General features: G+C 66.7%; 54 protein-coding genes and 1 tRNA gene (2 of these 55 cut by a window edge). 38 read left to right on the forward strand and 17 right to left on the reverse strand.

The window, feature by feature from the left end; translation table 11 throughout:
- Positions 1-1,199: the 3' portion of an ATP-binding protein gene (locus MNR01_RS13785; protein ID WP_241918339.1), read on the forward strand. Its footprint begins 199 nt before the window's first position; 1,199 of the gene's 1,398 nt are visible here — the last part of the coding sequence; its start codon lies off the left edge, out of view; its stop codon occupies positions 1,197-1,199.
- Positions 1,200-1,208: 9 nt separating this feature from the next.
- On the opposite strand, the gene MNR01_RS13790 is transcribed toward MNR01_RS13785, so the two are convergent.
- The gene (locus MNR01_RS13790; RefSeq protein WP_241920632.1) at positions 1,209-1,928 is read right to left on the reverse strand and encodes a M90 family metallopeptidase; all 720 of its coding nucleotides are present in this window, start codon (positions 1,926-1,928) and stop codon (positions 1,209-1,211) included.
- A gap of 76 nt (positions 1,929-2,004) precedes the next feature.
- Positions 2,005-2,274 (reverse strand): hypothetical protein, encoded by a 270-nt coding sequence (locus MNR01_RS13795; RefSeq protein ID WP_241918340.1) that lies wholly within the window; start codon positions 2,272-2,274, stop codon positions 2,005-2,007.
- A 578-nt stretch (positions 2,275-2,852) separates the two neighbouring features.
- On the opposite strand from MNR01_RS13795, the gene birA reads away from it, so the two are divergent.
- The 6 genes from birA to MNR01_RS13825 all read left to right on the forward strand — a co-directional run bounded on the left by birA (position 2,853) and on the right by MNR01_RS13825 (position 13,474).
- Complete coding sequence (gene birA / locus MNR01_RS13800; RefSeq protein WP_241918341.1) at positions 2,853-3,857, forward strand: bifunctional biotin--[acetyl-CoA-carboxylase] ligase/biotin operon repressor BirA; 1,005 nt, start codon at positions 2,853-2,855, stop codon at positions 3,855-3,857.
- Positions 3,854-4,594, forward strand: coding sequence for a type III pantothenate kinase (locus MNR01_RS13805; protein WP_241918342.1), 741 nt, complete (start codon positions 3,854-3,856; stop codon positions 4,592-4,594). The genes birA and MNR01_RS13805 overlap by 4 nt, the downstream gene beginning before the upstream one ends.
- Before the next feature lie 9 nt (positions 4,595-4,603).
- On the forward strand, positions 4,604-5,359 hold the full coding sequence (locus tag MNR01_RS13810; protein ID WP_241918343.1) for an SPOR domain-containing protein: 756 nt from the start codon (positions 4,604-4,606) through the stop codon (positions 5,357-5,359).
- Positions 5,360-5,409: 50 nt separating this feature from the next.
- Positions 5,410-5,485: transfer RNA gene (locus MNR01_RS13815), tRNA-Thr, on the forward strand.
- Positions 5,486-6,041: 556 nt separating this feature from the next.
- The gene (locus MNR01_RS13820) at positions 6,042-6,908 is read left to right on the forward strand and encodes a sulfotransferase (RefSeq protein ID WP_241918344.1); all 867 of its coding nucleotides are present in this window, start codon (positions 6,042-6,044) and stop codon (positions 6,906-6,908) included.
- On the forward strand, positions 6,905-13,474 hold the full coding sequence (locus MNR01_RS13825) for a DUF4347 domain-containing protein (protein WP_241918345.1): 6,570 nt from the start codon (positions 6,905-6,907) through the stop codon (positions 13,472-13,474). Before MNR01_RS13820 ends, MNR01_RS13825 begins: the two co-directional genes overlap by 4 nt.
- Positions 13,475-13,533: 59 nt before the next feature.
- Here the strand turns inward: MNR01_RS13825 and MNR01_RS13830 are convergent, their stop codons facing one another.
- Positions 13,534-13,878 carry a hypothetical protein gene (locus MNR01_RS13830; RefSeq protein WP_241918346.1) on the reverse strand — a complete coding sequence of 115 codons (345 nt, stop codon included), beginning with the start codon at positions 13,876-13,878 and terminating at the stop codon, positions 13,534-13,536.
- Positions 13,879-14,088: 210 nt separating this feature from the next.
- Between MNR01_RS13830 and rocF the strand changes: the two genes are divergently transcribed.
- From rocF to MNR01_RS13850, 4 genes are all read left to right on the forward strand, one after another.
- Entirely contained in the window at positions 14,089-15,012 is a 924-nt protein-coding gene (gene rocF / locus MNR01_RS13835) for an arginase (protein WP_241918347.1), read from the forward strand.
- 138 nt (positions 15,013-15,150) lie between these two features.
- Complete coding sequence (locus MNR01_RS13840; protein WP_241918348.1) at positions 15,151-15,285, forward strand: entericidin A/B family lipoprotein; 135 nt, start codon at positions 15,151-15,153, stop codon at positions 15,283-15,285.
- 212 nt (positions 15,286-15,497) lie between these two features.
- A complete protein-coding gene (locus MNR01_RS13845; protein ID WP_241918349.1) occupies positions 15,498-15,650 on the forward strand; it encodes an entericidin A/B family lipoprotein in 153 nt (50 codons plus the stop codon).
- 246 nt (positions 15,651-15,896) lie between these two features.
- Positions 15,897-16,097: a CsbD family protein gene (locus MNR01_RS13850; protein ID WP_241918350.1), complete on the forward strand. Its 201-nt coding sequence runs from the start codon at positions 15,897-15,899 to the stop codon at positions 16,095-16,097.
- Positions 16,098-16,187: 90 nt separating this feature from the next.
- Here the strand turns inward: MNR01_RS13850 and MNR01_RS13855 are convergent, their stop codons facing one another.
- Complete coding sequence (locus tag MNR01_RS13855; protein WP_241918351.1) at positions 16,188-17,003, reverse strand: hypothetical protein; 816 nt, start codon at positions 17,001-17,003, stop codon at positions 16,188-16,190.
- Between the two features lie 96 nt (positions 17,004-17,099).
- On the opposite strand from MNR01_RS13855, the gene MNR01_RS13860 reads away from it, so the two are divergent.
- The 4 genes from MNR01_RS13860 (at position 17,100) to MNR01_RS13875 (ending at position 20,994) form a co-directional block, all read left to right on the forward strand.
- On the forward strand, positions 17,100-18,440 hold the full coding sequence (locus tag MNR01_RS13860) for a tryptophan--tRNA ligase (protein ID WP_241918352.1): 1,341 nt from the start codon (positions 17,100-17,102) through the stop codon (positions 18,438-18,440).
- The gene (locus tag MNR01_RS13865; RefSeq protein WP_241918353.1) at positions 18,437-18,748 is read left to right on the forward strand and encodes a hypothetical protein; all 312 of its coding nucleotides are present in this window, start codon (positions 18,437-18,439) and stop codon (positions 18,746-18,748) included. The genes MNR01_RS13860 and MNR01_RS13865 overlap by 4 nt, the downstream gene beginning before the upstream one ends.
- A gap of 75 nt (positions 18,749-18,823) precedes the next feature.
- Positions 18,824-19,759: an MBL fold metallo-hydrolase gene (locus tag MNR01_RS13870; protein WP_241918354.1), complete on the forward strand. Its 936-nt coding sequence runs from the start codon at positions 18,824-18,826 to the stop codon at positions 19,757-19,759.
- A gap of 209 nt (positions 19,760-19,968) precedes the next feature.
- Positions 19,969-20,994, forward strand: a complete 1,026-nt coding sequence (locus MNR01_RS13875; protein WP_241918355.1) for a sensor domain-containing diguanylate cyclase — start codon at positions 19,969-19,971, stop codon at positions 20,992-20,994.
- Between the two features lie 53 nt (positions 20,995-21,047).
- Here the strand turns inward: MNR01_RS13875 and MNR01_RS13880 are convergent, their stop codons facing one another.
- The 6 genes from MNR01_RS13880 to pdhA form a co-directional block, all read right to left on the reverse strand.
- A complete protein-coding gene (locus tag MNR01_RS13880) occupies positions 21,048-21,434 on the reverse strand; it encodes a VOC family protein (protein ID WP_241918356.1) in 387 nt (128 codons plus the stop codon).
- Between the two features lie 67 nt (positions 21,435-21,501).
- Positions 21,502-22,887 carry a dihydrolipoamide acetyltransferase family protein gene (locus tag MNR01_RS13885; RefSeq protein WP_241918357.1) on the reverse strand — a complete coding sequence of 462 codons (1,386 nt, stop codon included), beginning with the start codon at positions 22,885-22,887 and terminating at the stop codon, positions 21,502-21,504.
- Positions 22,888-22,982: 95 nt separating this feature from the next.
- Positions 22,983-23,375: a cupin domain-containing protein gene (locus MNR01_RS13890; RefSeq protein WP_241918358.1), complete on the reverse strand. Its 393-nt coding sequence runs from the start codon at positions 23,373-23,375 to the stop codon at positions 22,983-22,985.
- Positions 23,372-23,734, reverse strand: a complete 363-nt coding sequence (locus MNR01_RS13895; protein WP_241918359.1) for an SH3 domain-containing protein — start codon at positions 23,732-23,734, stop codon at positions 23,372-23,374. The genes MNR01_RS13890 and MNR01_RS13895 overlap by 4 nt, the downstream gene beginning before the upstream one ends.
- 15 nt (positions 23,735-23,749) lie before the next feature.
- Complete coding sequence (locus tag MNR01_RS13900; protein WP_241920633.1) at positions 23,750-24,772, reverse strand: alpha-ketoacid dehydrogenase subunit beta; 1,023 nt, start codon at positions 24,770-24,772, stop codon at positions 23,750-23,752.
- 50 nt (positions 24,773-24,822) lie between these two features.
- The gene (pdhA, locus tag MNR01_RS13905; protein ID WP_241918360.1) at positions 24,823-25,893 is read right to left on the reverse strand and encodes a pyruvate dehydrogenase (acetyl-transferring) E1 component subunit alpha; all 1,071 of its coding nucleotides are present in this window, start codon (positions 25,891-25,893) and stop codon (positions 24,823-24,825) included.
- Positions 25,894-26,252: 359 nt separating this feature from the next.
- Here pdhA and MNR01_RS13910 point away from each other — a divergent pair, with 359 nt between their 5' ends.
- The 4 genes from MNR01_RS13910 (at position 26,253) to MNR01_RS13925 (ending at position 31,136) form a co-directional block, all read left to right on the forward strand.
- Complete coding sequence (locus tag MNR01_RS13910) at positions 26,253-27,134, forward strand: tryptophan 2,3-dioxygenase family protein (RefSeq protein ID WP_241918361.1); 882 nt, start codon at positions 26,253-26,255, stop codon at positions 27,132-27,134.
- Positions 27,135-27,152: 18 nt separating this feature from the next.
- A complete protein-coding gene (locus MNR01_RS13915) occupies positions 27,153-27,557 on the forward strand; it encodes an NUDIX domain-containing protein (RefSeq protein WP_241918362.1) in 405 nt (134 codons plus the stop codon).
- Positions 27,558-27,842: 285 nt separating this feature from the next.
- Entirely contained in the window at positions 27,843-29,387 is a 1,545-nt protein-coding gene (locus MNR01_RS13920) for an oligopeptide:H+ symporter (RefSeq protein WP_241918363.1), read from the forward strand.
- Between the two features lie 240 nt (positions 29,388-29,627).
- Positions 29,628-31,136 carry a M14 family metallopeptidase gene (locus MNR01_RS13925; RefSeq protein WP_241918364.1) on the forward strand — a complete coding sequence of 503 codons (1,509 nt, stop codon included), beginning with the start codon at positions 29,628-29,630 and terminating at the stop codon, positions 31,134-31,136.
- A gap of 37 nt (positions 31,137-31,173) precedes the next feature.
- On the opposite strand, the gene MNR01_RS13930 is transcribed toward MNR01_RS13925, so the two are convergent.
- Complete coding sequence (locus MNR01_RS13930) at positions 31,174-32,505, reverse strand: aspartyl/asparaginyl beta-hydroxylase domain-containing protein (RefSeq protein ID WP_241918365.1); 1,332 nt, start codon at positions 32,503-32,505, stop codon at positions 31,174-31,176.
- Between the two features lie 20 nt (positions 32,506-32,525).
- Positions 32,526-33,047, reverse strand: a complete 522-nt coding sequence (locus MNR01_RS13935) for a MarR family winged helix-turn-helix transcriptional regulator (RefSeq protein ID WP_241918366.1) — start codon at positions 33,045-33,047, stop codon at positions 32,526-32,528.
- Positions 33,048-33,173: 126 nt separating this feature from the next.
- Here MNR01_RS13935 and hppD point away from each other — a divergent pair, with 126 nt between their 5' ends.
- From hppD to MNR01_RS13965, 6 genes are all read left to right on the forward strand, one after another.
- Positions 33,174-34,244, forward strand: coding sequence for a 4-hydroxyphenylpyruvate dioxygenase (hppD, locus tag MNR01_RS13940; protein ID WP_241920634.1), 1,071 nt, complete (start codon positions 33,174-33,176; stop codon positions 34,242-34,244).
- A gap of 75 nt (positions 34,245-34,319) precedes the next feature.
- A complete protein-coding gene (gene hmgA / locus MNR01_RS13945) occupies positions 34,320-35,615 on the forward strand; it encodes a homogentisate 1,2-dioxygenase (protein WP_241918367.1) in 1,296 nt (431 codons plus the stop codon).
- Between the two features lie 95 nt (positions 35,616-35,710).
- On the forward strand, positions 35,711-36,310 hold the full coding sequence (locus MNR01_RS13950; protein ID WP_241918368.1) for a hypothetical protein: 600 nt from the start codon (positions 35,711-35,713) through the stop codon (positions 36,308-36,310).
- 71 nt (positions 36,311-36,381) lie between these two features.
- A complete protein-coding gene (locus MNR01_RS13955) occupies positions 36,382-37,347 on the forward strand; it encodes a sodium:calcium antiporter (RefSeq protein ID WP_241918369.1) in 966 nt (321 codons plus the stop codon).
- 77 nt (positions 37,348-37,424) lie between these two features.
- A complete protein-coding gene (gene nhaA / locus MNR01_RS13960) occupies positions 37,425-38,666 on the forward strand; it encodes a Na+/H+ antiporter NhaA (RefSeq protein WP_241918370.1) in 1,242 nt (413 codons plus the stop codon).
- A 3-nt stretch (positions 38,667-38,669) separates the two neighbouring features.
- Positions 38,670-39,542: a nucleoside-diphosphate sugar epimerase gene (locus tag MNR01_RS13965; protein WP_241918371.1), complete on the forward strand. Its 873-nt coding sequence runs from the start codon at positions 38,670-38,672 to the stop codon at positions 39,540-39,542.
- Positions 39,543-39,555: 13 nt separating this feature from the next.
- Here the strand turns inward: MNR01_RS13965 and MNR01_RS13970 are convergent, their stop codons facing one another.
- The 4 genes from MNR01_RS13970 to MNR01_RS13985 all read right to left on the reverse strand — a co-directional run bounded on the left by MNR01_RS13970 (position 39,556) and on the right by MNR01_RS13985 (position 42,347).
- Positions 39,556-40,443: a DMT family transporter gene (locus tag MNR01_RS13970; protein ID WP_241918372.1), complete on the reverse strand. Its 888-nt coding sequence runs from the start codon at positions 40,441-40,443 to the stop codon at positions 39,556-39,558.
- A gap of 76 nt (positions 40,444-40,519) precedes the next feature.
- Entirely contained in the window at positions 40,520-41,026 is a 507-nt protein-coding gene (locus tag MNR01_RS13975; RefSeq protein WP_241918373.1) for an Mpo1-like protein, read from the reverse strand.
- Between the two features lie 31 nt (positions 41,027-41,057).
- Positions 41,058-41,396 (reverse strand): SMR family transporter, encoded by a 339-nt coding sequence (locus MNR01_RS13980; protein ID WP_241918374.1) that lies wholly within the window; start codon positions 41,394-41,396, stop codon positions 41,058-41,060.
- A 3-nt stretch (positions 41,397-41,399) separates the two neighbouring features.
- The gene (locus MNR01_RS13985; protein WP_241918375.1) at positions 41,400-42,347 is read right to left on the reverse strand and encodes a phosphoribosylaminoimidazolesuccinocarboxamide synthase; all 948 of its coding nucleotides are present in this window, start codon (positions 42,345-42,347) and stop codon (positions 41,400-41,402) included.
- A gap of 270 nt (positions 42,348-42,617) precedes the next feature.
- Here MNR01_RS13985 and MNR01_RS13990 point away from each other — a divergent pair, with 270 nt between their 5' ends.
- The 13 genes from MNR01_RS13990 (at position 42,618) to MNR01_RS14050 (ending at position 54,462) form a co-directional block, all read left to right on the forward strand.
- On the forward strand, positions 42,618-42,953 hold the full coding sequence (locus MNR01_RS13990) for a DnaJ domain-containing protein (protein ID WP_241918376.1): 336 nt from the start codon (positions 42,618-42,620) through the stop codon (positions 42,951-42,953).
- 126 nt (positions 42,954-43,079) lie between these two features.
- The gene (gene rpe / locus MNR01_RS13995; protein WP_241918377.1) at positions 43,080-43,757 is read left to right on the forward strand and encodes a ribulose-phosphate 3-epimerase; all 678 of its coding nucleotides are present in this window, start codon (positions 43,080-43,082) and stop codon (positions 43,755-43,757) included.
- Entirely contained in the window at positions 43,754-44,227 is a 474-nt protein-coding gene (rraA, locus tag MNR01_RS14000; RefSeq protein ID WP_241918378.1) for a ribonuclease E activity regulator RraA, read from the forward strand. The genes rpe and rraA overlap by 4 nt, the downstream gene beginning before the upstream one ends.
- A gap of 348 nt (positions 44,228-44,575) precedes the next feature.
- On the forward strand, positions 44,576-46,066 hold the full coding sequence (trpE, locus tag MNR01_RS14005; protein ID WP_241918379.1) for an anthranilate synthase component I: 1,491 nt from the start codon (positions 44,576-44,578) through the stop codon (positions 46,064-46,066).
- A 214-nt stretch (positions 46,067-46,280) separates the two neighbouring features.
- A complete protein-coding gene (locus tag MNR01_RS14010) occupies positions 46,281-46,982 on the forward strand; it encodes a hypothetical protein (protein ID WP_241918380.1) in 702 nt (233 codons plus the stop codon).
- Positions 46,983-47,212: 230 nt separating this feature from the next.
- The gene (locus tag MNR01_RS14015; protein ID WP_241918381.1) at positions 47,213-47,395 is read left to right on the forward strand and encodes a hypothetical protein; all 183 of its coding nucleotides are present in this window, start codon (positions 47,213-47,215) and stop codon (positions 47,393-47,395) included.
- A gap of 96 nt (positions 47,396-47,491) precedes the next feature.
- Complete coding sequence (locus MNR01_RS14020; RefSeq protein ID WP_241918382.1) at positions 47,492-48,169, forward strand: response regulator transcription factor; 678 nt, start codon at positions 47,492-47,494, stop codon at positions 48,167-48,169.
- A 5-nt stretch (positions 48,170-48,174) separates the two neighbouring features.
- Positions 48,175-49,551 (forward strand): HAMP domain-containing sensor histidine kinase, encoded by a 1,377-nt coding sequence (locus tag MNR01_RS14025; protein WP_241918383.1) that lies wholly within the window; start codon positions 48,175-48,177, stop codon positions 49,549-49,551.
- A gap of 412 nt (positions 49,552-49,963) precedes the next feature.
- Positions 49,964-51,187, forward strand: coding sequence for an integrase arm-type DNA-binding domain-containing protein (locus tag MNR01_RS14030; protein ID WP_241918384.1), 1,224 nt, complete (start codon positions 49,964-49,966; stop codon positions 51,185-51,187).
- Positions 51,184-51,984 carry a hypothetical protein gene (locus tag MNR01_RS14035; protein ID WP_241918385.1) on the forward strand — a complete coding sequence of 267 codons (801 nt, stop codon included), beginning with the start codon at positions 51,184-51,186 and terminating at the stop codon, positions 51,982-51,984. The genes MNR01_RS14030 and MNR01_RS14035 overlap by 4 nt, the downstream gene beginning before the upstream one ends.
- 333 nt (positions 51,985-52,317) lie before the next feature.
- Positions 52,318-52,731, forward strand: coding sequence for a hypothetical protein (locus MNR01_RS14040; RefSeq protein WP_241918386.1), 414 nt, complete (start codon positions 52,318-52,320; stop codon positions 52,729-52,731).
- Positions 52,724-53,827, forward strand: coding sequence for a DNA-primase RepB domain-containing protein (locus tag MNR01_RS14045; RefSeq protein ID WP_241918387.1), 1,104 nt, complete (start codon positions 52,724-52,726; stop codon positions 53,825-53,827). The genes MNR01_RS14040 and MNR01_RS14045 overlap by 8 nt, the downstream gene beginning before the upstream one ends.
- Before the next feature lie 290 nt (positions 53,828-54,117).
- Complete coding sequence (locus MNR01_RS14050) at positions 54,118-54,462, forward strand: hypothetical protein (RefSeq protein WP_241918388.1); 345 nt, start codon at positions 54,118-54,120, stop codon at positions 54,460-54,462.
- Positions 54,463-54,565: 103 nt separating this feature from the next.
- On the opposite strand, the gene MNR01_RS14055 is transcribed toward MNR01_RS14050, so the two are convergent.
- A protein-coding gene (locus tag MNR01_RS14055; RefSeq protein WP_241918389.1) for a DEAD/DEAH box helicase family protein crosses the window boundary here: on the reverse strand, positions 54,566-55,723 show its 3' portion. It continues 2,007 nt past the right edge of the window; only the last 1,158 of its 3,165 coding nucleotides appear in the window; its start codon lies off the right edge, out of view; it ends in the stop codon at positions 54,566-54,568.

The raw sequence follows: 55,723 nt of genomic DNA on the forward strand, positions 1-55,723 counted from the left end.
TCATCCCGCCCTACGAAACAGTCGATCCGCGCCTGGACCGTCCCGGCAGCGGCCTGTATGCCGAAGTGATCCTGCCCAACGGCCACTGGGATTCGGCCTCGGCGCAGGGGCCGTCGTTGCCGGCCGGGCAGATGCTGGAAGCCAACCAGGAGCACTTCGAAGGACCGCTGCCGATCACCGAGATCAACGGCCAGCCCGGCGAGGCCTACCGCTACGGCCGCGGCCTGATCTGGAGCGCCGGTGGCGATGCCAAGTCGGAGTTCCCGTACACGATCTACATCCTCGAAGACACCACCGCGCTCAGCCGCCAGGTCAGCGTGTTCCGCCAGGCGTTGTGGCGCTACCTCGGCGGCGCCGGTTTCATCCTGATGCTGTTGCAGGCCGTGGTGCTGCGCTGGAGCCTGCGCCCGCTGCGACGCGTCATCGACGAACTCAAGAAGGTGCAGCGCGGTGTGGCATCGCGAATGAGCGGCCGCCATCCGCGCGAACTCGAACCGCTGACCGAGAGCATCAACGCCTTCATCGAGAGCGAGCGCGAGAACCTCGACCGCCAGCGCAACACGCTGGCCGACCTTGCGCACAGCCTGAAGACACCGCTTGCCGTGTTGCGCGCGCGCGCCGGCGAGGACATCTCCGCCGCAGAGCTGCGCGAGGAAGTCGACATCCAGGTTCGACGCATGAGCGACCTGGTCTCGTACCAGCTGGCGCGCGCGGCGCGATCGGGCCACATGCTGTTCGCCGCTCCGCTGGAAATCGAACCGTATGCCGACCAGATCGTGCGCAGCCTGGAAAAGATCTACGCCGCCAAGGGCGTGCTGTGCGAGTTCGATATCGAGGAAGGCGTGAAGTTCTACGGCGAGCCGGGCGACCTGCAGGAAGTGCTCGGCAACCTGATCGAGAACGCCTTCAAGTGGGCGCACTCACGCGTGCTGCTCACCGCCAAGCGCGGCGAGATCGCACCCAACCGCCGCCCGGGTCTGCTGCTCGCCGTCGACGATGACGGCCCCGGTGTGCCGGAGGACAAGATCGACCTGGTGCTGCAGCGTGGCGTGCGCGGCGATGAGCGCGTACAGGGCCACGGCATCGGCCTGGCGACCGTGCTCGACGTGGTGCGCAGTTATCGCGGCACGCTGGATGTCAGCCGCTCGAAGGAGCTCGGCGGTGCGCGCTTCGAAGTCGTGTTGCCACCGGGCCTGTAAAGCGCGCCGCTACGGGTGCGCCTGCGCGAACGGTGACGGGCCGTAGAACCGGCGCAGGTGCGCGGCCACTTGCGGCATCTCGGTCTCGAGCAGTTGCGGATCGCTGAAGTGATACTCGGTGGCGACCGCGAAGAACTCTTCCGGCGCTTCGGTGGCATAACCGTCGATCGCGGTGTCCTCGCCCGCGTCCACGCGCGCGGCCAGCGCGTCGTAGGCCAACTGGAAATCGCGCGCCCATTCGCGCTGCCAGGGGCGCGGCAATGGCGGCGTGCCATCGAGCAGACCATCGAGCACGTCGATCTTGTGCGCCATCTCGTGCGCGGCCACGCAGAACCCTGCCTTTGGATCTTCGCAGTCGGCCACGACGTCGGCCCACGACAGGATCACCGGCCCGGCTTCCCAGGCTTCGCCGATCAGGTCGTCCTGCCATTCGTGCAGCACGCCGGCGGCATCCATGTGGCTGCGATTCACGCGGAAGGCGTCGGGGTAGACGATCAGCTGCGACCAGCCGTGCAGGCCCTGCGCACCGAATTCGATCAATGGCAGGCAGCACAGCGCGGCGAGCATGCAGCGCTGGACCTCGTCCAGCACCAGCTCGCCGATCGGGCTGATGGTTTTCTCGTGCAGGAAGCGCGCCGCAAGTTCGCGCAGGCGCGCATCGCGTCCGGGATCGAGGTGGGGAAGCCAGGGAGCGCGAGCGCGCGTCTGCAGCCAGATCGCGTCGGGGATCGTGTCAGGAGTGCGCGAGAAGCGCCGGAACAGGTTCAGCAAGGGTGGCAGTTACACGTACCGCGTAGCCGTTGCCTTAGCGGAACATGCCAGGCAGGAAGCTGTGCCAGCGCGGCGACTGCATGCGGCCATTGCTGCTGGCGGCATCGCTGTGCATGGCCGGCTTGACCGGCTTGGTGGCGCGGGCCGGCGCAGCGGTTGCGCGTGCCTGGGGACGTGCAGCTTCGCGCTCGAGCGCGATCGATTCCGGGCAGCTGCCGCTGTTGGCGGAGCTGAGCTTGATCTCGCGCGCAGCCGAAGTCGAGCTGGCGACTACGATCAGCAGGCACAGGCAGATCCGGAACATGACAGATTCCTCGGACGGGCCTGAAGCCGACGGCTTCAGGCAATACTGGAATATAGCGCGAAAACCTTGGGTCGTTCTGGCCGTTGGGCGGCCGGTGCCGTGGTGCATTGCAGCAACTCTCCCTGTGCTCACTGCTCGTACGGGGCAGCATCTCGTCCGACTGTCCACCGGGCGGTCCCGGGGCGATGCTGCATAGGTATCTTCTCTTATCGATGCAGCTGCGGGGCGGATGGTTGCAACCGCTCGGCGCGCCGGGCCGTCGTCCTGCCGATTCGGCGCCCGGCGCGGGCGCGATTTCACCGGTGACGAAGGGGCGGGGGCGACCTGCTCCCCCCCTATGCGGCCTGCCCGCCAGGCCCCTTCGACCACCGGCATCCCCGCTTACGGCCCCGTCGGCCGGGGCCGGCCACGCCCGGATGGCGTCGGTTCAGTTGGGGAGCGCCTGACGCCGGGCTTGCGCCCTCGCGCATAATTCGCGCCATGACGCGCGCCCTTCGCCCGCAACCGCGCCTGCGGGTGCCCCTCCCGTTGTTGCCAGCCGACTGCCGCCAACGCTGCGCACGCCAGGGGCGCGGCTGATGGATGACCGCGCCTTGCTGCAGCGGCTGATGGCCGGGCCGGCGTCGGGCGACGCCCTGGCGCAGGCCAGCGGCCAGACCCGGGCGGCGGTCTGGAAGCGGATCGAGGCGCTGCGCGAGGCCGGGGTCGCGATCGAAGCCCAGGCCGGGCGTGGCTACCGGCTGGCGCAACCGATCGACCTGCTGGACGCGGCCGCGATCCGCGAGCAACTGCCTGCCGACGCCAGTTCGGCTTTGGCCGGCATGGAAACGGCCTGGACCATCGACTCGACCAATTCCGAGCTGCTGCGCAGGCCCACGCCCGAGCGCGGCGCCCTGGTGCTGCTGGCCGAGCGCCAGAGCGGCGGTCGCGGCCGTCGCGGCCGCGAATGGGCGTCGCCCCTGGCCGCGCACCTGTACCTGTCGCTCGCCCGCCAGTTTGGCGGTGGCCTGGCCCGCCTCGGTGGTCTCAGCCTGGTGGCCGGCATCGCGGCGGCGGAAGCCCTGCAGGCCGCGGGCTTTGCCGGTGTACGCCTGAAATGGCCCAACGACCTGGTGGTGGTCGACCCTGACGGCGCGCTGCGCAAGCTCGGCGGCATCCTGGTCGAAGGCGGGGGCGAGCACGCCGGACCGGTGCGCGCAGTGATCGGGCTGGGCATCAACGTGCGCATGCCGGCGGCCGTGGCCGCGCAGATCGACCAGCCATGGTGCGACCTGGCCTCGCTCGCCACTACGCCGCCGGATCGCAATGCCCTGGCCGCGGCGGTTCTGGCGCGATTGCTGCACGCGCTGGAAGAATTCGATGCGAACGGGCTGGCCGGATTCAATGCACGCTACGCCGCGCTCGATGCATTGGCCGGGCAGGGCGTGAGCATGCACGGCGCCACGGCGACGGTGCACGGCACCGCGCTGGGCTTGGCCGATGATGGCGCGCTGCGGGTGCGCCTGGACAATGGCGAGGAACGGCATTTCCATGCCGGTGAAGTCAGCGTGCGCCGCGGCGCACAACAAGGGGACGGGGCATGACTGCGTGGTTGTTCGACCTGGGCAATACCCGCCTGAAGTGCGCGCCGCTGCAGACCGACGGCCGCGCCGGTGAGGCGATCGCCCTGCCGCACCGCGAGGACGACGTGGCCGCGGCGCTGGCGGAGCTGTTGCCCGAGCGCATCGATGTCGCCTACCTGGCCAGCGTCGCCCATCCGGCGCTGCGAGTTGCAGTGCTCGACGCGCTGACCGCGCGCTGCCGGCGCATCTCCCTTGCCCGCACGCAGGTGCAATCGGGCGCGGTACGGATCGCCTACGCCGACCCGCGCAAGCTGGGTGTCGACCGCTTCCTGGCGCTGCTGGCCGCCCATGCGCGCATCAGCGACGCCGCGCTGGTCTGCGGCGTCGGCACCGCGCTCACCATCGATCTCATCGACGCCGATGGCCGCCATCTCGGCGGACGCATCGCGCCTTCGCCAACGCTGATGCGCGAAGCGCTGCACGAGCGTGCGCCACAGTTGCCGGAAAGCGGTGGCGACTACATCGACTTCGCCAGCGACACCGAGGACGCACTGGCCTCCGGCTGCGACGGCGCCGCGCTGGCGCTGATCGAGCGCAGCCTGGGGGCCGCCCGGCAGCGACTGGGCCGGATGCCGCGACTGATCGTCCATGGCGGCGGTGCCGAGGCACTGCTGCCCCACCTGCCGAACGCGACCCAGGTCGCAACGCTCGTGCTCGAAGGCCTGGCGCAGTGGGCCGGCGCCGAAAGCGCCGCTTAGAATCCGTCCATGCTCATACGCGCCCTGGTCGTCCTGCTGATCGTGCTCAATCTCGGTGTTGCCGCCTGGTGGACGCTGCGCGCGCCGCCGCCGACACCGGCCGCCATCGAACAACCGCTGGGCGTTGCGCGCCTGCAGCTGGCCAGCGAAGCGCGCACGACGGCCAAAGCCGCGCCTGCGGCTGCGGTCCCGGCGGAAACGGCACCGGTCACCGCGCCTGCACCGCCACCTGCTGCGGCCGTGCCGCCAACTGCAGCCACGCCGCCAGCCCAGGAGGTCGTCGCTGCAAAGGCGGCCGCCGCCATGCCTGCGCAGTGCTACAGCTTCGGTCCGTTCGCCGATGCCGCGGCGGCGAAGAACGCGCACGAAGTACTGATGGCGGTGGCGACGAAGGTCGTCCCGCGCGAGACACGCAGTGGAACCACGCGCGGCTGGCGGGTGCTGCTGCCGGCCGCGGCCAGCCTGGCCGACGCGCAGGCGACCGCGCAGCGAATCGCTGCGGCTGGCTTTGGCGACTACTTCATCGTCCGCGAGGGCAGCGAAGCCAATTCGATCGCGCTCGGGCGCTACCGCAGCGAGGATTCGGCCAACCGCCGCGCCCAGTCGCTGGTGGCGGCGGGCTTTCCGGCACGCGCCGAACCGCTGGGCGAAGGCCGCGCAAGTTACTGGCTCGACCTGGTGCCCGGGCCGTCGTTCGATCCCGCCCGCGCACAGGCCGCCGTGCAGGTCGCACCGCGCCCGCTCGACTGCACGCGCCTGAAGTGAACAACGCCGCGCCGCGCGGATCATCGCGGCAGGCTAGAATGCGAGCCTGTGCCGGCATAGCTCAGTTGGTAGAGCAACCGCCTTGTAAGCGGTAGGTCGTCAGTTCGATTCTGACTGCCGGCACCAAAGGGCGATTCCGGAAAGTCCCATGACATCTCCAAGCCCCATCAAGAGCCCCGCAAGCGCGGGGTTTTTGTTGCGCGACGACCCGGGCGTCCCGTTGCATCCGGGCAACTGGGGGCAGGATGCTGAGTGCAGTGCCGTGACTGCACGGGCCTGCACGCTGCGTGTTGACCTGCAACACCGTCCTTTCATGGCGTGCGGCTGGTTGCCAAGGAGGCCTGGCGAGATGGTGGTTTCATCAGGCCCGCCGCGTGCCGGTTTGGCATAGTTTGCCGGCTTGCATGGGTGATGCTCGTCACAGTCCGTTGCTGGTGTAGACTGCCGCGCGTCCTGCGGTGGCCAGGGAGCCTCACGGCTCTTGGGTTCCATCACGAGGACGGCCCTACGGGGGTAGGGCAATGAGGGGCTGATCCGTTCGTGCGCTGTCGCCATCCGATGGGCGACGCTGATCGTGCGCGGCGGGTCGCGCAGTCCCTGAAGTGGGCAGGGGAACTATCCAGGTGCAAATACAAGCCCGTGGCATGGCCGGCGGGGTGTCGTGTTGTGCGAAGGGGGCTGCTTGGGGACGCTTGACCGGAAATTCCATTTCATCTCGGGCCTGCCGCGCTCGGGATCGACGCTGCTGGCCGGCATCCTGCGCCAGAACCCGCGTTTCCACGCCGCCATCAGCAGCCCTGTCGCCGGCCTGATCAATGGCGCGCTGGAGCAGATGGGCGCCGCCGGCGAGTCCTGGGCGTTCTTCGATGAGCGCAAGCGCCGCACGATCAGTCGCGCGCTGCTGGACGCTTACTACGCGGACGCCGCGGCCGAGGTCGTGTTCGACACCAACCGCTTCTGGACCGCGCGCATGCACCAGCTGGCCGGGCTGGTGGACGGGTTCAAGGTGATCTGCTGCGTGCGCAACCCGGCCTGGATCATGGACAGCTTCGAGGCCATCCACCGGCGCAACCCGTTCGATTACAGCCGCATGTTCAATGCCGCCACCCGGCAGACCGTGTACAGCCGCTGCGACCAGTTGATCAACGCCGGTGGCACCGTCGGCGGTGCGTGGACGGCGTTGAAGGAAGCCTATTACGGCGAGTTTTCCGACCGCCTGTTGCTGGTCGACTACGAACTGCTCACCCGGCATCCGGCGCGCACGATGGAACTGGTCTACCGGTTCCTCGGCGAGGCCGAGTTCGCCCACGATTTCGACAACGTCGAGTACGCCGAAGAAACCTTCGACCAGAACCTCGGCGTCCAGGGCCTGCACACCGTGCGGCGCAAGGTCGAGTTCAAGAGCCGGCGCAGCATCCTGCCGCCGGACTTGTTTGCGAAGTACCAGGACATGGATTTCTGGCAGGACCAGACCGGCACCTCGGCGGGCATCGTCGCCGCCCGCCGCACTGACCGCCAGCACACAGACACCTCCAAGGACGCCCCATGAAGCACGCCCTGCTCGGCGGTCTTTCCACGCTGCTGCTCCCCTTCACCGCGCACGCGGCCACCACCTCGGCCGGCGGCTACCTGATGCGCGGCGGCTACCAGCCGCGCAGTTACATGCGGATGGGGTTTGAGCCTACGACCGCGCATGCAGCTTCGCCGATGCCAGCGGGCAACACGCACCGTGCCGCCCCGCGCGAGCAGCAGGCTGTGCCGCAGGCCGACGCCCTGTATGTCCAACAGCGCGATGCAGTGACCGAACTGGTGGTGGTGGACGGCGCGGTGCCGGACAAGGCTGCGCTGTATCGCGGACTGAAGCCCGGCATGGCCGTGGTGGAGATCGATACGGCCCGGCCCGGACTGCCGCAGCTGACCGAAGCGCTGCGCGCCTATCGCGGCTTGGATGCCATCCATGTGGTGTCGCACGCCGAGGCGGGCGCGCTGCAACTGGGCAACAGCCGCGTCACCGCCGAGGATGTGCATGCGGGTCTGGCCACGGTCTCGGCGCTGCGCGAAGCAGTGCGCCCGGGCGCGGACCTGCTGTTCTACGGCTGCGAACTGGCTGCCAACGCCGAAGGCGAAGCGTTGCTGGACATCCTGCATAGCGAGACCGGCCTGGACGTGGCCGCGTCCGACAACCTCACCGGCAACGGCGAGCTGGGCGGCGACTGGACGCTGGAAATCCAGCGCGGCGACATCGAGGCCGGTCTGGCCTTCTCGGCCAAGGCGCTGGCGGATTTTTCCGGCGTGCTGGCCGCGAGCAACGGCACCAAGAACTTCACGGGCTGGTCCGGAAATGGCACGCCCCAGTTGTCGACCACCGATTTCAGGCTCACCGCCAGAAATGGAAATGGCGCTACGCCGAATGTAGGCATTTACTACGGCGGCATCAGCTACATGCTGATGGGTACCGGCAATACGAACCACTACCTGTACCTGAAGGCCGATGGCACCAATACGACGGCGTTCGAGCTGACCAACCTGATGGCAGGCGAAGCGCCTGGCCTGGGCGGTGAATTCACCAACGTCCGCATCGTCGGCATGGTGCAGGGGGGAGGGACCGTTACCTCGTCGACCTTCACAAGCGGCGGTGGCGCCAATGAAACATTTGCCTTCGGCAGCAGCCAGTTGGCCGCCTTCTCCGGCGTCAAGCTCACCGGCTTCAAGCTCTACTTCGATTGCGACGGCGCATGTGATCTTCCGAACGAGGTCGCCTTGTTCGAGTTCCGCAACTTCACCATCGCCAATGCGGTCAGCACGCCACCGAGGCCGACAGTCACCGACGCCCGCATCAACCTCTCCGGCGCCAGCGGCACCGGTGGTGCCTACAAGATAGGCGATACCGTCACCGCCACCTGGAACAATACCGCCGGCGGCGACAACAACGCCGTCGTCAGCGGCGTCACCGTGGATTTCTCCCAGTTCGGCGGCGGCGCGGCGGTAGCGGCGTCCAACAGCTCGGGTACGTGGACGGCGACCTACACGATCACGTCCGGCGCCATCGACACCACCTCACGCAATGTAAGCGTCACCGCGACCAATGCGGGCGGCAGCACCACCAGGGCCGACACCACGAACGCGACGGTCGACAATGTCGCCCCAATGGTGACCGATGCGCGCATCGGCATCTCCGGTGCCACCGGCACCAGCGGTGCGTATAAGATCGGCGATACCGTCACCGCTACCTGGAACAACACTGCGGGCGGCGACAACAACAGCGACACGATCAGTAACGCGACCGTGAACTTCAGCCAGTTCGGCGGCGGTGCAGCGGTTGCGGCGACAAACAGCGCGGGTACCTGGACGGCGACCCACACCATCGTCGCCGCCGCGATCGACAACACCGGCCGCAACGTGACGTTCGCAGTCACCGACAACGCGGGCAATGCCACGGTGGCCGCGGACACCACCAACGCCACGGTGGACAGCATCGCCCCGTCGGTGAGCAGCATCGTGGTCAGCGGGTCGCCGGCGTCGGGCGACACGTCCATGACGTTCACGGCGAACTTCAGCGAGTCGGTGGCGAATGTCTCCGCCGACGACTTCACCCTCGTCAGCGCCGGCACCGCCTCGGGCATCGTTTCCAACGTGTCGGGCAGCGGTACGACCTATACCGTCACCGTTTCGTCCATCACCGGCAACGGTACGCTGAGGCTTGACCTCAACGGCTCGACCAACGTAAGTGACGATGTCGGCAACACGGTCGCCGCCTACAGCAGCGGCGCGACCCACACCGTCGCCATCCCCACCGCACCGGCCGCGCCGACCATCGGTACGGCCACCGCCGGCGACGGCCAGGTGTCGGTCACCTTCACCGCGCCGGGCAGCAATGGCGGTTCGGCGATCACCACGTACGTCGCTACTGCCAGCCCCGGCGGTTCCTTCGGCACCTGCGCCGGCCCGGCGGCCTGCACCGCCACCGTGACCGGCCTGACCAACGGCACCGCGTACACCTTCACCGTGACCGCGACCAATGCCACCGGCACCAGCGCGGCGTCGGCCGCCTCCAACGCGGCCACGCCCAAGGGCTACCAGACGATCACCTTCGCCAGTCCGGGCGCACAGAACTTCGCGACGACCCCGACCCTGATCGCGACGGCCACCTCGTCGCTGACGCCGACCTTCAGCTCCTCGACCACCGGCGTTTGCACGATCACGTCGGGCGGCGCGCTGACCTTCGTCACCGCCGGCAGCTGCACCATCGATGCCGACCAGGCCGGCAACAGCGTCTGGAACGCGGCCACCACGGTGACCCGGACGTTCACGGTCAATGCGGTTGCGCCCAACGCGCCGACCATCGGCACCGCCACTGCCGGTGACACTCAGGCCACGGTGACGTTCACCGCGCCGGCGTCCACCGGCGGCTCGGCGATCATCGCCGGCGGCTACACGGTCACCGCCAGTCCGGGCGGCGCCACCGGCACGGGCAGCAGCTCGCCGATCACCGTGACTGGGCTGACCAACGGGCTGGCGTACACGTTCACCGTGACCGCGACGAATTCGGCGGGCGAGGGTTCCGCCTCGGCGGCCAGCAACTCGGTAATCCCGGCTGCGCCGCAGATGATCACCTTCGGCAATCCCGGCACGCAGAATTTCGGCACCACGCCGACGTTGACCGCGAGTTCCGATGCCGGCGGCGGTTATCCGGTCAGTTTCACCTCGTCCACGACCGGGGTGTGCACGATCACGGCCGGGGGCGCGCTGACTTTCGTCACCATCGGCAGTTGCACCATCAATGCCAACCAGGCCGGCGACAGCAGCTTCCTGGCGGCGCCCCAAGTCTCGCAGACGTTCACCGTCAGCGCGGTGGCGCCCGGTGCGCCGACCGCGGCCACGGCCACCGCCGGCGATACCCAGGCCAGCATCGCCTTCAATGCGCCGGCGTTCACCGGCGGCGCGACCCTCACCGGCTACACGGTGACCTCCAATCCCGGCGGCGTCATCGGCACCGGTGCAGGCTCGCCGGTCATCGTGACCGGCCTGACCAACGGTATCCCGTACACGTTCACGGTGACCGCGACCAACAGCGCCGGCACCGGCAGCGCGTCACCCGCTTCCAACTCGATCACGCCGGCGGCATCGCAGACCATCACCTTCACCAACCCCGGGTCGCAGAACTTCGGCACCACGCCAAGCCTGAGCGCGACTTCGGATTCGGGGCTGACCCCGGTCTTCACCTCGTCGACGACGGCGGTCTGCACGATCACCTCTGGCGGCGCGCTGACGTTTGTTACCGTCGGAACCTGCACCATCAACGCCAACCAGGCCGGCAACGGCAGCTACCTGCCGGCCTCCCAGGTCACCCAGTCGTTCAACGTGGTCGGGGTCGCCCCCGATGCGCCCGTTATCGGCACGGCGGTCGCCAGCGGCAATGACCGGGCGACGGTGAGCTTCACCCCGCCGACCCTGCAAGGCGGTAGCGTGATCACCGGCTACACCGTGACCTCGTCGCCGGGCGCCATCACCGCCTCCGGGGGTTCCAGTCCGATCACCGTGATCGGACTGAGTCCGGGCACGAGCTACACCTTCAAGGTGACCGCCACCAACGCCTCGGGAGAGGGCGCGGCATCGGCGGCATCGAACGCGATCACCGTCATCCCCGTGCTGGTGGCCAACCCGGTCAACGCCAGCGTGGGGTACGGCGCCGCTCCCACGCCGATCGCCCTCGACATCGTCGGCGTTGCGACTTCGGTGACGGTGGTCGATGCACCCGCGCATGGCACAGCAACCGCCAACGGCACGGTGATCAGCTACCGGCCCGATCCCGGCTACGCCGGCGCGGACAGCTTCACCTACACCGCCACCGACGCGTACAGCACTTCGGCAGCGGCGACGGCCAGCATCGATGTCGCAGTCGCGACCGTGACGTTGGCGACGCCCAGCCTGCCCAATGCGAACGGCGGGGTGGGCTATCGCCAGAACCTGGCCGCCAGCGGCGGCACCGCGCCGTACACCTACCGCTTGACCCAGGGCGTGCTGCCGGCCGGGCTGACGCTGGCCGCCAACGGCGAGCTGTCCGGTACGCCGACCGCCGCCGGCGCGTTCGACATCACGATCGGCGTGACCGACAGCAGCACCGGCACCGGTCCCTTCAGTGGAGCCCAGGTCTATCGACTCGTGGTGGGCGCACCGGCGGTCGCACTGACGCCGGCCAGCTTGCCGGGCGCGGCGATTGCGCAGACTTATCAGCAGACCCTGACTGCGGCGGGTGGTACCGCGCCGTATCGCTATGTCGTGTCGGCGGGCAGCCTGCCGGCCGGACTGACGCTGACGGCGACGGGCAGCTTGTCGGGTACGCCCACCGCGGCGGGTGACCATGCCTTCACCGTCGAGGTGCGTGACGCCTACGACTTCGCCGGCACCCAGGCCTACACGATCCCGGTCGATCAGGCAGCGCAGGCGATCCAGGCGTTCGTTGCCAATCCCACGGCGCCGGTCTATGCGCCCGAGGGCACGTTCACGCTGTCGGCTGCCGGTGGTGCGTCGCAGAATCCGGTGCTGTTCGCCAGCACGACGCTTGAGGTGTGTCGGGTCAGCGGGACGACGGTGACCATGCTGTCGGCGGGAGCCTGCGTGCTGACGGCCGACCAGGCTGGCGACGCCAACCATCGCCCGGCTCCGCAGCAACGGCTGGAAGTGGCGATTGCGGCAGCCACTCCGGTGCTGCAGTGGCTGGGTGATCTGCAGAAGCTCTACGGCGAGTCCGCCTTCGAACTGCCCGATCCGCACAGCTACAGCCGCGGTGCCTTCACTTTCACCAGCAGCAACCCACAGGTGGCCACGGTCAACGGACGCACCGTGACGCTGGTGGGCCCGGGCACGACCGTGTTGCGGGCCGCGCAGGCGGCAGCGGGCAGCTACACGGCCGGCTCGATCGAGATCCAGCTGGTGGTGGCCGACCGGCCCGACCCGACCAGGGATCCGGAAGTCGTCGGCGGCATCCAGGCGCAGGTCGACGCCAGCGTGCGTTTCGCCAGCGCGCAGCAGGCCAACATCCGTGGCCGCCTGCGCCAGATTCGCAGCGGTGCCAACATGTCCAGCAGCAACCTGGCACTGGCCTATGCCGGCGACGGCATCGGGCAGGGCTTGTCGCTGCCGCTCAGCGGGTTCGCCGATTCCACCTGGCCACCGTTGCCGCAGGGGTGGGGTGCCTGGGCAGCCGGCACGGCCACGCTTGGCAAGAGCGGCGACCACAGCGGTTCTTCCAGTTTCGATTTCTACAGCGACGGCATCACCGTCGGTGCCGACCGCAGCATCGGCAAGCAGTTGCTGGTAGGTATCGCCGGCAGCCTGGGCCGCAGCGACAGCGACTTCGATCATTCGCCGTCCAGTGTCGAAGCCGACCAGCGCTCGCTGTCGCTCTACGGCCTGTGGCGTGCCGGCGAACATCTGTTCGTCGATGGCATGCTGGCGAAGGGCTGGCTGGACTTCGACATCGGCCGCTGGAGCGGGATCGACAGCAAGATGGCGGTGGCCAAGCGCGACGGAGAGCAGGTATTCAGCTCGATGACGTTCGGCTATGAACACCAGAGCCAGGGCCTGACGCTCACCGGCTATGGTCGCCTGGACGGTAGTCGCACCCGGTTGGAGGGCTACCGCGAAAATGGGCTGGGCGTGTACGACCTGGCCTATGGTCGCCAGACCGTGCAGAACAGCGCGCTCGCAATGGGCCTGGAAGGCAGCTATGCCCTGTCCGGCGAGGGCCCCCGCTATCGACCGTTCTGGAACGTGGAGTACCGCCAGTCGCTGGAGAACAACAGCGACGTGGGGATCAACTACGTGGTGATGCCGGTGAACCGCGATTACCGGCTCGGGCTGAGCAGTTACAACGACGATGCACTGGCGGTCGGTGGCGGCTTCGACGTCGGCCTGCGGTCGGGCTGGTTGTTCTCGCTGCTGCTGGGCTACGAGCAGGGCCGCAACTCCGCGACCAACGGCAGCATCGGGCTGCGTCTTTCCTACGGCCAGGCCACCGGCACGAGCCCGGGGGCGGCTGACCAGGCAGCACTGCAAGAGCAAGAGGTGGAAGGGCAGGCTTGCCGCAGGCGCGGCTGCGGTCGGGGGCGTTGATCCGGCCCTCTGCTTCTGGATGGTCGAAAAGCCCCGCAACTGCGGGGCTTTTTCGTTGATCAGGTCCGCCGGTACAGCATTGACCGGCATTGCTCGAACGCAGGCAGCAGCACTTGCTCGCGCCAGTTCGCTGTCGACGGGAAGACAGCGATCATGGCCTGCTCGAGCTGTTCGAATCCGGACTGTTCCTCACTGACTTGCACGCCGTGTCCGTTGCACGAGAACTCCAGGAATGCCTCGTCAGTGGTCAGCAGGTCGTTCTTGTAGCCCTGGATCTCGGAGACTGCCTGCCAGGCGACGAAGGCCGGGCCGACGGTGAAGCCGAAGGCGGTGACGACGATCGCCGGGCGCTCGGTCTTCGACGTCCTGGACAGCCGCTCCATCAGATACGAGATGGTTCCCATGCACGCGTTCCGGTCTGGTCCCGGGTCCGATGATAGGCAAACCCGCGGCGCTGCATTGCCGCGGTGCGGGAGCCGGCAACGTCGAAGGTCTAAACTCGGCAGGATCGATTGCCGCGGGCTGGCGCAAGGCCAGCCGGGCAATCCAAGCAAATCAACCGCTTACGCAGGCAGTCCAGCGCCGGCAGAGCCACCAGACAGGAACGTCACAGCATGAGTCGCAGCTATCCCGGGGTTTCGCTGATCGGTGCACCGACCGACGTGGGTGCAGGGCACCGCGGTGCGCGGCTGGGGCCGGAGGCCCTGCGCATTGCCGGCATCGGCGAAGCGCTGGTCAAGCGCGGCGTCGACGTGATCGATCGCGGCAATCTCGATGGTCCGCGCAATCCCTGGCAGAAGCCGGTCGAGGGCTACCGACACCTGGCGGAAGTCGTCGCCTGGAACCGCGCGGTGATGGACGCGGTGGGGGCCGAGCTTGCCGATGGCCGCATGCCGATCCTGCTCGGCGGCGACCATTGCCTCGGCCTGGGTTCGATCACCGCGGTGGCGCAGCACTGCCGGCAGACCGGCAAGCAGCTGCGCGTGCTCTGGCTCGATGCGCATGCCGACTTCAACACCAGCCAGGTCACGCCGTCGGGCAACGTCCACGGTATGCCGGTGGCGTGCCTGTGCGGGCTCGGTCCGGATGCGCTGACCCGGCTCGGCGGCCAATCGCCAGCGTTGCGTCCGGACGAGATCCGCCAGATCGGCATCCGCTCGGTCGACGAAGGCGAGAAGCGCCTGGTCCAGCAATACGGCCTGGACGTGTACGACATGCGCTACATCGACGAGATCGGCATGAAGCGGGTGATGGAGGAGGCGCTGGAAGGCGTCGACGAGAATACCCACCTGCACGTCAGCTTCGACGTCGACTTCCTCGATCCGAGCATTGCCCCGGGCGTGGGCACCACCGTGCCGGGCGGTCCGAACTACCGCGAAGCGCAGCTGGTGATGGAGATGATCGCCGACAGCGGCCGCATGGCCTCGCTCGATATCGTCGAGCTCAACCCGATCATCGACAAGCGCAACCGCACCGCCCGCCTGGCGGTGGACCTGGTCGAGAGCCTGTTCGGCAAGTCGACCCTGATGCGCGACTGACCGGTCAGGCTGGCGGCCGGCGCCGGCCAGCTGAATTCCGGCTGACACTGCCGCCCCGCCGCCCGCCGGGACAGTGGTGCGGCGCCCGCGGCGCCATGCCATCCTTACGCCATCACTGCCAACGTCCCCGGGGACCCGATGAAACGCTTTGCCGCCATGCTCCTGCTCGCCGCCCTGTCGCTCACCCTGCTCAGTGCCTGCAACACCATGGAAGGACTCGGCAAGGACGTCCAGAAGCTCGGCCAGAAGGTCGAGGACAAGGCCGGCAGCTAAGCGCTCGCGCAACCGCATCGCGGTCGCGAAACCTCGAAGGCCGGCATGTCCGGCCTTCGGGCTGTCTGTCACCCCGATGGCTGCTGCCTGAATCGGAAGCTGGCTTTTTCGCCCATATCCACCTCGGCTTCACATCCCCTCACGTCAGATGGTTCCGCCGCACGCAGCCGGTCAGGCGTGCGCCTTGCTTCCCATTAGCTGAGGAGATTTCCATGAAGCGTTTGATGGCACTGATGCTGCTCGCCCTGTTCTCGATGGGCACCCTGTCCGCCTGCAACACCGTGGCGGGCGCCGGCAAGGACGTGCAGGGAGCCGGTGAGAAGGTTGAAGATGCCGCCACGAATTGCAAGGACGGAAAGTGCTGATCGTCCGGCTCGATTGCCAACGCAATCGATGAACAGGAAAGGCCGGAGCAATCCGGCCTTTTCCTTTTTCGTCGTTCGCAAACGACGCGGCTCATGCGGCATGCAACGCGTGCACGCTGAATATCGCATTCACCGACATCAATCCTCGGCTAACGCAATTGCGACCTGGTTCGAATGCACTCGCTGCGATGCTGTGCGTGCGGCATCGAAGCAGATGCGTCGCATCACCCGAACCGAGGATGAGTGATGAACAAAGACATCATTGCTGGCAAGTGGACGCAGATCAAAGGCCAGGCGCAGGCCCGCTGGGGCGACCTGACCGACGACGATTTCGCCGTGGCCGAAGGCAACGCCGAATATCTCGCCGGCAAACTGCAGGAACGCTACGGCTGGGAGCGCGATCGCGCCCAGCAGGAAGTAAGTGACTTCGAGAAAACTCTCAATTGAGCGGGTTGAACTAGCAGTCCGTCGATCCACGCACGCGCCATGCACCCACATGAACCGGCCGCCAGGCCGGTTCTTTTCATTCCGCGCTGTTCATTCCCCTGTGTAACGCGGCGGATCGGCGACAAAGCCGCCGGGAAACGCGCGCGGTCGCGAATCGGGCAGGTAGCGCGGATACGGACGCAGCACGCCGCGCGCGACCAGTGTGTCGTAATCGTCGTAACGCAACTCGCTGACCTGCGTCGGCGCGCGCGTGGCACGGATGAACTGCGTGTGGCTGGCAGGCGACCACTCGCGCTGGCCATGCCCGGTGCCGATCGATTGCGCGGCCGCGTCGGATTCGCGTGCCGCCGGTGCCGCGCTCTTTGCGGCGTCGCCGCGCTCGATGCGATCGAGGACTTCGCCGCGCGGCCGGTCTTCCAGCGCCGCCCCGGCTTCCTCGAATACGGCCACGCCGATCACGCCGACGTTGTCGGGCCGCCCGGTGCGCGCCGCGTAGCTGTCGGGCAGGTCGGTGAATACGAACTGCGCGACCTGGTCCAGCGACTTGCGCCAGCCTTCGACCTCCATCGTCTGCCAGGGTGCGAGCACGTAGCCGGTCTGGGACGGGTGGGCGGTCTGCCCACTGACGGCGTTGACGCCGTCGACCGACAGCACGACCAGCACCCGTCTGCCGCTGGTGTTGGCCAGCCGCACCGAATAGCGATGTCCCGGGGTTCCGGCGATCCAGCGCTGGCCGCGGTGGACGGTCGTCGACAGCCATTGGCCGCTGTCGCGGTCGACCACGGCCAGGTCGACCGGTCCGCCCGGCTGGTACCTGGCCAGCTCCCGGGCCGGCACGGGCGCGGCGAACGCGAGGACCGCCGAAGCGGCAAGAGTGGCAAGCAGACGGGGCAGGGCGCGCAACATGGTCGTTTCTCCGGAGGGGACGCCGGGGTGAACGGATCAGTCGCGGCTGCGGGGTTGGGTACACTGTTGGGCCGTTTTCCCCGGCGTCAGCGTTCGATGAGCCCCACCCGCATCCTCACCGGCATCACCACCTCGGGTACCCCGCACCTGGGCAACTACGTCGGCGCGATCCGCCCGGCCGTGGCCGCCAGTCGCACTGCCGGCGTGGAGAGCTTCTACTTCCTCGCCGACTACCACGCCCTGATCAAGGTGCAGGATCCGGCGCGCGTGCAGCGCTCGACGCTGGAGATCGCCGCCACCTGGCTGGCCTGCGGGCTGGAGCCGGACAAGGTCTGGTTCTATCGCCAGAGCGACGTGCCGGAAGTGCAGGAGCTGACCTGGTTCCTGACCTGCGTCGCCGGCAAGGGCATCCTCAATCGCGCCCACGCCTACAAGGCCTCGGTCGACAAGAACCGCGAGGTCGGCGAGGACGACGACGCCGGCATCAACGCCGGACTGTTCATGTACCCGGTGCTGATGGCGGCCGACATCCTGCTGTTCAACGCCAACAAGGTGCCGGTCGGCCGCGACCAGATCCAGCACATCGAGATGGCGCGCGACTTCGGCCAGCGCTTCAACCATGTCTATGGCGAGCCGCTCGGTGAAACCTTCTTCGACCTGCCCGAGGCGGTGATCGACGAGAACGTGGCGACGCTGCCGGGCCTGGACGGCCGCAAGATGAGCAAGAGCTACGACAACACGATTCCGTTGTTCGTGCCGCGCGATGCGCTGAAGAAGCTGATCTATTCGATCGTCACCGACTCGCGCGCGCCGGGCGAGGCCAAGGACGCCGACAACTCCAACGTGTTCCAGCTCTACCAGGCGTTCGCCTCCGCGCAGGAAACCGCGGCCATGCGCCAGGCCTTCGCCGATGGCATCGCCTGGGGCGAGGCCAAGCAGGCGCTGTTCGAGCGTATCGACAGCGAAATCGCGCCGCTGCGCGCCAGGTACGAGGAACTGATCGCGCGCCCGGCCGACATCGAGGCGGTGCTGCGTGACGGCGCCAGCCGCCTGCGCGCGCGTCATGCGCAGCCCACGCTGGCACGCCTGCGCGCGGCCGTCGGCCTGCGCGACCTGTCGCAGTCCAGCACCGGCGCTGCGAAGAAATCGACCAAGGCATCGTTGCCGTTGTTCAAGCAGTACCGCGAGAGCGACGGCCGCTTCTACTTCAAGCTGGTCGACGGCGATCGACTGCTGCTCCAGAGCATCGGCCACGACTCGGCGCGTACGGCAGGCCAGCTGATCGGGCGCCTCAAGCAGGAAGGTGGCACCGCCCTGCACGGCGCCGGTGCGGCGGCCGTGCACCTGGGCGATGAACTGGTGGGCCACCTGCACGAAGGCGTCGACCTGGTCGAGGTGGTCGAAGCCCTGGCGCAACTGGTGGCCGAAGACGCATGAGCCCGGCGGTCGAACTCAACCTGGCGCTGATCCTGTTCCTGCCATGGTTTGCGATCCTCGGCGCGTTGTACTGGCTGTTCCCGCGGCAGCCGCGCCATGCCGCACGCAAGCTGTTCGACACGGTTGCGCTGCTGCTTGCGGTGACGGCGTTCCTGCTCAGCATCTACTGGTCGCACGACAACGCCGACCCCGCTTACGGCCGGATGTGGCAGCAGATCCTCGCCACCGCGCTGGGTTACGGCGTGTTCCTGGCGGTGCTGACGGCTGCCTTCGTGGTGCGCCGGTTGTGGTTGCGGCGCAGGCGCTGAAGCTGCGACCAACGTAGGATCGTCGCCCGGCTGCGGACGGCATATACCTCCCTGCAACCCATCTGGTGCCCTCGAATGAACGCTTCCCACGGCATCGTCACCATCGACACTGGCTTCCAGCGGCCACGGTTCGACGCTGCCTACCTGGTGGTGGAGAACGGCCGTGGTGCCTTCATCGATTGCGGCACGCAGCACTCGATCCCGGCGATGCTGGCGGCGCTGGCAGGGCAGGGCCTGGCACCGGCGCAGGTTGACTGGCTGATCCTCACCCACGTCCATCTCGATCATGCCGGCGGTGCCGGTGCGCTGATGCGCGAACTACCCAATGCCACGCTTGCGGTGCATCCGCGCGGCGCGCCGCACATGATCGATCCGCAGCGGCTGGTGGCCGGTGCGACCGCCGTCTACGGTGAGGATGAAATGGCCCGCAGCTACGGTCAGATCGTGCCGATCGCGGCCGATCGCGTGCGCGTGCTGGCCGATGGCGAAGTCGTCGATCTGTCCGGTCGCGCGCTGCTGTGCATCGATACGCCGGGACACGCGCGTCACCACCTGTGCGTGTGGGACGAGCGCAGCCGAAGCTGGTTCACCGGCGACACGTTCGGTCTGTCGTATCGCGAGTTCGACAATGCCGACGGTGCACCGTTCGTGATTCCGACCACCTCGCCGGTGCAGTTCGAGCCCGAGCCGTTGAAGGCGTCGATCCGCAAGATGCTCGCCCAGTCACCCGAAGCGATGCACCTGACGCACTACGGGCGTGTCGGCGATGTCGAGCGGTTGGGCCAGGACCTGATCGCGCAGATCGACGCGATGGTCGCGCTGGCGCGCGCTGCCCACGGCCATGACTACCGCCATGCACGACTGGTTGAATCGCTGACCGGGCTGTACGTCGACCGCGCCCGCGCCCACGGCGCCCCGCTGTCGGCCGCCGACGTGGCCCGCCTGCTGGAGATCGACATCGAGCTCAACGCGCAGGGCCTGGAAGTGTGGCTCGACCGCGAGGCCGCCTGACACCCATTCAGAATTAATGCGGCATGGCTGAATGGATTAACGGTCAGGTCGGATCGATGCAGCTGTGGCCTGCGTCACAGGTCGGGCGGGCGCGGCGGAGTAGCCTGAGCCGCCTTTCAGCACCCCCCTTGATGTCCGCCGTCCGACCCCTCCCTCCACCACTGCCAGACGAACGTCCGCGCCAGGCGGCGTTGGATGCGTATGCAGTGGTGGACACGGGACCGGAGCAGGCCTACGACGACATCGTTCGCCTGGCCGCGACGCTGTGCGATGTGCCAGCGGCGGCCATCTCGCTGATCGATCATGACCGGCAGTGGTTCAAGGCGCAGATCGGCCTCGATGCGCGGCAGACCCCGCGCGAGGAAGCGATCTGCGATCGCCTGATCATGGAACCCGGGCGCACGCTGGTGATCGAGGACCTGTCCGCACAGGTATCCTTCCCCCGGCCAAAGGCGCGCATCGGAAAAGACCCGTTGCGGTTCTACGCCGGCACGCCGTTGATGAGCCCGGACGGCCACGCCATCGGCACCGTGTGCGTGCTCGACACGCGCCCGCGCACGCTGAGCAGGGCGCAGGTGGAAGGGCTGGAAGTGCTGGCGCGGCAGACCCAGCACCTGCTGGAGCTGCGCCGCTATGCACTGGAGCAACGCCGCCTGCTGTCGGAGCGCGAAGCGTTCGCGCAGCGGCTCGAGGATGCGCGCGCCGACCTGCAGCGACGCAACGACCTGCTAGAACACAGTGCCACCCACGATGCCCTGACCGGACTGCTCAACCGCGCCGCACTGGCGCAGCTGCGCGACAACCCGGAGGCGATGCGGCAACTGCAACAGGCGCCGTACTCGCTGATGCTGCTGGACGTCGACCACTTCAAGGACGTCAACGACCGGCACGGCCATCTGCTGGGCGACCGCGCGCTGCGTGCAGTCGCCGATGCCGTTGCGGCATCGATCCGCCATGGCGACGTGGCCGTGCGCTACGGCGGCGAAGAGTTCCTGATCCTGTTGCCGGATACGCGACTGGAAAGCGCGGCGCAGGTGGCCGAGCGCATCCGTCAGCGCCTGTCGCAGGCGGCGTTGCCGTTCGCATTGACCGTTTCGATCGGGCTGGCGGCCGGCGAGCCGACGCGCGACTGGTCCGAACAGGTGTTCGACCGCGCCGACCAGGCGCTATATCGCGCCAAGGCGCGCGGTCGCAATTGCATCGTGGCTGACGATACGCCGCTGCACGGGGTTTGATCGGGTTTGGCGGCAGATATCCCGGGTGCGCTGCGCTTACCCGGGCTACGGGGTTACTTCCAGGTTTTGGGGGGCATGCCCTGATCGGGGTGGTGCATCTTCACCACGCAGAAGCGTTGCCCGGTCGGGGCTTCCATTACCCACCAGCGTTTGATGAAGGCGATCTTCTTCGCGCCGAGCTTCTCCAGCCGCGCCGCCTCGGCGTCGATGTCGTCGGACTCGATGTCCAGGTGCACGCGCGAGGCGTGATCGACCTTCTGCACTTCGATGTGCAGGCCATCGCGGGTATCGCCGAACTGGACATACGTGCCAGGAACGTCACCGGCATCGGGATCGGCGATGCTGGCGCCGAGGGCCTGGCTCCAGAACGTCGCGGCGGTGGCCAGGTCGTCGGTCTGGCAATCGATGATGAAACCGGCAAGGCGACTGCGATGGGCCATGGATCTCTCCTCCGCTCCAATGGGGTCGTCCAGCCCCCCTTGGCCAGGGGGGCATGCGAAGCATGGGTTACGCCGGCAGCGCCATGTCGTCCAGCAACGCCTTGAGGAAGCGCGCAGCCTCGCCGCCGGTGCAGGCGCGGTGGTCGAAGGTCAGCGAGATCGGCATGCGGCGGTGCACTTCGATGCCGCCGATCACCGCGACCACGTCGTGGCTGAGCTTGCCTGCGCCGACGATCGCAACACACGGCGGCACCACCACCGGCGTCGCGTAGCGGCCGGCGAACATGCCGAAGTTGGACAGCGAAATGGTGTAGCCGCTGAGTTCGCTGGCCGGAAGCGAACGCTCTTCGACCTGCGCGCGCAGGCGCTGGATCGCGGTACGCACGCCGGTGCCATCGAGCATGTCCGCATTGCGCAGCGCCGGCACGAACAGGCCGTCTTCGGTGTCGACCGCGATGCCGATGTCGACGTGCGGATGCAGGGTGCGGCTGAGGTTGTCACCGTCGAACCAGGCATTGAGCGCCGGCACGGTCTTGCAGGCGGCCACCATCGCGCGCACCAGGCGTGCGGTGATGTCCTGCTTGCCGATCCAGGCATGCAGGTCGGCGTCGTCGCACAGGGTCGTCGGAACGACCTTGGCGTGCGCGTCGGCCATCACCCGCGCCATGTTGCGACGCACGCCCTTGAGCTGCTCGGGCTGGCCGCTGGCGGCGACGCCCGGCGGCTGCGTGCGGACCGGCTTGCCGGCCTGCGAGAGCGTGCTGCGCGACGCCGCTTCGGGTGCGGCCTGCGCGGCGGCAACCGCACGGACCGGAGCCGGCGCCGAAGCCACCGGAGTCGCGCCGGCCTTGGCCGAGCCATCGGCGGCCGCACGCTTCACGTCATCCATCGTCACCACACTGTCGGCGCCGGTGGCGCGCACGCGCGACAGCTCGACCCCCAGCTTGCGTGCCAGTGCGCGCACGGCCGGCATCGCCTTGACGCCTCCGACCGCGACGGCCTGTTCGCTGCGCACCGCATCGGAGGTCTGCATCGCGCCGACCACGGTGCCGGCGTCGTCGCGCTTGGTCTCGCCCTGCGGCGCGGCGTCGCCGGCGCTGATCGTGCCGCCGTCGTCGGAGGCGATCACCTGGTCGCTGTCGTCGTCGGCGTGGCTGCCGGCGCCATGATGGTGGCCGGTGTCCTGGCCCTCCGCGCGCTGCGGCATCGACGGGTCGATCTCGAACTCGGCCAGCATCTTGCCGGTGATGATCACGTCGCCCGGGCCACCGGCGAGCCTGATCACCTTGCCGGAAACCGGCGAGGGCACTTCGACCACGGCCTTGGCGGTTTCCATCGACACCAGGTTGTCGTCCAGGCGGATGGTGTCGCCCTCCTTCACGAACCACTCGACGATGGTGGCGTCGGGCAGGCCCTCGCCGAGGTCGGGAAGGAAGAAGGTCTTCTTGCTCATACGGTGTCGTCCCTAGGGTTGCGTCGCTTGGGTGTCGCGATGGCGGTTCGTGGCGCGGCGGGCCGCGTCACTTCGAAATTCTCAGGTCAACGTACTCAGATCCAGACATCGTTGCGCGCGGTCAGCTCGCCGCCGGCATCCCCGGTGTTGACCACGCCGGCCGGCTCGATGATCAGCGCATGGCATTCCTCGCTGGCGCGGGTGATGTGTTCGACCCCGCGCGGGATCACGCACATCTCGCCTTCGTCCAGCACCACGTCGTGGTCGCGGAAGCCGATCTCCATCCGTCCCTTGACGACGATGAACACCTCGTCGGTGTCCTCGTGCGAGTGCCAGACGAAGTCGCCGTGCATCTTGACCAGCTTGAACTGCACGTCGTTCATCTGCGCGACCACGCGCGGCGACCAGTGCTGGCCGAACAGCGCCAGCTTTGCCGCCAGGTTGATGGCCTGCGACTTCGCCTGTCGCTGGGCGGATGCGTCGCTCATGCGTCCTCGCCTTCGTCGTCGTCGAGCAGCTCCAGTGCACGCGCCGGGATCCACCCCTGCATGCCCAGTGCATTCTCCGCCCACCACCACTGCGCCAGCTCGTAGTGCAGCGTGACCAGTTCGTCGGCGCGGGCATCGAGCTCGCGCGTGTCGTAGTCGGACAGCGCCTTGGCCGTGCCCTGCTCGTTGTCGAACAGGGCCGCCGGAACCCAGCCGCCGTGGCCCTCGGCGATGGTGGTCCAGACGAACTGCGGCCAGTCACGGTCGCGCTCGCCCAGCGTCACTGCCTCGCCACGCGCGATCCGGATCGCCGGGCGATCCGGTGCGCGGTGGGCGACTACGACGCGGGCGTGGCGCATGCTTGGCCTGTGTCCTCAGCTGGCTGCCAGGGTGCGCTTGACCGCGGCGACGATGCGCTCGACGCTCGGCAGGTACTTCATTTCCAGGCGGAACAGCGGGATGTGCGTGTCGTAGCCGGTGACGCGCTCGACCGGTGCGACCAGGTCGAACATCGACTCTTCGGCCAGGCGCGCGGCGATCTCGGCGCCGAAGCCGGCGGTCTTGGGCGCCTCATGCACGATCACGCAGCGGCCGGTGCGGCTGACCGATTCGGCGATAGTGGCGAAGTCGAGCGGACGCAGCGTCGCCACGTCGATCACTTCTGCGCTGATGCCCTGTGCGGCCAGCTTCTCGGCGGCCTCGAGCGTCTCCTTCACCTGCGCGCCCCAGGTCACCAGGGTCACGTCGGTGCCATCGCGCAGCACGTAGCACACGTCCAGCGGCAAGGCTTCGCCGTCGTCGGGCACCACTTCCTTGTACTGGCGGTAGATGCGCTTGGGCTCCATGAAGATGACCGGATCCGGCTCACGGATCGCGGCCAGCAGTAGGCCGTAGGCACGCGCCGGCGACGACGGCATGACCACGCGCAGGCCAGGCACGTTGGTGAAGATCGATTCGTTGGCTTCGCTGTGGTGCTCCGGCGCGCGGATACCGCCACCCCACGGCACGCGCAGCACCATCGGGCAGGTCAGGCGACCGCGGGTGCGGTAACGGAAGCGCGCGGCGTGGCAGATGATGTGGTCGACCATCGGGTAGACGAAGCCGTCGAACTGCGATTCGGCGACCGGCTTCATGCCCTGCGCGGCCAGGCCGACGGTGAGGCCGGCAATGGTGGTTTCGTCCAGCGGCGTGTCGAGCACGCGCTCGGGGCCAAACTGCTGCTGCAGGCCGGCGGTGGCGCGGAACACGCCGCCGTTGACGCCGACGTCCTCGCCCAGCACCAGCACGGTGTCGTCGGCGCGCATCTCGTAGGCGAGCGCCTGGGTGATCGCCTCGATCAAGGTGATCGCGGTCGGCGTGGCCGGCGCGGCGGAGGTTGCGGGAGGTGCCTTGGCCATGGCGGAAGTGCCCTTGGTTGCGCCACTCTTGATGGGGTCCTCGACGCTCATCAGCGACCCTCCTGCGCAAGCACGTAGGCACGTTGCGCGGCGACATCCGGCGGCATGTCGGCATAGAGGTAATCGAACATCGCCTCGACCGGCTGCACCGGCGTTTCCAGGTAGGCGTTGATCTCGACGTCGACGAGCTTGCCGCATTCCTCGGCCCAGGCCTTCTCCTCGGCCTCGCTCCACACGCCCTGCGCGGTCAGGTACGTGCGCAGTCGCGTGATCGGCTCGCGCGTCCAGGCCGACTTGACCTCTTCGTCCTCGCGATAGCGGCGGGCGTCGTCGGCGGTGGTGTGGTCGTGCAGGCGATAGGTCATGAACTCGATCACGCTGCCGCCCTCACCGCTGCGGGCGCGCTCGCTGGCGCGGCGCATGCCTTCGAGCACGGCGATCAGATCGTTGCCGTCGACCTGCAGGCAGTGCAGTCCGCCGGCCAGGCCCTTCTGCGCCAGCGTCTTGGCGCCGGTCTGCGCCGAGCGCGGCACCGAGATCGCCCAGCCGTTGTTGATCACGCACAGCACCAGCGGCAGCGTGTAGGCGCCGGCGGAATTCAGTGCGGCGTAGAAGTCGGTCTTGGACGAGCCGCCATCACCGCAGCACGCCACCGCCAGTTGCTTCTGCTTGCGCAGCTTGAACGCCAGCGCGGCGCCGGCGGCATGCAGGCACTGGGTGGAGATCGGCACGCACCAGGCGTAGTCGTGCTTCGGCCCGGAGAAGTCGTTGCCACGCTCGTCGCCGCCCCAGTAGAGCAGCACTTCGCGCGGCTTCACGCCGCGCATGAACTGGGCACCGTACTCGCGGTAGCTCGGTGCGAACACGTCATCGGGCTGCATCGACGAGCCGATGCCGATGTGCGTGGCTTCGTGCCCCAGGCAACTGGCGTACGTGCCGAGCTTGCCGGTGCGCTGCAGGGCGATCGCCTTGCTGTCGAAGGTGCGCACGAACAGCATCTGCTTGAACAGCGGCAGCAGCGTCCTGGCGTCGCGGAAAGCGGGCGGGAACTCCGCCACCGGCTTGCCGTCCGGGCCGAGGTATTGCAGGTATTCGATTTCGAAGGTCGCGGCGACCGTCATCGCGGGAGTCCTGGAAGGTGTGGCAGGGAGTCCGAATTGGCCGCGTCCCGGATCCAGTGCCGGCGCATCACCGCATCGGGTGGCTGGGCCCGGAAGGCGCACCGGGCCTGGCTCCGCGGCGTGGGCAGCCCAGAACACAGGCCTGGCCGACGCGCTTTCGCGAAGATCATAACCAACGCGGTGTTAAGGGCCGTTGCGCGCTGCGGCATGAAAGTTTGCGGAAAAACAGGTAGGCGACGCAGGCCCGGGCAGCCGGACGGCAGGGTATGGCGGCCACGGTCGAACAGGGTGGGGGTGTCGATGCGGTACCCTTTTGGCCCCCCAGCCGGCGACATCGCCGGCCACAAAACGAGCCTGCGATGACGGTCGAGAAGAACGAGCGCGAACTGGAAGCGAGCATCCACACCGACCTGTCCGGGCGGATGACCTATTCCGGCTACCTGCAGCTGGACACACTGCTGTCGGCGCAACAGCGCCTGTCCAACCCGCCGCACCATGACGAGCTGCTGTTCATCGTCCAGCACCAGGTCTCGGAGCTGTGGATGAAACTGATGATCCACGAGCTCAAGGCAGCGACCGCGCACCTGCGCGCCGATCGCCTCGGCGAGTGCCAGAAGATCTTCGCGCGCTGCAAGAACATCCTGCGCCAGCTGACCGAGATGTGGTCGGTGCTGGAGACGCTGACGCCGTCGGAGTACATGGAGTTCCGCGAGATCCTCGGGCCGTCGTCGGGCTTCCAGTCGCTGCAGTACCGCACCATCGAGTTCCTGCTCGGCAACAAGAATGCGGCGATGCTCAAGGTGTTCGCCCATGACGCCAAGGCCGAGGCCAGCCTGCGCGAAGTTCTGGAATCGCCGAGCCTGTACGACGAAGCCCTGCGCTACCTGGCCCGCCACGGCCACGCGGTGCCCGCCCGCCACATCGAGCGCGACTGGTCGCACGCGCACGTCGCCGACCCGGAACTGCTGCCGGTGTTGGAGCGCATCTACGAGGACACCGACGCGCATTGGCAGGCCTACCACCTGTGCGAGGACCTGGTCGACCTGGAAAGCCAGTTCCAGCTGTGGCGTTTCCGCCACATGCGCACGGTGATGCGCATCATCGGCTTCAAGCGCGGCACCGGCGGGTCCAGCGGCGTGGGCTTCCTCAAGCAGGCGCTGGAACTGACTTTCTTTCCCGAGCTGTTCGACGTGCGCACGATGATCGGCGCCGGCGGAAGCTACGGCGCGACGCCGGGTTAAGGGCGCCGGGTCAAGCCCGTGGCAGCGCGCGTGCACGACTGCGTCGGCGCGTTCATCGTCAAAGATGGCGAGGTGCTGCTGGGCCTGCGCAGCGACGACTGCGACTGGCTGGCCGGCGCGTGGGACGTGTTCGGCGGCCACATCGAACCGGGCGAGAGCGCCGACCAGGCGCTGCGGCGCGAGCTCGACGAGGAGCTGGGCATCGCCCCCACGCGCATGCGCTACCTGGACGTCATCACCGGTGATGCGCCGGAGCCGTGGCGGCTGCGCCTGTATGTGGTCGAGGCCTGGAGCGGCACGCCACAGAACCGGCAGGAGCACGCGTCGCTGTCCTGGAGCACGCTCGAACAGGCGCAGCAGCGCCTGGCCGCCGCGCATCCGGACTTCCCGCGCCTGCTGGCCCAGGTTCTGGGCGTTCGCTGATCCGTCGGCCCGGCGCAGCGGGACCGTGAACAGGCGGAAGCCGCCCACCGCCGACCATGTCCTGACTTGGCGGAATCAATTGCCTCATCCGGCTGAGCCCCTTCCTGCGTAAGTGCGACCTCTATTCAGCTTGGATGTTGCGACGCAGCACATTCTGCCCGGGCTTCACACAGGTTTGACGTGACCCCCCTCAGCCGGTAAATCTCCCCGGTCCCGTGCCAGCCGGCGTGGGTTTGCTCCATTCAGTATTCGTCCATTCAGTATTCGATTTTCAGGGGACACCGCATGAGCGGAACCGCTATACCTACGCCCGGCCAGGCCGCACCGATTCCAGAGTTCAAGCAGACCTTGGGGCACCCCAAGCCGCTGTGGATGCTCTTCATGACGGAGTTCTGGGAGCGCTTCGCGTTCTACGGCATCCGCTGGGCCCTGGTTCTGTACATCGTTGCCCAGTTCCATGGTGGCGATGCCGCGGGCGAGGCTCCGGCCAACCGCGTCTACGGCGCCTACCTGGCGCTGGTGTATGCCGCGGCCATCTTCGGCGGCTACATCGCCGACCGGGTCCTGGGCTACCAGCGGTCGATCCTGCTCGGCGCGGTGATCATGGCCGCCGGCCTTTTCATGATCGCCCTGCCTAACGAGGCCATCTTCAAGCTCGGCCTGGCCACGATCGTGGTCGGCAACGGCCTGTTCAAGCCGAACATCTCGACGATGGTGGGCAAGCTCTACAGCCCCACCGACGAACGCCGCGACTCGGGCTTCACCATCTTCTACATGGGCATCAACCTGGGCGCGATGCTGGCCCCGCTGCTGACCCAGTACCTGGCGCGCAAGATCTTCGGCACCGACTCCATGCCGGCCTACAAGGTCGTGTTCATGGCGGCCGGCGTGGGCATGCTGATCAGCCTGGTGTGGTTCTGGTTTGGCCGCCGCGGCCTGGAAGGCATCGGCCGTCCGCCGCTGGATGGCGAGGACAAGCGCAAGGTGCTGTACGTGCTGATCGGCGCGCTGTTCGCCATTCCGGTCGTGTACTTCCTGCTGGCCATGGGCGCAGGCGCGCTGCAGGGCGTGCTGACGGTGATGTTCCTGGCGCTGTGCGGCATGTTGCTGGTCGAGGCCTTCCGTGAAGGCGCCGTCCAGCGCGACCGCTGCATCGCGATGCTGATCATCTTCACCTTCAACATCCTGTTCTGGATGTTCTTCGAGCAGGCGGGCAGCTCCTTCACCTTCCTCGCCGACAAGATCGTCGACCGCGACATCTTCGGCGGTGGCCTGGCCGACCTCGTCTACTCGATGAGCGGCGAACGCGTGTTCCCGACCGCCTGGTTCCAGAGTGTCAACTCGGTGGCGATCATCACCATGGCACCGCTGATCGCCTGGGGCTGGGTCAAGCTGGGCCGCGCCAATCCGTCGATCCCGCGCAAGTTCGGCCTGGGCCTGATCTTCAACGGCCTGGCCTTCCTGCTGCTGATGTTCGCGCTGTCGAAGCTGGTGACGGCCGCCGGCCTGATCCCGTTCTGGACGCTGTTCGCGGTGTACTGGATCCAGTCGATCGGTGAGCTGTGCCTGTCGCCGATCGGCCTGTCGATGGTGACCAAGCTGGCACCGCTGCGCCTGGTCGGCTTCGGCATGGGCGGCTGGTTCCTCTCCACCGGCATCGGCAACAACCTGTCGGGCATCTTCGCCGGCCACGTCAGTGGCGAAGGCGGCATGACCACGGCTTCGGCACTGAGCGGCTACACCTTCGGCTTCTGGGCCCTGGTCGGCGCCGGCGTGCTGTTGTTCCTGATCGCACCGCTGGTGCAGAAGCTGATGCACGGCGTGAAGTGACGCATCGGCCGGTCCGCGCGACGCGCGGACCGCTTTGCCGATGCGTCATCCCGGCGAAAGCCGGGAACCATCTTGGCCTTGCCCGACAACGGCGACCTTCGGGTCGCCGTTGTCGTTTCCGGGGGGCAGGCAACGTCCATGGCTTGCCGCCTTCGCGGCAATGACGATGTGTCCCCCCATGACGGCCCATTGAGCTCCATCCGCGTAAGGTATCGGCCTTCGCTCCGCCGGATCCCCGACATGCCGCAGCCGTCCCCGCTGACCCGCGCCGAAAGCAGCGACTACACCTACACCTCGCGCCACGCCGACGTGATGGCGTTCATCGACGAGCTGGCGGCACGCAACGATCCGCGCCTGCGCATCAGCGACTTCGGCCAGACCCCGGAAGGGCGCACGCTGCCACTGCTGGTGCTGTCGGCAAGCGGCGTCGACTCTCCGGAGCAGGCGCGCCAGCTCGGCCTGCCGGTGGTGCTGGTGATGTGCGGCATCCACGCCGGCGAAGTCGAGGGCAAGGAGGCCGGCCTGATGTACGTGCGCGACCTGCTCGATGGCGCGCACGGGGACGTGCTCTCGCGGCTGACCCTGCTGCTGGTGCCGCTGTTCAACGCCGACGGCAACGAGCGAATCGACCCGGAGAACCGGCGCCTGGACATCGCCCACTTCACCGGCCAGCTCGGTCCGGATACCGGCGTGGGCACGCGCGTCAACGCCGCGGGCATCAACCTCAATCGAGACTACATGCGCCAGCAGGCACCGGAGATGCGCCTGCTGCAGACGCGGGTGATGCACCGGTGGAACCCGCACCTGAGCATCGACTGCCACGCCACCAACGGTTCGATCCACCGTTTCGACCTGACCTACGACATCCCGCACACCGCCCTGAGCGGACGCAGCGAACCGGTCGACTACATGCGCGAGCAGCTGCTGCCGGCGGTGACCGCGGCGGTGAAGGAGCGCGACGGCCGCGACACGTTCTATTACGGCAACTTCCTGCGCGACGAAGGCGGCGAGGGCAGCGGCTGGATCACCTACACCCACCATCCGCGCTTCGGCGGCAACTACCGTGGCCTGTGCAACCGCCTCGACCTGTTGCTGGAGACCTACGCCTACATCAGCTTCGAGCAGCGCGTGCTCACCACCTATGCGTTCATCCGCGAAACGCTCGCCTACGTCGGTGAGCACGGCGCGCAGATCGTCGAGCTGCTGGCCAACTGCGAGATGCCGCCGGACGACATCGCGGTGAGCTACCGGCTGGAGCCATTCGACAACCTCGAGGTCGAAGTGCTGACACGCCAGCCCTACGTGCTCGAAGGCGATCCCATCGCGGTCAAGGTGCCCTACATCGGCCGTTTCGTCGGTGAGCACGTGGTGCAGCGCCCGCTGGCGTACGCGGTACCGGAAGACGTTGCCGCGCGCCTGGAGGGCCATGGCCTGGTGGTCGAGCGGCCGCCGGCGCCGCCACAGCTCGATGCCGAGATCGCCACGATCACGGCGCACGGTTCATCGGCGGGGCGCGAGATTCTCGAAGCCGACGAAGTGCCTGTGCTGGAGGCGGAGTACCGGCGCGAGCGACGCGAATTGCCGCGGGGCTGGGCCCTGGTGCGCACCGAGCAGCAGCGCGGAGCGGTCGCGGTCTACCTGTGCGAGGCCGGCAGCGATGATGGCCTGCTGGCCTGCCAGTGGATCCAGGCCCCGGACGTCGGCAGCGAGTTTCCGGCCTGGCGCGTGCGCGCTATCGAGCATGCGTGACTGCAGACGCGTGACCGGAGAAGCGTGACCGCCGCGATCACGACTCCAGCGTGGTGTCGAGCAGGCCGTAGCGGCGGTTGAATGCACCCAGTGCGTGGATGACCGCCGCCATCGCTTCCTGCTCGATCGCGCTGAGATACGGATTCCACAGATCAAAGATCAGCACCACGCGCGTGTGCTCGCTGGCGTTCCAGGCCTCGTGGACGAACGAGTCGTCGAAGACCAGGCATTGCCCTTCGTGCCAGGGGCGCGACTCGCGGGCGACTGCCAGCGCGCCGCAGTCGGACGGCACCAGCAGCGGCAGGTGAACGGTCAGGCGTCCATTGATGACGCCGGTGTGCGGGGTGATGTGCGCCCCCGGACGCAACACCGAGTACATGGCTTCGGGGCCGTGGTCGGGCACGCGGTGCAAGGGCAGCGCATCGAGTGCGGCGGCGGTGACCGGGCAGCGCCTGCAGTGCTCTTCGATGCGTTCGCCGTGCCGGTGGAAGTGGTAGGCGCTCCATTTCAGCGAGCGGTTGAGCTCACCCATGAACAACGCGCCGGGCGCATCGTCGGGCATGTCCACGTACGGCCGCAGTTCGGTTTCCTCGGTCAGCACCGCCAGCATCTCGGCGCGGATCTGGTCGGTCTTGTCCTCGATCGCGGACAGGAACGGGAACTGCTCACGCTCGAACCACGGCAGGTCCGGAAGGCCGGGGACGAACAAGAAAGTAGGACGCTGCAGCGGGTGCGGCGGCGGCTGCGGATTGGCCGAGAAGAACTGCTCGAACGCGCGATGGATCCGCCTGAGCTCGCCGCGGCCGCAACGCGAACGCAGTTCCTGCAGGATCGAGGTGACGATGCGGGCACGTTCCTGCTGCGTCGCCGCGTTGGCTTCCAGCAGCTGCTGGTGGGTGTCGGCTGCCAGCCGCTCCGGGTGTCGCAAGTAGCCCTGGCGCTCGGCCTCGCCCAGGGCACGCACCCGCAGGCCCAGCGCGGCATCGGCATTGCCGACCTGCGCCTCCGCGCTTCCCAGCCACAGCTGCGCAGGCACCGACCCGGGTTGCAGCCGCAGCGCCGTCGACAGCTCATTCCTGGCTTCGCCGGGACGGCCGCTGGCGGACAGGGCCGCGCCCAGGTCGAAGCGCAGCTGCGCCGATTGCGGATGGTGGCGCACGCCCTGTCCGGCCCACCGGCAAGCGCCTGCGCCATCACCGCGCAGGCGCGCCTGGCAGGACAGGAAGCTCAACGTCGCGGCATGGTCCGGCAACGCGGTGACGATCCGCTCGCCCAGCTGTTCGGCCTGGGCGAGGTCGCCCCTGGATCGCGCGGTGGCGAACAGCTCCAGCAGTTCGACAGGCGGGACGGAGGCGATCGGGGTGGTCATGGATTGGAAATGGCGCGACGTCAGTAGGACGAGCTCGACTCGGCGCGAAGCTCCAGTTCATCCAGGCGGTCCAGCAGCCGGAACAGCAATGCGCGTTCGGCGTCGTCGAACCCGCCCAGCAGGCGCCGCTCGAATTCCAGCGCCAGCGGTGCGACTTCATCGTAGATCCCGTAGCCGGCTTCCGACAGGCGCAGCACCGAGCGGCGACGGTCGTCGCCGTGGATCTCGCGCTGCAGGCGGCCGGCTTCGAGCAGGCGGGCGACGGCGCGGCTGACGGCGACCTTGTCCATCGCCGTGCGCTGGGCGACCTCGTTGGCCGACAGGTCCGGGTAGCGGCCGAGTACGGCCATGACCCGCCACTCGGTGATGCTCAGGGCGAACCGCTCGGTGTAGATCCGCGCGATCGTGCCGCTGACGCGGTTGCTGAGCACCGACAGGCGATAGGGCAGGAAGTGCTCGAGATCGAGCTGGGCGTGGTCCGGGCCTGTCTGGGTGGGGCGGGCCTGTCCTGGGCGCGGCTGACCGGGAGTGGGGTCGTTCATTTGCTGCAAAGGGCCTTGATTATGGTTTCAATTGAAACTATAACGGCCTCTTCTGATCCAGGCCGTCCCCAGCGGGCGTCGCCGCTACCTGAGAACAATGCCATGAATGTGCAGCCCAACCTCGGCATGCAAGTCACCACGTTCGAAAATCCGCTCGGCATCGATGGCTTCGAGTTCGTCGAGTTCGCCGCCCCGGCCGGCCAGGGCGAGCTCCTGCACGACTATTTCCGCAAGCTCGGCTTCAGCGCCGTGCTGCACCACAAGACCCGCCCGATCACCGTCTACCGCCAGGGCGGGGTGAACTTCCTGGTCAACGAAGACCCGGACAGCTTTGCCGCCGAGTTCGCCGCCAAGCACGGCCCCAGCGCCTGCGGTTTCGCGATCCGCTTCCGGAAGCCGGCCAACGAGGTGTTCACCACGGTCGTCGGCAACGGCGGCGAGGCGATCACCGACAAGGCCGACAGCCGCGCCGTCGACGCGCCGGTGGTCAAGGGCATCGGCGACTGCATGCTGTACCTGGTCGACCGCTACGGCAGCGCCGGTTCGATCTACGACGGCGACTACCTGCCGGTGCAGGGCGCCGACCAGGACCCGAAGGGGTTCGGCCTGACCTTCATCGACCACCTGACCCACAACCTGTACTTCGGCAACATGCAGCAGTGGTCGGACTACTACGAGCGCCTGTTCAACTTCCGCGAGATCCGCTACTTCGACATCAAGGGCGCCAAGACCGGCCTGGTGTCGAAGGCGATGACCGCGCCGGACGGCATCGTCCGCATCCCGCTCAACGAGTCGTCGGATCCGAAGTCGCAGATCAACGAATACCTCGACGCCTACAAGGGCGAGGGCATCCAGCACATCGCCTGCTTCACCGACAACATCTACGACACGGTCGAAGCGATGCGCGAACAGGGCGTGGCGTTCCTCGATACGCCTGAGACCTACTTCGACGTGATCGACAAGCGCGTGCCCAACCACGGCGAGGACGTGCCGCGCCTGGCGCGCAACAAGATCCTGATCGACGCCGACCCGGAAACCCACCAGCGCAAGCTGCTGCAGATCTTCACCCAGAACGCGATCGGGCCGATCTTCTTCGAGATCATCCAGCGCAAGGGCAACGAAGGCTTCGGCGAAGGCAACTTCCAGGCGTTGTTCGAGAGCATCGAACGCGACCAGATGCGTCGCGGCGTGCTGTAAGGTCTGCTTCAGTCGAGCCCTCACCCAACCCCTCTGCCGCAAGCGGGAGAGGGGCTTAAACAAAGCGATGCCTGCATGACCATCCGCAGCAACGGCTACCAATCCGGTTTCGGCAACGAGTTCGCCAGCGAGGCCGTCGCCGGCTCGCTGCCGCAGGGGCGCAATTCGCCGCAGCGTGTGGCGCACGGTCTCTACGCCGAGCAGCTGTCGGGCACGGCATTCACCGCGCCGCGCCACGCCAACCGGCGCAGCTGGCTGTACCGGATCCTTCCGGCGGCCATGCACGGCACGTTTGCGCCGTACCGGCAGCCGCGCTTCCACAACGACTTCGGCGATGGCCCGGTGCCGCCGGACCAGCTGCGCTGGAATCCGTTGCCGATGCCGAAGCAGGCGGTGGACTTCGTCGACGGCCTGTACACGATGGCCGGCAACGGCTCGCCGGCCGGGCAGCACGGCGTCGGCATCCATCTGTACGCCGCCAATCGCGACATGCACGGCCGCTACTTCTACGACGCCGACGGCGAGCTGCTGATCGTGCCGCAGCAGGGCCGGCTGCATATCGCCACCGAGATGGGCGTGCTCGACATCGAACCGCAGCAGATCGCGGTGATCCCGCGCGGCGTGCGTTTCGCGGTGTCGCTGCCCGACGGAGAAGCACGCGGCTACGTCTGCGAGAACTTCGGCGCGATGCTGCAGTTGCCCGACCTGGGTCCGATCGGCAGCAACGGCCTGGCCAACTCGCGCGACTTCCAGACTCCGCACGCCGCCTACGAAGACGTTGATGGCGATTTCGAACTGATCGCCAAGTTCCAGGGCCACCTGTGGCGTGCCGACATCGGCCATTCGCCGCTGGACGTGGTGGCATGGCATGGCAACTACGCGCCCTGCCAGTACGACCTGCGCCGCTTCAACGCCATCGGTTCGATCAGTTACGACCATCCCGATCCGAGCATCTTCCTGGTGCTGCATTCGCCCAGCGATACACCCGGGACCAGCAACCTGGACTTCGTGATCTTCCCGCCGCGCTGGCTGGTGGCGCAGGACACGTTCCGTCCACCGTGGTTCCACCGCAACATCGCCAGCGAGTTCATGGGCCTGGTGCACGGAGCCTACGACGCCAAGGCCGAAGGCTTCTCTCCGGGCGGTGCCTCGCTGCACAACTCGATGAGCGGACACGGGCCGGATGCGGCCACGTTCGAGAAGGCCAGCGCCGCCGACCTCGCCAGGCCGGATGTGATCGCCGACACAATGGCGTTCATGTTCGAGACCCGCGCGGTGATCCGGCCGACATTGCAGGCACTGGAAGCCGCGCACCGCCAGCGCGATTACCAGGCGTGCTGGGCAGGGCTGAAGAAGCACTTCAGCGCGTAATGACCACCTCCGCCTGCGCTGCGCATCTATGCGCTGCGTTCACGGCGGCGGGGTAGTCTGCCCCACTTGCCTTGTGTGCTTGCGGAGCAGTGTCGGTGAAATGGCTGTTGTCCCTGGCGGTGGTGGGCCTTTCGGCTTGCAGCGAGCGTGCGGTCGAAACGCCCGCACCATCGACAGCAGCGGGCGCGCCGGCACCCACCCGCGAAGTCGTCGCCCCGGCCCGGGGCGCGATGCCGGCACCGGGCACGATTGGATTTGCCGGTTTCGGCCCGGCGCCGTTCGGCGCCAGCGACGAGCAGGTGCGGATGGCGTGGGGCTCGGACCTGGGCGATGAACGGCCCGAGCAACCGGGCGGCTGCTATTACCTGTTGCCGCAAGCGCGCAGTGCAAACGGTTACCGGATCGGTTTCATGATGGAACAGGACCGCTTGGCGCGCGTGGATGTCGATGCTGTCGACATCGAGGCGCCCGGCGGTGGCAAGGTCGGAATGAGCGCCCAGGACATCGACCGGCTCTACGCCGGTCGCGTCAGCAGGCAACCGCACAAGTACGTCGACGGTGGCCAGTACCTGCGCATCGTCGATGCCGGTGGCGGCCCCGGGGTACTGCTCTTCGAGACCGATGCCAAGGGTGTGGTGAGCTCCTGGCGCATCGGTGTGCCGCCCCAGGTCGATTACGTGGAAGGCTGTTCCTGAGACGCGTTGCTGGACGCGAGCAGGCCCGGTAGGCATAGAATCGCCGGTCGAGTCGTGTTGACACCGGGGGGATGATCGCGATGTTTGAAGCCATGGGCTGGTTCGTACTGGGATTGGTGCTGCTGGCACTGGGTGGCGATTCGATCGTCAAGGGTGCTTCCGGCCTGGCCCAGCGCATTGGCGCATCGCCATTCGTCGCCGGCCTGGTGCTGGTGGCATTCGGTACCTCCTTGCCCGAGCTGGCGGTCAACCTGCAGGCGATCGCGCGCGGACAGCCGGCGCTGGCGCTGGGCAACGCCGTCGGCAGCAACGTGGCCAACTTCGGCCTCACGCTGGGTGCCGCAGCGCTGGTGGCACCGGTGGTGCTGCGCTGGCGCGCGCTGGCACCGCTGCTGCTGATGCTGCTCGCCGGCACGCTGGCTGTCGTGCTGATGGGCCTGGACGGCGTTCTGTCGCGCGTCGATGGCCTGATCCTGATCGTTGCCTTCGTGGCGGTGCTGGCGTTTGCCGCGGCGCGCACGCGCCGGGAAGCGCCCGAGCTGCAGGATGCGATCGCCGCGTTCGCGCGCACCAGCAGCGACCTGTGGCTGAACCTGCTGCGCTTCGTCATTGCCTCGGTGCTGCTGTACTTCGGATCCAAGCTGGTCGTGGGCAGTGCGCCGACGATCGGCGAAGGCCTGGGCATGGCGTCGCTGCTGACCGGCCTGCTGCCGGTGGCTATCGGCACGGCGCTGCCTGAAGTCGCCGCCGCCATTTCGGCCGCACGACGCGGCCAGGGCGACATCGTCGCCGGCCACGTGATCGGCGCCAGCCTGTTCAATCTGCTCGTCGTGATGGGTGGCATGGCCCTCATCGACGGCTCGCTCGCATTGCCCGAGTCGTTCGTCCGCTTCGAGCTGCCTGCCGCCGGCGTGTTCGCGCTGATGCTCTACCCGATGCTGCGCGGCGACCTGCGCGTGAGCAAGAACGAAGGCGCGGCGCTGATGGTCGCCTTCCTGGCCTGGGTGGCGTTCGAGCTGCTGGTCATGCGGGGCTGATCCAGGCAAGCCTGGCCGAGACAGGCCAGGCCCATGCGCCTGACGGGCCATGCACCCGCGGTCGTTATACTGCCGCGATGAACGAACAAGCCCATGCCCACGCCCGGCACGCGAGCTCACCACGCGGGCTGCGCGCCCTGAGCGAATTCTTCCGCCTGGAAGCGGCCGGCGGCATCATGCTGATCGCCGCGGCGGTGCTGGCGATGATCGCGGCCAATTCGCCGCTGGCCGACGCCTACGACGCCTTCCGCGACATGCCGGTGCAGGTGCGCGTGGGCGAACTGGACATCGCCAAGCCGCTGCTGCTGTGGATCAACGACGGGCTGATGGCGATCTTCTTCCTGCTGGTCGCGCTGGAGATCAAGCGCGAATCGCTCAGCGGCCAGCTCGCCAGCCGTGACCAGCTGATCCTGCCGATGGTCTGCGCCTTCGCCGGCGTGGCCGTGCCGGCGCTGCTGTTCACCGCCTTCAACCACGACAACGCCGAGGCCATGCGCGGCTGGGCCGTGCCGACGGCGACCGACATCGCCTTCGCCCTGGGTGTGCTGGCCCTGCTCGGCTCGCGCGTGCCCAGCGGCATGAAGCTGCTGCTGTCGACGATCGCGGTGGTCGACGATCTGATCGCGATCATCATCATCGCCCTGTTCTATTCGCACGGCCTGTCGATGGTGGCGCTGGCCTGGGCCGGTGCGGCCATCGCCGGCATGTTCCTGCTCAACCGCCGCGGCGTGCGGCGCCTGGCCCCGTACCTGCTGCTGGGCGTGGTGCTGTGGGTGTGCGTGCTCAAGTCGGGCGTGCATGCCACGCTGGCCGGTGTCGTCACCGGCCTGATGATCCCGCACGTCGACCGCAACAACGCCGTCGACGACGAAGTCGAGCATTCGCCGCTGGAGTCGCTCGAGCACGCCCTGCACCCGTGGGTGGCCTACGCGATCCTGCCGCTGTTCGCCTTCGTCAACGCCGGCCTGGTGCTGGGCGGGCTGAGCATGGACGACATGCTCTCGCCGCTGCCGATGGGCGTGGTGATCGGCCTGTTCGTCGGCAAGCCGGTCGGCATCGTGGCTGCCGCCTTGCTGATGCGCGCGCTGGGCTGGGCGCGCTTCCCGGACGGCATGGACCTGCGCGCGATGCTGGGCCTGGGTGTGATGTGCGGCATCGGCTTCACCATGAGCCTGTTCATCGGGTCGCTGGCCTATCGCGATCCGCTGCTCTACGAAGAGGCCGTTCTTGGCGTGCTGCTCGCCTCGCTGGTGTCGGCGCTGATCGGATACTTCTGGTTGCGCTTCACCCTGCCGGTGCGCACAAAGGCGGTTGGCTGAACGATGCGTCATGCAATTGTGTTCGGCGCGAGCGGCCAGATCGGCTATCCGCTGCTTGGGAAACTGCAGGGCGATGGCTGGCGCGTGACCGCGGTGTCGCGTGCGGAGCAATCCGACCAGCCCGGCCTGCAGTGGCTGCGCGGTGATCTCGGCCGCGTGGATGGCCTGCCCGGCCGTGTCGACGCGATTTTCAGTTGCGGTCCGCTCGACGTCTTCGCGAAGTGGTACAGCGCGTCGTCGATCGAGGCTGCGCGCGTGGTCGCCTTCGGTTCGACCAGCATCGAGGTCAAGCGCGGTTCGGCCGATGCCGCCGAGCGCGACGTCGCCCAGCGATTGCGCGAGGGCGAGGAGCGTCTGTTCGCGGCGACCGCTGCGCGCGGTGCGGCCGCGACTGTGTTGCGGCCGACGCTGGTGTACGGAGCCGGACGCGATGCCACGTTGACGCGCATTGCCCATCTCGCGCGGCGCTGGGGGCGGTTTCCGCTGCCGCGCGGCGCCAACGGCCTGCGCCAGCCGGTGCATGTCGATGACCTGGCCAGTGCCGCGTTCGCCTGCCACGGTGCCGCCGCGGCACATGGCCGCGCCTATGCGTTGCCGGGCGGTGAAACACTGACCTATCGCGACATGGTCGCGCGCGTGCTGGCGTCCCTGCAGCCGCCGCCGACCCTGGTCGAGCTGCCGTCACCGATGTTCAACCTCGCGCTGCTGCTGGCGCAGATGACCGGTCGCGCGACCGGACTGGGCGAAGCCGCGGTGCGCCGCATGCGCAGCGACCTGGTGTTCGACATGGCGCCGGCTCAGCGCGACTTCGGTTATTCGCCGCGGCTGTTCCACCCGCGTGCCGACATGTTCGAGCCGCGCGCGAACGAGGCCTGACGCTGGACTGCTGCTACAGCTCTTCCGCCCGAGCCACCGGTCGCGCCTTGCGCAGTGCGCGCATGGCAATCAGCAACACGCCGCCAAGGACCATCGCACCGCCCAGCAGGAGGCGCGGGCCGGGTCGGTCGCCCCAGTAGGCAACGCCCAGGCCGATCGCCAGCACCGGCACCAGCAGCAGCCACGGCGTCACCTGCGCGACTGGGTAGCGCTGCACCAGCACGTAGTACAGGCCGTGGCCGAGCAGCGAGGAAACGAACGCCGCCCAGGCCGCACCGGCCCAGCCCACCCAGCTCACGGTGGGCAACTGCGCGATCGCACCGGGCTCCAGCCAGGCGCTGATCGCGAGCAGCGGCAACACACTGAAAACGGCCGTCCAGCCCTGCTGGCTGAAGACATCCAGGCCGCGCAGGCCCTTCATCAGCACCGTGCCCACGGCCAGGAAGGCGGCCGAGATCAGCATCAGCACCAGCGCCATCGGCCGGTCGAGCACGATCGGATCGAAGCCCAGCACCAGCACGCCAGCGAAGCTCACCGCGATGGCCAGTCCGGTGCGCCAGGCGAAGCGTTCCCCCAGCCACCACCACGCCAGCAGCGTCGTCATCGGCACGTAGCTCTGCATCACGATCGCCGGCGACGACAGATCGCCGGCCAGCTTGAGCGCGGTGAAACTCAGGCCGAAGTGCAGCACGCCGATGCACAGGCACACCGCGATCAGGCGCGGCCATTGTCCCGGCGCCGGCCGCTTGAGCAGCCACACCAGCGGCAATGCCAGCAGCGCGAAGCGTAATGCCGTGAACAGGAACGGCGGGATCTCGCGCATCGCCAGCGCCGAGGTCAGGAAGTTGACCGCCCAGGCGACGACGACGAGCAGTACGAGGACGAGATCGCGCGGGGTCATGGGTGTTCCGTCATTGCCGCGCTCAGGAAAACGTCATTCCCGCCTGCGCGGGAATGAGGGGAAGAGTGTGCTTGCCTCAGTACGACCAGCCCAGCTTCCGGTACAGCTTCGCCAGCACCCATGCCGGCCCGATCAGCAGATAGCGCAGGTCGGTGAAGAAGCTCGGGCGCTTGCCTTCGAACAGCTTGCTGTGGCCGACGAACTGTCCGACCCAGGCAACCACGAACACGCCCACGCCCAGCCAAAGCAGCGTGCCGGTGCCATAGCTGTCATGGATCCAGCGGGTCAACAGGCTCATCAGCACGTAGATCACGACCATGCCCAGGCCGAGTGCGCGCGAGGCGCGGTAGTAGAACAGCGCGCTGGCCAGCATCGCCAATCCGGCCCAGAAGCCGGGGCGGAACCAAGTGCCCGGCGCGGGAATGCACCAAAGCAGCGCGATCACGCTCCACAGGATCGCGGGCACGCAGATCACGTGGATGAGCTGGTTGGTGGCATTGCGGTGGTCGCCGGAATAGTTGGCGAACCATTGGTCGATCTGTCGTTGCGATGACCCGGTCGTCGAGTCGGCTGCGGTGTTCATGGCGTCCCTCCCAGGCGCGCTCGGCCGGCGCTCAATGCGGGGCCGAATGGGAGAATAGCTGGATCACGAGCACGCCGGCGACGATCAGGCCGATGCCGACCACCGCGGCGGCATCGAGCGGCTGTTTCAGCACCAGCCAGCCGATCAGCGAGATCAGCACCACCCCGACCCCGGACCAGATCGCATACGCCAGCCCGACCGGGACGGTCTTGAGCGTCAGCGACAACAGGTAGAAGGCGATGCCGTAGCCGATCGCCACCACCAGCGACGGCCCCGGACGGGTGAACCCCTCCGAGGCCTTGAGCGCGCTGGTCGCGACCACTTCGGCCGCGATCGCCCCGGCGAGATAGAGCAGGCCCTTGGAGGCCATCGCTCAGCCGACCGTGCTGGCCGGCTCGGCTTCGTCGATGCTGATGCCGGCCAGTTTCTGCAGCGCCTCGGCGTACTTGGCGCGGGTGCGTTCGATCACCGACGCGGGCAGCGACGGGCCGGGCGGGGTCTTGTTCCAGCCCAGCGTTTCCAGGTAATCGCGTACGAACTGCTTGTCGTAGCTGGGCGGGCTGGTACCGACCTCGTACTGATCGGCGGGCCAGTAGCGCGACGAGTCCGGCGTGAGCATCTCGTCCATCACGTACAGGCGGCCGTCCGCATCCAGGCCGAACTCGAACTTGGTGTCGGCCAGGATGATGCCGCGCTGCGCGGCATGGTCGCGGGCGTACTTGTACAGGCGCAGCGTGGCGTCGCGCACCTGCTCGGCCAGGTCGGCGCCGACGGTGCGCACCGCCGTGTCGAAGTCGATGTTCTCGTCGTGGTCGCCGACGGCGGCCTTGGTCGACGGGGTGAAGATCGGCTCGGGCAGCATCTCGGCCTGGCGCAGGCCGTCGGGCAGGGCGATGCCGCTGACGCGACCGGTGCGCTGGTAATCCTTCCAGCCGCTGCCGATGAGGTAACCGCGCGCGATGCACTCGATCGGCACCGGCTTCAGGCGGCGGGTCACGACGGCGCGTCTGGAGTACAGCGCGGTGTCGACACCCGACGGCAGCACCGACGCGACGTCGATGCCGGTGAGGTGGTTGCGGATGATGTGTTCGGTCTTGCCGAACCAGAAGTTGCTGATCTGGCAGAGCATCTCGCCCTTGCCCGGGATCGGGTCGGGCAGGACCACGTCGAAGGCGGAGAGGCGATCGGTAGCGACCATCAGCAGGCATTCGCCGGCACCGGCGGGAAGCCGCTCGGCAGGCAGGTCGAAGACGTCGCGGACCTTTCCGCGGTGGCGCAGGCTCAGGCCTGGCAGGTCGGATTGCAGCAGTGTCGTGGACAACGCGAAAACCCTCTGGATATGCACGCAGGCCCCGCCGCACTCCATCAGCCTTGATGCCAGCCTTGATGCCAGCCTTGAAGCGCGCGACTAACGCGCGCGCGCGGACAGGGCCGGCCAGTGTACGCCGGCTTGGCACGGCGTGCAGGTACACTGGCGACCGGTCTGGACACCGGCCTCTGGGGCACGCGCTTCTGCGGCGCGGGCCTCTGGGGCGCGGGCCTCTGGGGCGCATGTTCGGGAAAGGCGGCCGCCAGGGCCGCGGGGAGGACGATGAAACGCTGGTACGGCAAACTGCTGGGCTTCTTCGCTGGAGCCGCCCTGTTCCGCACCAACCCGCTGTTCGGCGCCCTGGTGGGGCTGCTGATCGGGCATGCCTTTGACATCGACTGGTTCAGGCTGCGCCGGGACAACCCCTATGCCGCCCTGGGCCTGACCTCCGATGCCTCCGACGCCGAAGTCGACCAGGCCTACCGGCGGCTGATCTCGCAGTACCACCCCGACCGCATGGCCGGCGCGGCCGCCGAGCTGCGCCAGCAGGCCGAGTCCAGGGCCCGCGAGATCAACCAGGCCTACGACCGCATCAAGTCCCTGCGCCAGCGCAGGTAAGCCATTCCCCCTCTCCCTCCTGCGGAAGAGGGCCGGGGTGAGGGCCGAACGGCCAGACCCCTTCCAGTCCCCCGGCCTTCCCCCGAACACAGGGGAACAGGCAGACTCCAGGCAACAGGACATCCCATGCAATCGACCGTCATCGCCCCGTCCATCCTTTCGGCCAACTTCGCCCGACTCGGCGAGGAGGTCGACAACGTGCTCGCCGCCGGCGCCGACTGGGTCCATTTCGACGTGATGGACAACCATTACGTGCCCAACCTCACCATCGGCCCGCTGGTCTGCGAGGCGCTGCGCAAGCACGGCGTGACGGCGCCGATCGACGTGCACCTGATGGTCGAGCCGGTCGACCGCATCGTTCCGGATTTCGCCAAGGCCGGCGCCAGCATGATCAGCTTCCACCCGGAAGCCAGCGCGCACGTGCACCGCACCGTGCAGCTGATCAAGTCGCATGGCTGCCAGGCCGGGCTGGTGCTCAACCCGGCCACGCCGATCGACGTGCTGGACTGGGTGCTCGAGGATCTCGACATGGTGCTGCTGATGTCGGTCAATCCGGGCTTCGGCGGCCAGAGCTTCATTCCCTCGGCGCTGGAAAAGCTGCGCCGCGTGCGCCAGATGATCGACCGCAGCGGCAAGCCGATCCGGCTGGAGATCGACGGCGGCGTCAAGGCCGACAACATCGCCGAAATCGCCGCGGCCGGCGCCGATACCTTCGTCGCCGGTTCGGCGATCTTCAACGCGCCCGACTACGCCGACGTGATCGGCCGGATGAAGGCGGCCGTGACAGGAGTCCGGACTGGATGAACACCTGCGACCTGTGCGATCTCCATGACGCGCAGGTGCGCGTGCTCGACCTGCCGCTGCGCGATTTCGGCGGCCGCCTGGCCTTCAACGGCCTGGTCAGCACGATCCGGGCCGACGAGGACAACTCGCGGGTGCGCGAGGCCGTGGCCGAGCCGGGGCAGGGCAGGGTGCTGGTGGTCGATGCCGGCGGCTCGACCCGCCGCGCGATGCTGGGCGACCTGCTTGCCGCCAGGGCCGCCGAGAACGGCTGGGCCGGCGTGGTGGTGTTCGGCGTGATCCGCGACAGCGGCGCGATCGGCGGGCTCAACCTGGGCGTCAAGGCGCTCGGCGTGTGCCCGCGCAAGACCGACAAGCTCGGCGAAGGCGAGCGCGATGTCGACGTCGAATTCGGCGGCATCCGCATCCGCCCGGGCGACTGGCTGTGCGCGGACGAGGATGGCGTGGTCGTGGCCGATACCGACCTGCGCTGACCGGGCCGCGTTGCCGTCATCCCCGCGTAGACAGCGATCCATGGACGTCGACGCCCGCGCCAACGAAAAGCGGCAAGCCATCACTGGCTTGCCGCGGAAGAATTGGAGGCAATCCAGCCTCCGCCCGTCGTCCCTGATATGGCCTCCCATGTTCCGGATGGACGATGACGCGCATATGACATTGCGCCGGCGACATGCACCGCGTTCATCAAGCCAGTAAAGTAGGGGCGATGAACCGCGCGCCGACGACAATCCGGGCGATCCCGAAGTTCCTTGCTGCCGGCACGGGCTGGCGATGGCGGCTGCATGCCGTCGCGACCACCCCCTCGTCTTCCAAGGAAACCTTGCGTGACCTCTCCCGAACAGTTCCAGCAGCAGGCCGCTGACGGCCACACCCGCATTCCCGTCGTACGCGAGGTCCTGAGCGATCTCGATACGCCGCTGTCGGTCTACCTCAAGCTTGCCGACGGCCCGCACACCTACCTGTTCGAATCGGTCGAGGGTGGCGAGCGCTTCGGCCGCTATTCGATCATCGGCCTGCCGGCACAGCGCGTGTATGCCTTTGCCGGGCACACGCTGTTCGTCACCGAGGACGGCGAACTGGTCGAAAGCCGCGCCGTCGACGACCCGTTCGCCGAGGTCGAGCGCCTGCGCGCCGCGCACAGCGTGCCGAAGATCCCCGGGCTGCCCGGCTTCACCGGTGGCCTGGTCGGCTGGTTCGGCTTCGAGTGCATCCAGTACATCGAACCGCGCCTGGCCGGGCCGGAAAAGGACGGCACGCACAAGCCCGACGAACTCGGCACGCCCGACATCCTGCTGATGCAGAGCGACGAGCTGGCGGTGTTCGACAACCTCAAGGGCCGGCTGTACCTGATCGTCCATGCCGACCCGCAGGAGCCGCGCGCGCTGGCCCGCGCCAACCGTCGCCTCGACGAACTGGTGCATCGCCTGCGCCAGGGCGGCCCGGGCTATCCGGAGACGCTGGAAGGGCGCGCGCTGGACGAAACCGATTTTGTTTCCGGCTTCACCCGCGAGGGCTTCATCGCCGCGGTCGAGAAGTCCAAGGAATACATCCGTGCCGGCGACATCTTCCAGGTCGTGCTGAGCCAGCGCCTGTCGGTGCCGTTCCAGGCGCGGCCGGTGGACGTGTACCGCGCGCTGCGTGCGCTCAATCCATCGCCGTACATGTACTTCCTCGATGTGGGTGGCACCCAGGTGGTCGGCAGCTCGCCGGAGATCCTGGTACGCCTTGAGGACGGGCAGATCACGGTGCGGCCGATCGCCGGCACCCGCCCGCGCGGCGCCACGCCCGAAGAGGACGCCGCGCTCGAGGCCGAGCTGCTGGCCGACCCGAAGGAACGCGCCGAGCACCTGATGCTGATCGACCTGGGACGCAACGACGCGGGCCGCGTGTCGGAGCCCGGGACGGTGCAGGTGGGCGAGCAGTTCGTGATCGAGCGCTACAGCCACGTCATGCACATCGTCAGCGAAGTCACCGGTACGCTGAAACCTGGCCTGAGTTATGCCGACGTGCTGCGCGCCACATTCCCCGCCGGCACGGTCAGCGGCGCGCCGAAGATCCGCGCGCTGGAAGTGATCCGCGAGCTGGAGCCGATCAAGCGCAACGTCTACGCCGGATCGATCGGCTACCTGGGCTGGAACGGCGATGCCGACACGGCCATCGCCATCCGCACCGCCGTCATCCAGGACGGACGCCTGCACGTGCAGGCCGGTGCCGGCATCGTCTACGACTCCGACCCCGCCAAGGAGTGGGAGGAGACGATGAACAAGGGGCGCGCGTTGTTCCGCGCCGTGGCGGAAGCGGCCAAGGGATTGTGACGCGCGTCGCGCCCCGGTTCGCCCGACTCGATTCATCTTCGAAAATTGTGGTTCGCGCTGTCCTCGATGGCGCGATCACAACGTTTTATTCACAAGCGAACCGGTATTCACTGGTTGTGTGATGAGTGGTCGGCGGATCGGTCGGTAAAGGCCTTGGGGATGCAGCCCAGGGGACTCACATCAACGGGAGCAGGCCAACGGGCAGGAGGCGGCGATGCAACTCGTCCAGGACAACCTCGTTCAATCCCGGTTTTCGAACACGTTCCCGCGTACGGTGGAAATGATCTGCCCGAACTGCCTGAAAGAGGCGGTATTCGAGGCCAAAACCTGGCAGGAGCACGGGCGGCAACTGGCCGCCAGCGAACTGACCTGCGCCCGCTGCGAACTTGAGGTGCTGTTCGTGCAGTTGCTCGAAGCCGACAGCACGCGCAAGGAAGGCGGACTGTTCTGCTACCCCGGCCCCGCCGGTCGCGAGCCGATGTCGGGCGTAGAACACCTGCAGTCGCTGTCGCCGCCGCTGGCGCGCAGCTACGAGTCCGCGCTCAAGCTCTACAACCGCGCCGAGTGGGGCGCCACCGCGCTGACCGTGCGCCACCTGCTGGCCGGCCTGGCGGCGAAGTTGCTGGGCGAGGAAAAGCGCGACCAGTCGCTGACGCAGAACCTCGAGGCGCTGCCCAGGGAGACCGACCTGTCCAGGCCATTGCAGGACATCGCGCAGCTGCTTGCACCCAGTGGCACGTTCGGCCGCCAGTTCGAGGACGAAGCGACGATCGACAAGGTCAGCGCCGACCTGCTGCTGGAGCTGGCCGAGCAACTGATCTCGTACCTGGTGGTGTTGCCGGGCACGATGACCGACCTCAAGGGCCGCATCGCGACCGCGCCGATTCCGATCCGCAGGGGCAGCGGCGTGGGTTGAGCCGCCCGGCTGCAGTCCCGGCAGGCGGTCATCGCAGACCACGTCATCCCGGCGAACGCCGGGATCCACTTTGGCCTTGCCCCGGCCAACATTACCAATTGTTCATGCTCCGGAAAGATCGTCGAGAGGCGCGTGCGCGCAATCTGATCCTGCGATGGGGAGCGACCCCACCGACAAGAGAGATTCCCACAACGTACCTCGTCAACGTACCCACCTGGAGTCACATCACCATGAACATCCGCAAGCCTCTGTTCGCCGTTGCCCTGACCGCGCTCGCCGGTTCCGCGCTCGCTGCCCAGCCGGCCACCACGCCCGCCGCGCCGGCCAAGACCTCCGTCAGCAAGCACAAGCACGCCACCAAGGCCGAGACCAGGAACGCCAACCAGAGCAAGCCCGGCGAAGCCAAGAAGTAACCGTCCCCCTCCCCGGAGCCCGCATGCGAGCGGGCGGATACCCCGTCGAGCCGCTTCGACGGGGTATCCTTTTTTTCGTTGCCGGAGCCGAGCCGCATGCGAGTCCTGCTGGTTGAAGACGATCCCCACACCGCGGCCTTCATCGTCAAGGGGCTGCGCGAGGATGGACACGCCGTCGATCATGCCGGCGACGGCAGGCAGGGCCTGTTCCTCGCCACCACTGAAAAGTTCGACGCGATCGTGCTCGATCGCATGCTGCCGCTGGTCGATGGCCTGGTGCTGCTGCAGACGCTGCGGGGCGCCGGCAATCCGACGCCGCTGCTGCTGCTGACCGCGCTGGGCGAAGTCGAGCATCGCGTCGAAGGCCTGCGCGCCGGCGCCGACGACTACCTGGTCAAACCGTTCGCCTATTCGGAACTGAGCGCGCGCCTGGACAGCATCGTCCGTCGTGTCCGCGACGGCAGCGAACGCGAACCGACCCGCCTGCGCGTGGGCGACCTCGAACTCGATCTGCTCGGACGCGGCGCCCAGCGCGGCGACAAACACATCGAGCTGCAGCCGCGTGAATTCCGCCTGCTCGAATACCTGATGCGCCAGGCCGGTCGCGTCGTCACCCGGACGATGCTGCTGGAAGCGGTCTGGGACTACCATTTCGATCCGCAGACCAACGTCATCGACGTGCACATCAGCCGGCTGCGGCAGAAGATCGATCACGGCTTCGAGCATCCGTTGCTGCATACGGTGCGCGGTGCCGGTTATCGGCTGGGCGAATAGCGCGCATGAAGATGCGATGGCTGCGCTCCACCAGCACCCGCCTGGCGCTGGCGGTGATGGTCTCGTTCCTCGCGGCGTTCGTGTTGCTCGGTGCGGGCGTGTACCTCGCGGTGTCGACACTGCTGCTGCAGGACGCCCGCGAGCTGGTGCGCACCGATGCCTCCGGCCTGGCCGAGGTGTATCGCGACAGTGGCGGTGCCGCCCTGGCGGATGAGTTGCAGGCGCGCATCGCCGCACCCGAGGACCCCGACGCGGTCTACGCATTGTTCAACCGTGGCGGCCGTGCGGTCGTGGCCACGCCAGGCCTGCAGCGCCCTGCCGCGGGTAGCGCGCGCTGGCTTACTTTCGATGCGGCCGACGCCGGCGATGGCGATGGCCACCGTCGCGTGATCGCGCACCTGCAATCATTGCCTGACGGCAGCACGCTGCTGGTCGGCCTGCGCCTGCATTCGCAGGACCGTTTCCTGGCGCTGATGCTGCGCACGGCACTGGTGGCGCTCCTGGTTGCGGCAACGCTTGGCGCACTGGTCGGCTGGCTGACCTCGCGCTGGGTCTCGCGGCGACTGCGCAGCCTGGATGCCACTGCCGAGCGCGTCGGCGGTGGCGAACTGGCGCTGCGGGTGCCACTGGACGACAGCGACGATGCCTTCGATCGCCTGGCGCGACGGTTCAACGGCATGCTCGACCGCATCGAGGATCTCCTCGGCGGCGTCCGCCACGCCACCGACCATATCGCCCACGACCTGCGCACGCCGTTGACGCGCCTGCGCAATCGCCTCGAGGAACTGCGCCACCAGTCAGGCGAGCCCGGGCGCGATACGGCCCTCGACGCCGCCGTGGCGGAAACCGACCAGCTGCTGCGGACGTTCGCATCGCTGCTGTGGCTGGCCCGCATCGAGGCGCAGGCGCCGGCGCAGGACGAGCCGGTGCTCGACCTGGCGGCGCTGGTCGCCGATGCCGTCGAGCTGTACATGCCCAGCGCCGGCGAACGCGGCATCCGCCTGCAGGCACACCTGCAGCCGGTGCAGGTGCGCGGCGACCGTGACCAGTTGTTCCAGACGCTGGTGAACCTGCTCGACAACGCGCTCAAGTACGCCCCGGCCGACAGCGCGGTCGAGGTGAGCCTGCAGGCAACGGCGCAGGGCGCACTGCTGCAGGTCGACGATCGCGGCCCGGGCATCCCCGAGGCAGAGCGCGAGCGGGTTTTCGATCGTTTCCAGCGCTTGGAGTCGCACCGCGGCTCGCCCGGCAGCGGCCTTGGGCTGAGCCTGGTGCGCGCGGTCGCCCACCGCCACGGCGGCCGCGTGGTGCTGCTCGACCGTGCGCCGGGGCTGCGCGTGCAGCTGCTGCTGCCGGTGGTGCGCGGCAACCAGGCCGGGTAGGCGGGCGGGCGTCCGGCGGCGCATCCGGGCCATGCGGACGCGGAAACGGGGCTTCGTGCGACCGTCGGGCCACCGGCGCAATCGCTGCAGGCGCGGCGGCGATTGACTCAGGCCGTTATCATGGGGTTCCAGCGCCGGCGACAGCGCCTGGGAGACGGTTCGATGCGGGCGTCACTGCCCGCCGAGGCCCCAACCTGATTGATGCACACGGAAAAGGTCGCGGTATGGTCCTGATGATCGATAACTGTCATTACCGTTCTGAGCGGTTCCAAACAGTTCGAGAATCAGCAGCTCATTCTTTATAAATCAATTAGATGGAGTTCCAAATGGTTCCAAGCAGACTTGGGCCATTCACTGGGAAACCGGGTACTAAACCGGGTATAATTCGGGGCGCGAATCATCGGGGCACCCTATGGCTAAGAGGCGGACGGATTCCTTCTTTCGGAACGAGAAGGCGGCTGACAAGCCGCGAAAGGTCGCCGACTCCAACGGTCTCTATCTGCTGATTCAGAAGAACGGTTCAAGGTTCTGGCGCTACCGGTACAGCATCAACGGACGCGAGAGCGTCGTCGCTCTTGGCGACTACTCAGAGATGAGTCTTCAGGCGGCAAGAGAGGCACGAGACGCCGCTCGCAGGCTCGTGAAGCAGGGAATCAATCCCGCTCAGCATCGCAAAGCCGCCAGAATCATAGCGTCCGACCAAGCTGCGAATACATTCGAGGCGGTCGCTCGTGAATGGATTGAGCAGCATCGCAAGGACTGGACCCCGTACTACTTCAAGCAAGTGAGTACAGTCCTCGAACAGGACGTCTTCAGCAAGATTGGCGGTTTGCCCATTCGAGAAGTGAAGTCAGCTCACTTGCTGGCAATCCTCAAAGAAGTCAGGGACCGGCCTGCGCCCACCATTGCGATACTGATTCGGCAATGGTGTTCGGCGGTGTTTCTCTACGCGATTGCCACTCTTCGTGCCGACAATGACATCGCTGCTGCCGTCAAGGGCGCCGTCAAGAAGCCGAAGACACGGCACAAGACGCCACTTTCTCCCGCTGAAATTCCGCTCTTGATGGAGCGGGTAGAGGCGGCACGGGGGACCGTTCAGGTCCAAACGGCGCTCCATCTTCTCCTTCTCACCTTTGTACGCCCGGGCGAACTTCGGCAGGCTCAATGGTCTGAGTTCGACTTGGATAGGGCCTTATGGGCAATTCCAGAGGCTCGGATGAAGATGCGCGAAGCGCATGTTGTGCCGCTGTCCACTCAAGCAGTTGCGTTGTTGCGGAAATTGCGAGCGGTCAGTGGGTCCAATCCATTGCTATTTCCCAATGTTCGCGACCCGCATCGAGCGATGTCACCAACGACACTCAACCGAAGTCTTGAGCGGATGGGGTACGCCAAGGTGTTCTCAGCTCACGGCTTCCGAACAACCGCGTCCACCCTGCTCAATGAGATGGGCTTTCACCCGGATTGGATTGAAAAGCAGCTCGCGCATGATGAGCGAAATGCGAGTCGGCGACATTACAACCGTGCGAAGTACGTGCAGGAGAGAACGAAAATGATGCAGGCGTGGGCGGACTACCTAGACGGTCTGCGCAGCGGAGACGTTGTCATTCCCATCCATGCGGGACGTCGGCCCGCATGAGATTCTCCGCAAGAACTCCAAAGTGGGTCAAAGACGAGTTCGAAGCGATATCTGCTGAGTCGTCATCAGATATCCAAGAAATTTTGCGAAAGGTTCTGGATGCTCCCTCGGATTTGAGCGGGCCTGTATGGCGTGGCCTCGAAAAAAGGGCAATGCAACATCGACTGGGGTCACTTGGAAAGCTCGATGTCCTCGCCAATAGCGTCCGTAAGGGGTTGAGACCCCGAGTAGGGGACGCGCTGCTCTCCCCAAAAGAGAAGCTGGCAAAAGCAAATCGACTTGCTCGGGCCGCGAAGGAGTTCGCAGAGGCTTGGCGGGACATCGGTCCGCTTACGCACGGGCAAGTCGCAATAACCCTTGGCGGAAGGGTGGGCATGGCGGCGTCTGAGATGCTCGGCTTGATTGAGCCGTATGCCAGTCGCTGGCGCGAGCGAAAACTCGGAGACGATACCGTCTGTGCATCGGAGCGAGTGCTGCTAGATGAGGCTTTTCGGCGGATAGACGTAGTAGCGGATGCGGTCGCGGAAGGGGCGAAAGTTTGGGCCCGTACGAAAGCACCTCTCGACAAGCCCAATCATCAGAATGCGGACAGACTTTGGTTCATTCGAGTGGTAACGGAATCATTCGTCTATCACTTCGCCTCCCCGATGAGAGAAGAAGTCGCGGCCCTTACAAAAATTTGGTTTGGCGATAGCAAGCTGACGGCAAATACGTTGAGCGAAATTGCCAGCGTCGAGGATGCCGAAGCCGTGAGATGGCCGTCTCGCCTCAGTCAAAAACGACCCCCCTCGAAATAGCCCTAGATTCAAGCCATTCTGTAATCCATAGCCTATGTCAACCACTCCACAACTACGGAGTGAAGAGGACATACGCATGACAAGCACAATGACTGAAGCGGTTGTCTGGCCTCTGGTGCCAGCCTGTGCCGCCAATGGAATCAGCAAGACACACGCTTTCAAGCTCGCGAAGACTGGTGAACTGGAAACGGTACTCATCGGGTGCCGGCGGTACGTGGTCATGGACAGCTTGAGGTTGCTGCCATCCCGAATGACCGGTTCGAAGTCCAAGGGGGGCGCACGATGAGCTGGAGCGACTTCTGCACAGACGAGCTAGACGCAGCGAGATTACACATGACCTGCATCCACGAAGCAGGGCATGCAAGTGTCGCTCGACATCTTGGTTGCTCAGCTTATTGGCGGATATTCGCGTTGCCGGAAGGGACGTTCAATCCCGAAACGGAGCATCGATGGTTGGGCCGAACTTGGAGTGACGCGGGCGCGTTGGGCATGCGTGCCGAACGCAAGATTGGACTGGCTGGTGTTATTGCCGAGCACTTGTTCGATGAGCCGGACGCTAGCGCACTCAGCATCTATGACTACATCGGCGATGAAATTCTCATGCCGAGCTTGTCGGACTGGGACATGATGGCGGGGTATAGCTATCGTGACCTCTGGGAAACTGTGCGGCTCGTTCGGAAGTTGATGCCCCGTATCCGGGCGGAAGTTGATTGCTTCCTCAATGATTTCGGGGTGTCCTATGGATAAGTCCCCCGCATTGGAAGTGCAGCTTGACGTGGCGAAGAGGTTTCTTTCTACCCTTGCGCCGGAGGGGGCCATTACGTTCCAAACGCTGTGCACTAACAAGGACGCCGTTGCAACGAATCAACAGATGGCGTGGCGATTGAATCGCACAAAGCATGGCTCTCTCGCTGAGCATGCCGCGACTCTGACTCGCTTGAATCAGAAAGGTGCGTGCGTCTTTGTGATGGTGAACCTTGGGGACGGCAAAGGAAGGTCAGCGCAGAACGTAATGAAGGTCCGCGCAATCTTTGTTGACCTCGATGGTGCACCGATTGACCCGGTGCTTGCTGCTGCGGTTCCGCCCAGCATCACCGTGCAGTCCTCTCCGGGCCGATTTCACGCGTACTGGCTGGTGAAAGGAATGCCGGTGCGAGACTTCAAACCCGCCCAGCAGGCACTGGCTGACAAGTTTGGAGGCGACAAGGCCGTATGTGATGCGCCGCGCCTCATGCGTTTGCCCGGCTTCATTCATCAGAAGCGTGGCCCAGCGGCCGTGTCAGAGGTCTTGTCCTGTCATCCCGAGCGGATTTGGGATTGGCCCGCACTCGCGGATGCATTGGAGCTGCCTCGCGGAATGTCACTTCCGGAGCGGATTCCTGAGGGTGAGCGCAACAACAGGTTGTACAAGCTGGCAGTCGTATCCAACAAGCAGGGCATTCCGAAGGCCGAGCGGCTGCGTAGCTTGCTCACCTTAAACGCAGAACGGTGCAAGCCGCCGCTATCTGAAGATGAGGTGGAAGGTATCGTGGAGCGAGCGTACAAGGCTGCGCCTGATGGGAAGCTGGAAGTGCCGCTCAGTCTTCTCACAAACCCCCAGTTTCTGGAACTGGGCTGGGGTGAAAAGCTGTTGCTGTTGCTGACCTACCAACGCGTTCTCGGACGCTCCGAGGCGGAGTTCGCGCTGCCATGGAATGACTTCAAACAACACTTTCCGCGCGAGAGGACCTTTGGGACTTTCAGAAAGAGGGTCGTGGATGCGGGGTTTCTGAAGGTGACGCGAAACGCAACTAAACCGAAAGATGGAGCAAAGCCGAAGCCTGCGTTGTACAGGGTGGCATGAGACGGGGGCGCCAAGCGCCCCCGCTCTCGTTCCGATTCACTGGCGCTGACCGCCAGCTTGAGGCTTTCAGCCGAACCGGGGGAAACGTTAAAAGCATATGCTTTTCAATATGGTGAATTAGGTGCACACAAAGGAATGAAAGGAAGAGCTAAGGGAGGAACGGAATTGCAGTTGAATCACCATGATTTATGTGCAAGCTGAGCCTCTTCGCCTCGCATGGTGTCGTCACTAGAGGGATTCATGAAAGACGTCGTAGCAGATAAATATCCATACCAATACATGGAGCTGCTATGAAAATTGAAGATATCACTGGTAACAACTTGGGTAGTTCGATGCGCGGTAACTATGCGTCGAGCGCAACAGTCAACGGCTACAACACGAAGCGCAATGCGGCCCATCCGGAAGTCGCCGAACTGCTGAATGCCCGGCTAGCCAACATGCTGTTCAACTGCCGGTCGCTGGCACGGGACGAAATCGAGCTAGCCAAATTCATCATCAATACGCTGGATTTGGACCCGCACTACATCCCAAGCGACACATTGCTCCAAGCAATCCGGTCCATCAACAACAGGCTAACCGGCAACAACAAGCTTGCCGGTGACAGCCCGTTGCATGGCATCGTTCGCACCGCCTGATAAAAGCGAGACGTACAGTGCCGGACCATGGCTTGGCACACGGCGGAAGCACAATATCCCGGACTCTCGACACACGCCGTTAGTGCCCATTGAGAAGACTCGGTTACCCAGTCTTCCGTTGGTTTGTCAGAGAGTGGATGAGCTTCAACAGGTCCGGAGGTTGGCGGACGAGATGGTAGGACCAACGGCCAAACCGACCTTCGTTGTTGACGGCATTGCACCAACGCTCCGCAGCGGCACCTTTGATTTCAGCGTCACCAAGCTGGCCCTTGATTTCGATGATGAGTCGTTCCCCGGACGTCAGCTCCACGATGAAGTCGGGGAGATAGCTACGCCGAACACCGTCCTTCCGGTAAGGGATGACGAAGCCGAGATGGTCATTCTTGACCCAGCGTTGGACTTCCGTGGCGGCATCCAAGGCGGTGGCCGCAGCCTGTTCCCATGTCTTCGTGTCGGTGACGATGGCATTCAGATGGCACTTCGCGGCGGGCCAAGGCTGGCGACCCGTGTAGAACTCCACGAATCGCGTTGTGCGCTCACCGGCAGGGCCGGGGGTTATCACCGGACGCTCGTTGCTCCGACCGCTCTCATCGACCGATTCAAGGGCTTCTGTGAGCATTCCAGCAGCTCGAAGGAAGTAGGGGTTCAACGCCACATCTTGAGGTGCGCTATTCCCTCGACACTCCACCTTGCTCATTAGGAACCGCTGGGCGTAAGTCAAGAGTTGAGGGAATAGGCGGTGGGTCGGAATCGTATCGCCGCGCTCCTGCTGCCACTGCTGCGCCACGACCTTCGCTAGGGTGAACGCAACCTGCTGTAGCCTCACGCGGCTTCGCCACTGGTCGAGGGTGACCACGGACGATTCACCCGGGCCGTACGCTGCTAGCGCACCATCCACTGTCGTCAGTCCCTTCATCAGGGTGACATCCGGAACCTCCATGGGGTCCAGCACGAGCGTGGGAACCTTGGACCAGTCCACGACCAGACGAGTCACTCCGGGGTCGGTGTAGCCCTCCACGACCGGGAAGCTGATTTCGTATTCCGACTTCGCAGGGACCGCATAAATCTGGTTGGCAGGGGGGGAGGGCGGTTGTTGCGCTCCCCCTTCCACCTTGAAGGGAATCAGCTCAAAGGGCACGCCGAAGACCTTGGCGGTCTCCTCGCGGAAGAACCCCGTAGCTTCATCCACGGCATAGGAGGTACGGCGCAAGGCGCGTCCAACGACCTGTTCACAGAGCAACTGGGAGCCAAATGGACGCAG

Source organism: Lysobacter sp. S4-A87 (genome assembly GCF_022637455.1).
Lineage (GTDB): Bacteria > Pseudomonadota > Gammaproteobacteria > Xanthomonadales > Xanthomonadaceae > Lysobacter_J.

What these genes read in the sequence shown, in the direction of transcription:
- MNR01_RS13795 (WP_241918340.1), bottom strand. Translation starts at nt 2,274, where the DNA reads ATGTTCCGGATCTGCCTGTGCCTGCTGATCGTAGTCGCCAGCTCGACT.
- birA (WP_241918341.1), top strand. Translation starts at nt 2,853, where the DNA reads ATGGATGACCGCGCCTTGCTGCAGCGGCTGATGGCCGGGCCGGCGTCG.
- MNR01_RS13805 (WP_241918342.1), top strand. Translation starts at nt 3,854, where the DNA reads ATGACTGCGTGGTTGTTCGACCTGGGCAATACCCGCCTGAAGTGCGCG.
- MNR01_RS13810 (WP_241918343.1), top strand. Translation starts at nt 4,604, where the DNA reads ATGCTCATACGCGCCCTGGTCGTCCTGCTGATCGTGCTCAATCTCGGT.
- MNR01_RS13825 (WP_241918345.1), top strand. Translation starts at nt 6,905, where the DNA reads ATGAAGCACGCCCTGCTCGGCGGTCTTTCCACGCTGCTGCTCCCCTTC.
- MNR01_RS13830 (WP_241918346.1), bottom strand. Translation starts at nt 13,878, where the DNA reads ATGGGAACCATCTCGTATCTGATGGAGCGGCTGTCCAGGACGTCGAAG.
- rocF (WP_241918347.1), top strand. Translation starts at nt 14,089, where the DNA reads ATGAGTCGCAGCTATCCCGGGGTTTCGCTGATCGGTGCACCGACCGAC.
- MNR01_RS13840 (WP_241918348.1), top strand. Translation starts at nt 15,151, where the DNA reads ATGAAACGCTTTGCCGCCATGCTCCTGCTCGCCGCCCTGTCGCTCACC.
- MNR01_RS13845 (WP_241918349.1), top strand. Translation starts at nt 15,498, where the DNA reads ATGAAGCGTTTGATGGCACTGATGCTGCTCGCCCTGTTCTCGATGGGC.
- MNR01_RS13850 (WP_241918350.1), top strand. Translation starts at nt 15,897, where the DNA reads ATGAACAAAGACATCATTGCTGGCAAGTGGACGCAGATCAAAGGCCAG.
- MNR01_RS13855 (WP_241918351.1), bottom strand. Translation starts at nt 17,003, where the DNA reads ATGTTGCGCGCCCTGCCCCGTCTGCTTGCCACTCTTGCCGCTTCGGCG.
- MNR01_RS13860 (WP_241918352.1), top strand. Translation starts at nt 17,100, where the DNA reads ATGAGCCCCACCCGCATCCTCACCGGCATCACCACCTCGGGTACCCCG.
- MNR01_RS13865 (WP_241918353.1), top strand. Translation starts at nt 18,437, where the DNA reads ATGAGCCCGGCGGTCGAACTCAACCTGGCGCTGATCCTGTTCCTGCCA.
- MNR01_RS13870 (WP_241918354.1), top strand. Translation starts at nt 18,824, where the DNA reads ATGAACGCTTCCCACGGCATCGTCACCATCGACACTGGCTTCCAGCGG.
- MNR01_RS13880 (WP_241918356.1), bottom strand. Translation starts at nt 21,434, where the DNA reads ATGGCCCATCGCAGTCGCCTTGCCGGTTTCATCATCGATTGCCAGACC.
- MNR01_RS13885 (WP_241918357.1), bottom strand. Translation starts at nt 22,887, where the DNA reads ATGAGCAAGAAGACCTTCTTCCTTCCCGACCTCGGCGAGGGCCTGCCC.
- MNR01_RS13890 (WP_241918358.1), bottom strand. Translation starts at nt 23,375, where the DNA reads ATGAGCGACGCATCCGCCCAGCGACAGGCGAAGTCGCAGGCCATCAAC.
- MNR01_RS13895 (WP_241918359.1), bottom strand. Translation starts at nt 23,734, where the DNA reads ATGCGCCACGCCCGCGTCGTAGTCGCCCACCGCGCACCGGATCGCCCG.
- MNR01_RS13900 (WP_241920633.1), bottom strand. Translation starts at nt 24,772, where the DNA reads ATGGCCAAGGCACCTCCCGCAACCTCCGCCGCGCCGGCCACGCCGACC.
- pdhA (WP_241918360.1), bottom strand. Translation starts at nt 25,893, where the DNA reads ATGACGGTCGCCGCGACCTTCGAAATCGAATACCTGCAATACCTCGGC.
- MNR01_RS13910 (WP_241918361.1), top strand. Translation starts at nt 26,253, where the DNA reads ATGACGGTCGAGAAGAACGAGCGCGAACTGGAAGCGAGCATCCACACC.
- MNR01_RS13920 (WP_241918363.1), top strand. Translation starts at nt 27,843, where the DNA reads ATGAGCGGAACCGCTATACCTACGCCCGGCCAGGCCGCACCGATTCCA.
- MNR01_RS13925 (WP_241918364.1), top strand. Translation starts at nt 29,628, where the DNA reads ATGCCGCAGCCGTCCCCGCTGACCCGCGCCGAAAGCAGCGACTACACC.
- MNR01_RS13930 (WP_241918365.1), bottom strand. Translation starts at nt 32,505, where the DNA reads ATGACCACCCCGATCGCCTCCGTCCCGCCTGTCGAACTGCTGGAGCTG.
- MNR01_RS13935 (WP_241918366.1), bottom strand. Translation starts at nt 33,047, where the DNA reads ATGAACGACCCCACTCCCGGTCAGCCGCGCCCAGGACAGGCCCGCCCC.
- hppD (WP_241920634.1), top strand. Translation starts at nt 33,174, where the DNA reads ATGCAAGTCACCACGTTCGAAAATCCGCTCGGCATCGATGGCTTCGAG.
- hmgA (WP_241918367.1), top strand. Translation starts at nt 34,320, where the DNA reads ATGACCATCCGCAGCAACGGCTACCAATCCGGTTTCGGCAACGAGTTC.
- MNR01_RS13955 (WP_241918369.1), top strand. Translation starts at nt 36,382, where the DNA reads ATGATCGCGATGTTTGAAGCCATGGGCTGGTTCGTACTGGGATTGGTG.
- nhaA (WP_241918370.1), top strand. Translation starts at nt 37,425, where the DNA reads ATGAACGAACAAGCCCATGCCCACGCCCGGCACGCGAGCTCACCACGC.
- MNR01_RS13965 (WP_241918371.1), top strand. Translation starts at nt 38,670, where the DNA reads ATGCGTCATGCAATTGTGTTCGGCGCGAGCGGCCAGATCGGCTATCCG.
- MNR01_RS13970 (WP_241918372.1), bottom strand. Translation starts at nt 40,443, where the DNA reads ATGACCCCGCGCGATCTCGTCCTCGTACTGCTCGTCGTCGTCGCCTGG.
- MNR01_RS13975 (WP_241918373.1), bottom strand. Translation starts at nt 41,026, where the DNA reads ATGAACACCGCAGCCGACTCGACGACCGGGTCATCGCAACGACAGATC.
- MNR01_RS13980 (WP_241918374.1), bottom strand. Translation starts at nt 41,396, where the DNA reads ATGGCCTCCAAGGGCCTGCTCTATCTCGCCGGGGCGATCGCGGCCGAA.
- MNR01_RS13990 (WP_241918376.1), top strand. Translation starts at nt 42,618, where the DNA reads ATGAAACGCTGGTACGGCAAACTGCTGGGCTTCTTCGCTGGAGCCGCC.
- rpe (WP_241918377.1), top strand. Translation starts at nt 43,080, where the DNA reads ATGCAATCGACCGTCATCGCCCCGTCCATCCTTTCGGCCAACTTCGCC.
- rraA (WP_241918378.1), top strand. Translation starts at nt 43,754, where the DNA reads ATGAACACCTGCGACCTGTGCGATCTCCATGACGCGCAGGTGCGCGTG.
- MNR01_RS14010 (WP_241918380.1), top strand. Translation starts at nt 46,281, where the DNA reads ATGCAACTCGTCCAGGACAACCTCGTTCAATCCCGGTTTTCGAACACG.
- MNR01_RS14015 (WP_241918381.1), top strand. Translation starts at nt 47,213, where the DNA reads ATGAACATCCGCAAGCCTCTGTTCGCCGTTGCCCTGACCGCGCTCGCC.
- MNR01_RS14020 (WP_241918382.1), top strand. Translation starts at nt 47,492, where the DNA reads ATGCGAGTCCTGCTGGTTGAAGACGATCCCCACACCGCGGCCTTCATC.
- MNR01_RS14025 (WP_241918383.1), top strand. Translation starts at nt 48,175, where the DNA reads ATGAAGATGCGATGGCTGCGCTCCACCAGCACCCGCCTGGCGCTGGCG.
- MNR01_RS14030 (WP_241918384.1), top strand. Translation starts at nt 49,964, where the DNA reads ATGGCTAAGAGGCGGACGGATTCCTTCTTTCGGAACGAGAAGGCGGCT.
- MNR01_RS14035 (WP_241918385.1), top strand. Translation starts at nt 51,184, where the DNA reads ATGAGATTCTCCGCAAGAACTCCAAAGTGGGTCAAAGACGAGTTCGAA.
- MNR01_RS14040 (WP_241918386.1), top strand. Translation starts at nt 52,318, where the DNA reads ATGACCTGCATCCACGAAGCAGGGCATGCAAGTGTCGCTCGACATCTT.
- MNR01_RS14045 (WP_241918387.1), top strand. Translation starts at nt 52,724, where the DNA reads ATGGATAAGTCCCCCGCATTGGAAGTGCAGCTTGACGTGGCGAAGAGG.
- MNR01_RS14050 (WP_241918388.1), top strand. Translation starts at nt 54,118, where the DNA reads ATGAAAATTGAAGATATCACTGGTAACAACTTGGGTAGTTCGATGCGC.